At 71.2% G+C, this 54332-nt stretch carries 61 protein-coding genes, 1 tRNA gene and 1 pseudogene (2 of these 63 cut by a window edge); 27 read left to right on the forward strand and 36 right to left on the reverse strand.

Annotation, left to right across the window (positions count from 1 at the left end; translation table 11 throughout):
• A protein-coding gene (locus tag ACIQK6_RS18655) for an EI24 domain-containing protein (protein ID WP_329102341.1) crosses the window boundary here: on the forward strand, positions 1–422 show its 3' portion. 379 nt of this gene lie to the left of the window's left edge; only the last 422 of its 801 coding nucleotides appear in the window; its start codon lies off the left edge, out of view; the stop codon is at positions 420–422.
• A gap of 18 nt (positions 423–440) precedes the next feature.
• On the opposite strand, the gene ACIQK6_RS18660 is transcribed toward ACIQK6_RS18655, so the two are convergent.
• The gene (locus ACIQK6_RS18660; protein WP_329102344.1) at positions 441–1328 is read right to left on the reverse strand and encodes an NAD(P)-binding domain-containing protein; all 888 of its coding nucleotides are present in this window, start codon (positions 1326–1328) and stop codon (positions 441–443) included.
• Between the two features lie 147 nt (positions 1329–1475).
• Between ACIQK6_RS18660 and ACIQK6_RS18665 the strand changes: the two genes are divergently transcribed.
• Positions 1476–1760, forward strand: a complete 285-nt coding sequence (locus tag ACIQK6_RS18665; RefSeq protein WP_329102346.1) for a helix-turn-helix domain-containing protein — start codon at positions 1476–1478, stop codon at positions 1758–1760.
• 3 nt (positions 1761–1763) lie between these two features.
• On the opposite strand, the gene ACIQK6_RS18670 is transcribed toward ACIQK6_RS18665, so the two are convergent.
• Genes ACIQK6_RS18670 through ACIQK6_RS18680 form a run of 3 tightly spaced genes read right to left on the reverse strand, consistent with a single transcriptional unit; the run spans position 1764 to position 3700 of the window.
• Positions 1764–2486, reverse strand: a complete 723-nt coding sequence (locus tag ACIQK6_RS18670; RefSeq protein WP_329102348.1) for a hotdog fold domain-containing protein — start codon at positions 2484–2486, stop codon at positions 1764–1766.
• 13 nt (positions 2487–2499) lie between these two features.
• On the reverse strand, positions 2500–3219 hold the full coding sequence (locus tag ACIQK6_RS18675; protein WP_329102350.1) for a carbon-nitrogen hydrolase family protein: 720 nt from the start codon (positions 3217–3219) through the stop codon (positions 2500–2502).
• Positions 3220–3223: 4 nt separating this feature from the next.
• Positions 3224–3700: a LysR substrate-binding domain-containing protein gene (locus ACIQK6_RS18680; protein WP_329102352.1), complete on the reverse strand. Its 477-nt coding sequence runs from the start codon at positions 3698–3700 to the stop codon at positions 3224–3226.
• A 6-nt stretch (positions 3701–3706) separates the two neighbouring features.
• Here ACIQK6_RS18680 and ACIQK6_RS18685 point away from each other — a divergent pair, with 6 nt between their 5' ends.
• Positions 3707–3862 (forward strand): hypothetical protein, encoded by a 156-nt coding sequence (locus tag ACIQK6_RS18685; protein WP_329102354.1) that lies wholly within the window; start codon positions 3707–3709, stop codon positions 3860–3862.
• A 3-nt stretch (positions 3863–3865) separates the two neighbouring features.
• Here ACIQK6_RS18685 and ACIQK6_RS18690 read toward each other — a convergent pair whose 3' ends face one another.
• Positions 3866–4729 (reverse strand): endonuclease/exonuclease/phosphatase family protein, encoded by an 864-nt coding sequence (locus tag ACIQK6_RS18690; protein WP_329102356.1) that lies wholly within the window; start codon positions 4727–4729, stop codon positions 3866–3868.
• Between the two features lie 98 nt (positions 4730–4827).
• Positions 4828–5409, reverse strand: a complete 582-nt coding sequence (locus ACIQK6_RS18695) for a TetR/AcrR family transcriptional regulator (RefSeq protein ID WP_329102358.1) — start codon at positions 5407–5409, stop codon at positions 4828–4830.
• A gap of 227 nt (positions 5410–5636) precedes the next feature.
• On the opposite strand from ACIQK6_RS18695, the gene ACIQK6_RS18700 reads away from it, so the two are divergent.
• The gene (locus ACIQK6_RS18700) at positions 5637–8081 is read left to right on the forward strand and encodes a beta-glucosidase (protein WP_402695108.1); all 2445 of its coding nucleotides are present in this window, start codon (positions 5637–5639) and stop codon (positions 8079–8081) included.
• A gap of 85 nt (positions 8082–8166) precedes the next feature.
• Here ACIQK6_RS18700 and ACIQK6_RS18705 read toward each other — a convergent pair whose 3' ends face one another.
• Positions 8167–9066 (reverse strand): SGNH/GDSL hydrolase family protein, encoded by a 900-nt coding sequence (locus tag ACIQK6_RS18705; protein WP_329102360.1) that lies wholly within the window; start codon positions 9064–9066, stop codon positions 8167–8169.
• 248 nt (positions 9067–9314) lie between these two features.
• Between ACIQK6_RS18705 and ACIQK6_RS18710 the strand changes: the two genes are divergently transcribed.
• Positions 9315–9809, forward strand: coding sequence for a DUF3145 domain-containing protein (locus tag ACIQK6_RS18710; protein WP_329102362.1), 495 nt, complete (start codon positions 9315–9317; stop codon positions 9807–9809).
• Between the two features lie 78 nt (positions 9810–9887).
• Here ACIQK6_RS18710 and ACIQK6_RS18715 read toward each other — a convergent pair whose 3' ends face one another.
• The 5 genes from ACIQK6_RS18715 to ACIQK6_RS18735 all read right to left on the reverse strand — a co-directional run bounded on the left by ACIQK6_RS18715 (position 9888) and on the right by ACIQK6_RS18735 (position 14799).
• Positions 9888–11165: a beta-ketoacyl-[acyl-carrier-protein] synthase family protein gene (locus tag ACIQK6_RS18715; protein ID WP_402695109.1), complete on the reverse strand. Its 1278-nt coding sequence runs from the start codon at positions 11163–11165 to the stop codon at positions 9888–9890.
• Between the two features lie 79 nt (positions 11166–11244).
• A complete protein-coding gene (locus ACIQK6_RS18720) occupies positions 11245–11493 on the reverse strand; it encodes an acyl carrier protein (RefSeq protein WP_030009997.1) in 249 nt (82 codons plus the stop codon).
• Between the two features lie 57 nt (positions 11494–11550).
• On the reverse strand, positions 11551–12555 hold the full coding sequence (locus ACIQK6_RS18725; RefSeq protein ID WP_329102366.1) for a ketoacyl-ACP synthase III: 1005 nt from the start codon (positions 12553–12555) through the stop codon (positions 11551–11553).
• A gap of 19 nt (positions 12556–12574) precedes the next feature.
• Positions 12575–13498 (reverse strand): ACP S-malonyltransferase, encoded by a 924-nt coding sequence (locus ACIQK6_RS18730; protein ID WP_329102368.1) that lies wholly within the window; start codon positions 13496–13498, stop codon positions 12575–12577.
• 83 nt (positions 13499–13581) lie between these two features.
• The gene (locus ACIQK6_RS18735; RefSeq protein ID WP_329102370.1) at positions 13582–14799 is read right to left on the reverse strand and encodes a helix-turn-helix domain-containing protein; all 1218 of its coding nucleotides are present in this window, start codon (positions 14797–14799) and stop codon (positions 13582–13584) included.
• 92 nt (positions 14800–14891) lie between these two features.
• On the opposite strand from ACIQK6_RS18735, the gene ACIQK6_RS18740 reads away from it, so the two are divergent.
• On the forward strand, positions 14892–15572 hold the full coding sequence (locus ACIQK6_RS18740; RefSeq protein WP_329102372.1) for a pirin family protein: 681 nt from the start codon (positions 14892–14894) through the stop codon (positions 15570–15572).
• On the opposite strand, the gene ACIQK6_RS18745 is transcribed toward ACIQK6_RS18740, so the two are convergent.
• Positions 15569–16387, reverse strand: coding sequence for a serine hydrolase domain-containing protein (locus ACIQK6_RS18745; RefSeq protein WP_402695143.1), 819 nt, complete (start codon positions 16385–16387; stop codon positions 15569–15571). The genes ACIQK6_RS18740 and ACIQK6_RS18745 overlap by 4 nt on opposite strands.
• A gap of 78 nt (positions 16388–16465) precedes the next feature.
• On the opposite strand from ACIQK6_RS18745, the gene ACIQK6_RS18750 reads away from it, so the two are divergent.
• Positions 16466–16864, forward strand: coding sequence for a MerR family transcriptional regulator (locus ACIQK6_RS18750; RefSeq protein WP_329102374.1), 399 nt, complete (start codon positions 16466–16468; stop codon positions 16862–16864).
• Positions 16861–17883: an aldo/keto reductase gene (locus tag ACIQK6_RS18755; protein ID WP_402695110.1), complete on the forward strand. Its 1023-nt coding sequence runs from the start codon at positions 16861–16863 to the stop codon at positions 17881–17883. The genes ACIQK6_RS18750 and ACIQK6_RS18755 overlap by 4 nt, the downstream gene beginning before the upstream one ends.
• A 68-nt stretch (positions 17884–17951) precedes the next feature.
• Here ACIQK6_RS18755 and ACIQK6_RS18760 read toward each other — a convergent pair whose 3' ends face one another.
• From ACIQK6_RS18760 to ACIQK6_RS18770, 3 genes are all read right to left on the reverse strand, one after another.
• On the reverse strand, positions 17952–18812 hold the full coding sequence (locus ACIQK6_RS18760) for a DUF4429 domain-containing protein (RefSeq protein WP_329102378.1): 861 nt from the start codon (positions 18810–18812) through the stop codon (positions 17952–17954).
• Positions 18813–18878: 66 nt separating this feature from the next.
• Positions 18879–20030 (reverse strand): alpha/beta hydrolase, encoded by a 1152-nt coding sequence (locus ACIQK6_RS18765; RefSeq protein ID WP_402695144.1) that lies wholly within the window; start codon positions 20028–20030, stop codon positions 18879–18881.
• Between the two features lie 219 nt (positions 20031–20249).
• Positions 20250–20915: a TetR/AcrR family transcriptional regulator gene (locus ACIQK6_RS18770; RefSeq protein ID WP_329102380.1), complete on the reverse strand. Its 666-nt coding sequence runs from the start codon at positions 20913–20915 to the stop codon at positions 20250–20252.
• Between the two features lie 384 nt (positions 20916–21299).
• Here ACIQK6_RS18770 and ACIQK6_RS18775 point away from each other — a divergent pair, with 384 nt between their 5' ends.
• On the forward strand, positions 21300–21701 hold the full coding sequence (locus ACIQK6_RS18775) for a peptidase inhibitor family I36 protein (RefSeq protein WP_329102382.1): 402 nt from the start codon (positions 21300–21302) through the stop codon (positions 21699–21701).
• Here ACIQK6_RS18775 and ACIQK6_RS18780 read toward each other — a convergent pair.
• A complete protein-coding gene (locus ACIQK6_RS18780; protein WP_329102383.1) occupies positions 21682–22491 on the reverse strand; it encodes a potassium channel family protein in 810 nt (269 codons plus the stop codon). The genes ACIQK6_RS18775 and ACIQK6_RS18780 overlap by 20 nt on opposite strands.
• Before the next feature lie 82 nt (positions 22492–22573).
• On the reverse strand, positions 22574–25306 hold the full coding sequence (gene aceE / locus ACIQK6_RS18785; protein WP_329102385.1) for a pyruvate dehydrogenase (acetyl-transferring), homodimeric type: 2733 nt from the start codon (positions 25304–25306) through the stop codon (positions 22574–22576).
• Between the two features lie 480 nt (positions 25307–25786).
• Between aceE and ACIQK6_RS18790 the strand changes: the two genes are divergently transcribed.
• From ACIQK6_RS18790 to ACIQK6_RS18815, 6 genes are all read left to right on the forward strand, one after another.
• Positions 25787–26212, forward strand: coding sequence for a DUF3052 domain-containing protein (locus ACIQK6_RS18790; protein ID WP_030009300.1), 426 nt, complete (start codon positions 25787–25789; stop codon positions 26210–26212).
• Between the two features lie 161 nt (positions 26213–26373).
• On the forward strand, positions 26374–26832 hold the full coding sequence (locus tag ACIQK6_RS18795) for a peroxiredoxin (RefSeq protein ID WP_329102388.1): 459 nt from the start codon (positions 26374–26376) through the stop codon (positions 26830–26832).
• 165 nt (positions 26833–26997) lie between these two features.
• Positions 26998–27573, forward strand: coding sequence for a TerD family protein (locus ACIQK6_RS18800; RefSeq protein ID WP_008739115.1), 576 nt, complete (start codon positions 26998–27000; stop codon positions 27571–27573).
• A gap of 161 nt (positions 27574–27734) precedes the next feature.
• Complete coding sequence (locus ACIQK6_RS18805) at positions 27735–28310, forward strand: TerD family protein (RefSeq protein ID WP_030009303.1); 576 nt, start codon at positions 27735–27737, stop codon at positions 28308–28310.
• A gap of 25 nt (positions 28311–28335) precedes the next feature.
• Positions 28336–29451, forward strand: a complete 1116-nt coding sequence (locus ACIQK6_RS18810) for a DUF475 domain-containing protein (protein WP_329102390.1) — start codon at positions 28336–28338, stop codon at positions 29449–29451.
• Positions 29452–29572: 121 nt separating this feature from the next.
• The gene (locus ACIQK6_RS18815; protein ID WP_329102392.1) at positions 29573–30313 is read left to right on the forward strand and encodes a Tellurium resistance; all 741 of its coding nucleotides are present in this window, start codon (positions 29573–29575) and stop codon (positions 30311–30313) included.
• Between the two features lie 83 nt (positions 30314–30396).
• Here the strand turns inward: ACIQK6_RS18815 and ACIQK6_RS18820 are convergent, their stop codons facing one another.
• A complete protein-coding gene (locus ACIQK6_RS18820; protein WP_402695111.1) occupies positions 30397–31167 on the reverse strand; it encodes a TerD family protein in 771 nt (256 codons plus the stop codon).
• Positions 31168–31362: 195 nt separating this feature from the next.
• Here ACIQK6_RS18820 and ACIQK6_RS18825 point away from each other — a divergent pair, with 195 nt between their 5' ends.
• The 4 genes from ACIQK6_RS18825 to ACIQK6_RS18840 all read left to right on the forward strand — a co-directional run bounded on the left by ACIQK6_RS18825 (position 31363) and on the right by ACIQK6_RS18840 (position 36630).
• Positions 31363–32529, forward strand: a complete 1167-nt coding sequence (locus ACIQK6_RS18825; protein ID WP_329102396.1) for an HpcH/HpaI aldolase/citrate lyase family protein — start codon at positions 31363–31365, stop codon at positions 32527–32529.
• 77 nt (positions 32530–32606) lie between these two features.
• A complete protein-coding gene (locus tag ACIQK6_RS18830; RefSeq protein WP_329107962.1) occupies positions 32607–35147 on the forward strand; it encodes a phosphoribosyltransferase in 2541 nt (846 codons plus the stop codon).
• On the forward strand, positions 35144–35974 hold the full coding sequence (locus ACIQK6_RS18835; RefSeq protein WP_329102398.1) for an HAD family hydrolase: 831 nt from the start codon (positions 35144–35146) through the stop codon (positions 35972–35974). Before ACIQK6_RS18830 ends, ACIQK6_RS18835 begins: the two co-directional genes overlap by 4 nt.
• Complete coding sequence (locus ACIQK6_RS18840) at positions 35971–36630, forward strand: O-methyltransferase (RefSeq protein WP_329102400.1); 660 nt, start codon at positions 35971–35973, stop codon at positions 36628–36630. Before ACIQK6_RS18835 ends, ACIQK6_RS18840 begins: the two co-directional genes overlap by 4 nt.
• Positions 36631–36645: 15 nt before the next feature.
• Here ACIQK6_RS18840 and ACIQK6_RS18845 read toward each other — a convergent pair whose 3' ends face one another.
• From ACIQK6_RS18845 to ACIQK6_RS18855, 3 genes are all read right to left on the reverse strand, one after another.
• On the reverse strand, positions 36646–36861 hold the full coding sequence (locus tag ACIQK6_RS18845; protein WP_030715356.1) for a zinc ribbon domain-containing protein: 216 nt from the start codon (positions 36859–36861) through the stop codon (positions 36646–36648).
• 123 nt (positions 36862–36984) lie between these two features.
• Complete coding sequence (locus tag ACIQK6_RS18850; protein WP_329107964.1) at positions 36985–37542, reverse strand: DUF4383 domain-containing protein; 558 nt, start codon at positions 37540–37542, stop codon at positions 36985–36987.
• Between the two features lie 371 nt (positions 37543–37913).
• Positions 37914–39158 (reverse strand): hypothetical protein, encoded by a 1245-nt coding sequence (locus tag ACIQK6_RS18855; protein ID WP_329102403.1) that lies wholly within the window; start codon positions 39156–39158, stop codon positions 37914–37916.
• Between the two features lie 105 nt (positions 39159–39263).
• Here ACIQK6_RS18855 and ACIQK6_RS18860 point away from each other — a divergent pair.
• Positions 39264–39338: transfer RNA gene (locus tag ACIQK6_RS18860), tRNA-Val, on the forward strand.
• Between the two features lie 55 nt (positions 39339–39393).
• Here the strand turns inward: ACIQK6_RS18860 and ACIQK6_RS18865 are convergent.
• From ACIQK6_RS18865 to ACIQK6_RS18885, 5 genes and pseudogenes are all read right to left on the reverse strand, one after another.
• Positions 39394–39522, reverse strand: coding sequence for a hypothetical protein (locus ACIQK6_RS18865; RefSeq protein ID WP_402695112.1), 129 nt, complete (start codon positions 39520–39522; stop codon positions 39394–39396).
• A complete protein-coding gene (locus ACIQK6_RS18870) occupies positions 39519–39650 on the reverse strand; it encodes a hypothetical protein (protein WP_402695113.1) in 132 nt (43 codons plus the stop codon). Before ACIQK6_RS18870 ends, ACIQK6_RS18865 begins: the two co-directional genes overlap by 4 nt.
• A 313-nt stretch (positions 39651–39963) precedes the next feature.
• Complete coding sequence (locus ACIQK6_RS18875; protein WP_402695114.1) at positions 39964–40401, reverse strand: hypothetical protein; 438 nt, start codon at positions 40399–40401, stop codon at positions 39964–39966.
• A gap of 210 nt (positions 40402–40611) precedes the next feature.
• Positions 40612–40800: pseudogene (locus ACIQK6_RS18880) on the reverse strand (hypothetical protein); the annotation flags it as partial.
• Positions 40801–40878: 78 nt separating this feature from the next.
• Positions 40879–42933, reverse strand: coding sequence for a hypothetical protein (locus tag ACIQK6_RS18885; protein ID WP_329102411.1), 2055 nt, complete (start codon positions 42931–42933; stop codon positions 40879–40881).
• A gap of 78 nt (positions 42934–43011) precedes the next feature.
• Between ACIQK6_RS18885 and ACIQK6_RS18890 the strand changes: the two genes are divergently transcribed.
• Positions 43012–43236 carry a hypothetical protein gene (locus tag ACIQK6_RS18890; protein WP_329102412.1) on the forward strand — a complete coding sequence of 75 codons (225 nt, stop codon included), beginning with the start codon at positions 43012–43014 and terminating at the stop codon, positions 43234–43236.
• Between the two features lie 151 nt (positions 43237–43387).
• Positions 43388–44023 (forward strand): hypothetical protein, encoded by a 636-nt coding sequence (locus tag ACIQK6_RS18895; RefSeq protein ID WP_329102414.1) that lies wholly within the window; start codon positions 43388–43390, stop codon positions 44021–44023.
• Positions 44024–44164: 141 nt separating this feature from the next.
• Here ACIQK6_RS18895 and ACIQK6_RS18900 read toward each other — a convergent pair whose 3' ends face one another.
• Genes ACIQK6_RS18900 through ACIQK6_RS18910 form a run of 3 tightly spaced genes read right to left on the reverse strand, consistent with a single transcriptional unit; the run spans position 44165 to position 45788 of the window.
• A complete protein-coding gene (locus ACIQK6_RS18900) occupies positions 44165–44584 on the reverse strand; it encodes an arsenate reductase ArsC (RefSeq protein ID WP_329102416.1) in 420 nt (139 codons plus the stop codon).
• Between the two features lie 26 nt (positions 44585–44610).
• Entirely contained in the window at positions 44611–45351 is a 741-nt protein-coding gene (locus ACIQK6_RS18905; protein ID WP_329102419.1) for an aquaporin, read from the reverse strand.
• The gene (locus ACIQK6_RS18910) at positions 45348–45788 is read right to left on the reverse strand and encodes a metalloregulator ArsR/SmtB family transcription factor (RefSeq protein WP_329102421.1); all 441 of its coding nucleotides are present in this window, start codon (positions 45786–45788) and stop codon (positions 45348–45350) included. Before ACIQK6_RS18910 ends, ACIQK6_RS18905 begins: the two co-directional genes overlap by 4 nt.
• A 104-nt stretch (positions 45789–45892) precedes the next feature.
• On the opposite strand from ACIQK6_RS18910, the gene ACIQK6_RS18915 reads away from it, so the two are divergent.
• Positions 45893–46363 (forward strand): ArsI/CadI family heavy metal resistance metalloenzyme, encoded by a 471-nt coding sequence (locus ACIQK6_RS18915; RefSeq protein ID WP_402695115.1) that lies wholly within the window; start codon positions 45893–45895, stop codon positions 46361–46363.
• Positions 46364–46507: 144 nt separating this feature from the next.
• On the opposite strand, the gene ACIQK6_RS18920 is transcribed toward ACIQK6_RS18915, so the two are convergent.
• Positions 46508–46582: a 50S ribosomal protein bL37 gene (locus ACIQK6_RS18920; RefSeq protein WP_100661309.1), complete on the reverse strand. Its 75-nt coding sequence runs from the start codon at positions 46580–46582 to the stop codon at positions 46508–46510.
• Positions 46583–46708: 126 nt separating this feature from the next.
• On the opposite strand from ACIQK6_RS18920, the gene ACIQK6_RS18925 reads away from it, so the two are divergent.
• Both ACIQK6_RS18925 and ACIQK6_RS18930 read left to right on the forward strand, forming a co-directional pair.
• Positions 46709–47392 carry a hypothetical protein gene (locus tag ACIQK6_RS18925; protein ID WP_329102423.1) on the forward strand — a complete coding sequence of 228 codons (684 nt, stop codon included), beginning with the start codon at positions 46709–46711 and terminating at the stop codon, positions 47390–47392.
• Between the two features lie 15 nt (positions 47393–47407).
• Positions 47408–47632, forward strand: coding sequence for a DUF2277 domain-containing protein (locus ACIQK6_RS18930; protein ID WP_329102425.1), 225 nt, complete (start codon positions 47408–47410; stop codon positions 47630–47632).
• A gap of 18 nt (positions 47633–47650) precedes the next feature.
• Here ACIQK6_RS18930 and ACIQK6_RS18935 read toward each other — a convergent pair whose 3' ends face one another.
• The 4 genes from ACIQK6_RS18935 to ACIQK6_RS18950 form a co-directional block, all read right to left on the reverse strand.
• Positions 47651–48220 (reverse strand): hypothetical protein, encoded by a 570-nt coding sequence (locus ACIQK6_RS18935; protein ID WP_329102427.1) that lies wholly within the window; start codon positions 48218–48220, stop codon positions 47651–47653.
• 173 nt (positions 48221–48393) lie between these two features.
• A complete protein-coding gene (locus tag ACIQK6_RS18940) occupies positions 48394–49020 on the reverse strand; it encodes a VTT domain-containing protein (RefSeq protein WP_329102429.1) in 627 nt (208 codons plus the stop codon).
• Positions 49021–49313: 293 nt separating this feature from the next.
• The gene (locus ACIQK6_RS18945; RefSeq protein WP_329102431.1) at positions 49314–50972 is read right to left on the reverse strand and encodes an alkaline phosphatase D family protein; all 1659 of its coding nucleotides are present in this window, start codon (positions 50970–50972) and stop codon (positions 49314–49316) included.
• Between the two features lie 95 nt (positions 50973–51067).
• Positions 51068–51712 (reverse strand): HNH endonuclease family protein, encoded by a 645-nt coding sequence (locus ACIQK6_RS18950; RefSeq protein ID WP_329107966.1) that lies wholly within the window; start codon positions 51710–51712, stop codon positions 51068–51070.
• Positions 51713–52314: 602 nt separating this feature from the next.
• On the opposite strand from ACIQK6_RS18950, the gene ACIQK6_RS18955 reads away from it, so the two are divergent.
• Both ACIQK6_RS18955 and ACIQK6_RS18960 read left to right on the forward strand, forming a co-directional pair.
• Positions 52315–52896 carry a TMEM165/GDT1 family protein gene (locus ACIQK6_RS18955; RefSeq protein ID WP_329102433.1) on the forward strand — a complete coding sequence of 194 codons (582 nt, stop codon included), beginning with the start codon at positions 52315–52317 and terminating at the stop codon, positions 52894–52896.
• Between the two features lie 185 nt (positions 52897–53081).
• A complete protein-coding gene (locus tag ACIQK6_RS18960) occupies positions 53082–53609 on the forward strand; it encodes a DinB family protein (protein ID WP_329107968.1) in 528 nt (175 codons plus the stop codon).
• Between the two features lie 398 nt (positions 53610–54007).
• Here the strand turns inward: ACIQK6_RS18960 and ACIQK6_RS18965 are convergent, their stop codons facing one another.
• On the reverse strand, positions 54008–54332 hold the final stretch of the coding sequence (locus tag ACIQK6_RS18965; protein ID WP_329100656.1) for a trehalose-6-phosphate synthase. It continues 1103 nt past the right edge of the window; 325 of the gene's 1428 nt are visible here — the last part of the coding sequence; the start codon falls outside the window, past its right edge; its stop codon occupies positions 54008–54010.

Below are 54332 nucleotides of genomic sequence, written 5' to 3' on the forward strand. Positions count from 1 at the left end.
GGCTGGAGCTGTGGATCTCGGCCCGGGACAGCATGAAGGTGCTCGTGCGGGTGCTGCTGTACGGGATCCTGCTCTTCGCCCTCGGTTTCATCCCGGTGATCGGCCAGACGGTGATCCCGGTGCTCGGCTTCTGCGTCTCCGGATACTTCCTGACCCAGGAGCTCACCGCCGTGGCCCTGCAGCGGCGCAAGGTGGAGCTGCCCGACCGGCTGGAACTGATGCGCTCGCGGCGGATGCTGGTGCTGGGCTTCGGGGTGCCGCTGGTGCTGGCGTTCCTGGTGCCGCTGGTCGCGGTGTTCCTGATGCCCGGCGCGGTGGCGGGTGCCACGCTGATGGCCCGCGACCTCATGCGCAGCGACGAGGTCCCGGCCGCCGAAACCACCCCCGCGGGTTTCGGACCGCCGCCGCCCGCGTACTCGTAGGCCCAGGTCGCCGGCCCCCTACCGCTTCAGCAGCAGGACGGCCCCCGTGGTGTCCTCCCCGCCGTGCGCCGCCGGGTCCGCGGTCAGCCGGCGGCGCAGCAGGTCCACGTACGGGGTGATCAGCTCGGGGCTGACGCCCTGCTCCTCGGCGGTGCGCAGCATGGTGCCGCTGCCCGCGACCTGCATGGCCAGGTTGGACACCACCCCCGAGGTGAAGTCCCGAGAGGTCAGTCGTTCGGCGGCGTTGCCGACGAAGAAGCCCATCGCGCCGAGCCACTCGGACAGCAGTGGAGCCAGGTCCTTCGGTGCGATGTCCTCGCCCTCGATCAGCGCGTAGGCCTGCGAGATGCCGGCGAACATCCCCCACATCGCGCTGAGCAGCGCCACGTCGTGGAGGGCCGCGTGCCCAGGGTCCTCGCCGACGAAGCGGGACCCGGCCGGGACCTCCAGGACCGCCCGGCGGCGCTCGAAGAGCGCGCGCGAGCCGCTGTAGAAGACGTACCCGCCGGCCTCGGGGACGCCGATCATCGTCGGCGTGGCCATGATCCCGCCGTCCAGGTAGCGGGCACCGCGCGCCTCGGCCCAGGCGGCGCGGGCGCGCGCCTCGGCCGGGCTGCTGGTGGTGAGGTTGACGAGGTCCTTGCCGGTCAGGTCGATGCCGTCCAGGGCGGCGCCGACGCTGGCGTCGTCCAGCAGGCACACCACGACCAGCGTGCTCGCGGCGACCGCGTCGGCCGCGGTCGCGGCGACGGAGGCCCCTTCGGCGGCCAGCGCCCCGGCCTTGGCGGGGGTCCGGTTCCAGACGGTCGGGGAGTGCCCGGCGGCGAGCCAGGTGCGGGCGAGGGCGGTGCCCATGTCGCCGAGGCCGAGGAGGGTGAGGGAAAGGTGAGCTGTGGTGTCGGTCATGACGTTTAGCCTGTTGGCAGGCGGCAGGGCGCTCAAGTACGCACTTCGGAGTGGGTGGTTACCCCGAGGTGAGCGAGCAGGTGGGGAGGGTGTGCGATGGCGGTGACACGAAGGCCGGGTGCGGATCAATGCGGGATCGCCGCGGCGATGTCCGTGATCGACGGGAAGTGGAAGGTGTCGCTCCTGTGGGTGCTGGATCAGCGGCCCCACCGGTTCGGCGAACTGCGCAGGCTGCTCCCCGGCATTTCGGAGAAGGTGCTCGCCGCCCAGCTGCGCGAGCTGGAGACCGACGGCATCGTGCACCGCGAGGTGTACGAGGAGGTCCCGCCGCGCGTCGAGTACTCCTTGACCCCGCTGGGCCAGGACCTGAACGCGGCCCTGGAACCCCTCGGGGCGTGGGGCGGCAAGCACCTGCTGGCCGACACCGTGTGAGGCCTACGCGCGCGGCTGGACCCACAACGCCTCGGCGACCGCGCAGAGCTCGCCGTCGGCCGTGGCCAGGGCCGTGCCCACGGTGTACTTGCGGCCCGAGGACGACACCATCCAGGCGTAGGAGACCAGCCCCTCGCCCACCGGCACCGGCCGCAGCAGCCGGGCGCCGAGCGCGGCGGTGACCGCACCGGCCGGGCGGCCGTCGAGCAGCCGTCCGGCCGCGTTCCCGGGGCAGTCCAGCGCACCCCACACCAGCTCGGGCGGCAGCAGCCCGTCCGCGCCCCCGAGTTCGGGCGCCGGCGTCCAGGCCGCGGCGACCAGCTCGCGGCCCGGCACCGTACCGCAGTGCAGGCGCAGTCCGGTGGCGGGCGTCCGGTCCAGGCCGCAGCCGAAGCAGTCGGCCTGGCCGTCCGGCGGGTCCGCCCGGAAGGCCTCGGCCGCCGCCACGGCCCGGTCCCAGGACGGGGCTTCGGGGCCGTGCGCACCCGGCGCCCCGACCGGGGTCGCCGCGGCCAGCAGCAGCTCGCCGTCCGTCAGCTCGCAGCCGCCGTCCGCGGTCGCCGCGAGCCGCACCGGCGCCCCGGTCGGCACCGGCCGCCGGAAGTCCACCCGTACGTCCTCGGCGGCGGCCCGGGCGGCCAGTACGCCCGCCACGTAACCGCCGAAGGCCACCCCCGGATATCCGTGGAGGCGTTCCGGAACCGTGATCGTCTCGAAGTCGCTCATGGCGCCCACCCCATCACACCGGGGACGTCGCGACCGAGGCCGTCACCACCGACGGCGTGCGGTCGTCCGCCTCGGCGAGCAGGGCGCCGCCCGGGGCCCACACGGCCGAGCGGCCGCAGCCGGTCCACGGGCCGGCCGGGCCGACGTGGTTGGCGAGGACCACGTACAGGTCGTGCTCGCGCGCGATCCCGGGGTGGACGGTGGCGCGCTCGTGGATCCCGTCGCCCGTCCCGTACAGGGAGCTCGCCAGGTGGACCCGGCAGCCGTCGGCGGCGCCCCGGCCGGGCAGTTCGGGGAAGTGGTTGTCGAAGCAGACGCCCAGGCAGAAGCGGATCCCGCCGAGTTCGAAGCGCCCGTCGCCCCGGCCGCGTTCGAAGACGTCCTGCTCGTGCCGGTAGAGGTGCTGTTTCGCGTACGTCGTCACGTGCGCGCCGTCCGCGTCGTGGACCAGCGTCGCGATCGCGGGGCGCGGGCCGCCGGTGGGCAGGGCGACGTTGACCGCGGTGGCGATCCCGGCGGAGCGCAGCGGATCCAGCCGGGGGTCGTCGGCGGCCGTCCACAGGCCCGGGTCGGCGGCCAGCGCGGCGAGCTCGTAGCCGGTGAGCGCGAGCTCGGGGAACACCACCAGCGCGGCGCCTTGTTCGCGGGCCGTCGCGGCGAGGTCCGCGGCCCGTGCGACGTTGGCCCGGACATCGGCGGGGACGCAGGTCAGCTGCGCGGCGGCGATCTTCACCGGGTCAGGATGCCAGCCCGGCCGCGACCTCCTTCAGCAGGGCCAGGAAGGCGAGGGCGGCGGGGGAGGGGGAGATCCCGCGCGGGGTGGCGGCGTAGACCCGGCGGCGCGGGGTGTCGTCCGGGTGCAGGGGGACGAGCGCGAGGTCGGCCCGTGCCGAGGAGGCGGCGAGCGCCGGGATCAGGGTGACGCCGAGCCCGGCGGCGAAGAAGCCCTGTTTGGCGATCCAGTCGACCCGCTGCCCGGCCCAGTGCGGGAGGTGCTCGATGCCCTGGGCGAGGTCACGCCGTGCGGGCCGCTCGGCTCGGGGGCCGCCCTGAAGCTGGTGCTGATCAGCGCGGCGGTCGGCGGGGTGGCTCTGGTGGCCGAGGCCCTGAGGCTGGGCGGGGCCGTGGGCCTGCCGGAGGAACTGGTCCGCGACCGGCTGGCCCGCGGGCCGCTGGCGGGCGCGGTGGCCCGTGCGTACGCGGACGCTTCGCACTTCCCGGTGGCCCTGGCCGCGAAGGACGTGGCCCTGGCCACCGGCCACGCCCCCCTGCCGATCCTGGAGGCGGTGCGCGCCACGCTCACCGCCCGCCCGGAGCTCGCGGACCGGGACCTCTGCGCACTCCGGCCGGACGGTGGTCGCGGCGTCGCCGTCTGACCGTCAGGCGGGGACGGCCAGGGACTCGATCACGACGTGGTGGTCGGAGAAGGCCGAGTCGGCCACCGCGCACCAGCGCCGGGTCTCACTGGCGAACAGGTAGTCGATCTTCCCGCCGGAGGAGTGCGTCGCCCGGCCGGTCCGCGAGGCGCCCTCTTGATCGCACTCCTGGTAGCCCTCGGTGCCGGGCCCGGTGGAGTAGAGGCCGACAGGCCACACCAGGGCGGCCTTGTTCTTCGGGTCGTCCGGGGACAGGCTGTTGAAGTCCCCGCCGAAGACCGTCCGGGGGAAGGTGTTCACGAGGGCCTTGAGCTGCGCGAGCTGGTCGTCGCGGTAGTCCCAGGTCGGGTGGTCCGGGTTGCTGCCCAGCGGCGAGAGGTGGACGTTGCAGAGCCGGACGCCCCAGTACACCGCCGTCGCGCACTGGAAGGGGCGCTGCTGGCCCACGTACGGCTGCGGCAGCGGGTACTCCTGCGCGTCCGCCATCTGGCCCTTGACCACGATCGCGGTGCCGATGCGGTCGGCCCGCCCGTAGTCCTCACCGCAGCGGCTGTTCCACTTCCCGGAGGCTCCCTGCGACCACTGGTACGCGGCGAAGCTCGTGTTCCAGCCCGGCCCCAACTGGGCCATCAGCGCCGTGAGGTCGTCCTCGCACACCTCCTGGAGGAGCGCGACGTGCACGTAGTTGTTCTGGACGTGGTACCTGACCACGTCGATCTTCTGCTGCGGCGTGCCGGTGCCCTCGCAGTGCCAACTGGAACGCTGCGAACCGCACATGTTCCATGACATGACCTGGAGGTTCTTCGTCTCGGCGGCAACGGCCGCCGGCGTCCCCAGGCCTGCCGCGAGCAGGAGTGCGCTCAGCACTCCGGCGCTCCGCCTCATCCATCCGGACCTTTGCATGAACTACCCAACCTTTGATCGAACTCAGTCGACGATCAAGGTATCCGGAGGGGCGGCGCGGGTCAGACCTGGGTCCCGGGCCCCCTCAGCAGGGTCAGGAAGGCGCGGAAGGCGGCGGGCATGTCCACCGATTCGGGGGCGAGCAGCCACTGGTACTGGAGGCCGTCCATGACCGCCGTCAGCAGCGGTGCCGCCTGCTCCGGAGTGAGGCCCGAGGGCAGGCGGTCGCCGAACTCGGCGCGCAGCACCGCCGCCATCTCCGCGCGGACCTGGGCGTAGCGCTCGGTGAAGAACTCCCGGGCCGGATGCCCGTCGGTGACGCTCTCGCCCAGCAGCGCCGAGAAGGTCTGCACGATGCCCGGGCGCATGGCGTTGTACTCGACCAACGAGTCCAGCAGGTCCAGGCGCCAGGTGTCGGCGGCGGAGCGCGAACCGCCGCCCGTGTCCCAGCGGTCGCGTTCCTCCAGCACCGCGACCAGCAGCGCCTCCTTGGTCGGGAAGTAGTGCAGCAGCCCCTGCTGGGTCAGGCCCACGCGTTCGGCGACGGTGGCCAGGGACGCGCCCCGGTAGCCGCGCTCCGCGATCACCTCGACGGCCGCGCGGACGATCTCCCCCCGACGCTCCTCGCTCCTCGCCCTGACCATCGACCCGGCACCCCTTCCCGTTCGCTCGCTGCGCCCTGCCCACAGGACCGTACGGCATCCTCAATATCACGAACAGATTACGAACCCTACCGTTCAACAGGCAACAGGTCCACGATGGGGGCACCGCACCGAGCAACCGCACTCAACGAGGAGGCACGGCCGTGACCGATGCCGATCAGGTCCGCGATCAGGTCCGCGATCAAATACGCGATCAAGTCCGTGGTCAGATGCGTGACGAAGCCGTCGAGGCGGCGCTGGGCAAACTGGACCTCGACACCAAGGCCCGGCTCCTGGCCGGCCAGGACATGTGGTCCCTGCCCGCCGTCCCCGCGATCGGGCTGGAGTCCCTGGTCTTCTCCGACGGGCCCATCGGGGTCCGCGGCGTGCGCTGGACCGCTGACGACCCGTCCATCGCCCTGCCGTCCCCGACCGCGCTCGCCGCCGCCTGGGACCCGGAGCTCGCCCGCCGCGCCGGCCGGCTCCTCGCCCAGGAGGCCCGCCGCAAGGGCGTGCACGTCCTCCTCGCCCCCACCGTCAACCTGCACCGGTCCCCGCTCGGCGGCCGGCACTTCGAGTGCTACTCCGAGGACCCGCACCTCACCGGCGCCGTCGGCGCCGGCTACGTGAACGGCGTCCAGGACGGTGGCGTCGGCACCACCGTCAAGCACTTCGTCGGCAACGACGCCGAGACCGACCGGTTCACCGTCGACAGCGTCATCGCGCCGCGCCCGTTGCGCGAGCTGTACCTGGCGCCCTTCGAGGCCATCGTCGCCCATGCCCACCCCTGGGGCATCATGACCGCCTACAACCAGGTCAACGGCACGACCATGACCGAGCACCAGCACCTCGTCAACGAGGTCCTGCGCGCCGAATGGGGCTTCGACGGCTGCAACGTCTCCGACTGGATGGCCGCACGCTCCACCACCGGCGACATCCTCGGCGGCATGGACGTGGCCATGCCCGGCCCCACCACCGTCTACGGTCCCGCCCTCACCGAAGCCGTCCGCGCCGGTGAGGTTCCCGAGGCCGTCGTGGACGAGGCCGTGCGCAACGTCCTGCGCCTCGCCGCCCGCGTCGGCGTCCTGGAGGGCGCCCCCGCCGCGGTCGAGAGCGCCCCGGCCCCGATCGACGGCCAGGCGCTGGCCCGCGAGCTCGCCGCCCGCGGCTTCGTCCTGGTCCGCAACGAGGGGGCGTTGCCGCTCGACGGGGCCGCCGGCCGCACCGTCGCCCTCTCCGGCGCCGCCGCCCGCGACGCCCGGGTCCTGGGCGGGGGCAGCGCCACCGTCTTCCCCGAGCGGATCGTCTCCCCGCTCGATGGCCTCACCGCGGCCCTCCCCGAGGGCGCCCTCACCTACACCGTCGGCGCCGACCCCTCCGACGAGCTCACCCCCGCAGGTCGGGGCTTCGACCTCCACGCCGTCTGCCGCGATGCCGCGGGGACCGTTATCGGCGAGGGCGCCCTGCCCTCCGGCCAGGTCCAGTGGATCGGTGACGACCTGCCCGCGGGGGCCACGTACGAGACCATGGCGAGCATCGAGGTCCGCGGCACCTTCGTGCCGCGCGAGAGCGGCGAGCACGCCTTCGGCACCCGCGGACTCGGCGCCTTCGCCTTGGCCGTCGGCGGCGAGCGGCTGTGGAGCGGCATCCAGGAGATGGGCAACGAGGCCGACCCCTTCGAGGCCTTCTTCGGCGCCCCCAGCGAGCGCGCCCGCGTCACCCTCACCGAGGGCGAGCCCGTCGAGGTGTCACTGACCTTCCAGGTCCCCGACATGTCCGCGCTGCCGCTCAGGGCGATCATGTTCTCGCTGCTCCACCTCGGCCCGCGGCGCGACGCCGACGAGCTGATCGCCGAGGCCGTGGCCGCCGCGCGCGGGGCCGACACCGCCGTCGTGGTCGTCGCCACCACCGAGCGCGTGGAGTCCGAGGGCTTCGACCGGCAGGACCTCACCCTCCCCGGCCGCCAGGACGACCTGGTGCGCGCCGTCGCCGCCGTCAATCCGAACACGGTGGTCGTCGTCAACGCGGGCTCCCCGGTGGAGCTCCCGTGGCGGGGCGACGCGGCCGCCGTCCTGCTGACCTGGTTCCCCGGGCAGGAGGGCGGGGCCGCGCTGGCCGACGTACTGCTCGGCGACGCGGAGCCGGGCGGGCGGCTGCCCACCACCTGGCCCGCGCGGTTCGCGGACGCGCCCGTCACCGAGGTCGTCCCGACCGAGGGGCGCCTGGAGTACCGCGAGGGGCTCTTCATCGGCTACCGGGCCTACGAGAAGCACGCCGTGACCCCGGCCTACCCCTTCGGGCACGGACTCGGCTACACCGACTGGACCTACGACTCCCTGGAAGTCACCGCCGACACGGTCCGGGTCCGCCTCACCAACACCGGTGCCCGCCCCGGCCGCGAGGTCGTCCAGGTCTACCTCGCCCCCGTCGCCACTGCGTCCGACGGCGCGCGGAGCACGACGGCGGAACGCCCGGCGAGCTGGCTGGCGGCCTTCGCGGGCGTCGCGGCGGGCCCCGGCGAGAGCGTCGAGGCCGAGATCCCGCTGCCCGCCCGGGCCTTCGAGATCTGGGACGAGGAAGCCCGGGGCTGGCGGCGGATCGGCGGGACCTACGAGGTCCGTGCGAGCCACGCGCACGGTGACACCCGGCTGACCGCGACGCTCGACCTCGCGTGACACAACGTATGGCCGGAAATCACCCCTGAGAACCGGTCCGGGGGCGGGCCCTGACCCCCGCCCCCGGACCCCTCGTACCAGGCCGTCAACGCGGCGGTTCGGCCGCCGTCACCTGGCGGTGCGCCAGTTCCGCCAGCCGCGCCTGCCCGTCCTTGCCCGGGTGGAACCAGTCCCAGCGGCTCAACTGATCCGCCGCGAAAGGGTACTGGAACACGGCGCCGCCGTCGTAGCGGCACAGCGCGTCCTTCGCGCAGACCTCGCGCAGCACCTCGTTGTACTCCACCACCCGCGCCCGCACCTGCTCGCGCCGGGCCGTCGCCCCCGAGGCCGCCGACAGCGGATCGGCGAGCATGGACTGACAGATCCCCAGCTTCCAGATCTGCCGGACCATCGGGAGGTCCTTGCCCTGCTCCCACAGCCGCTGCAGGTCCGGCACGCTGGAGACGTACACCTGGGAGGCGGGGGACGCGGTCCGCAGGTCCGCGAGGGCCTTCTCGAACCCGGAACGGAACTCCGCCACCGGGGTCATCGACGAAGCCGTCGACCGGCAGGCGTCGTTCGAGCCCACCATCACCGTGACCAGGTCGGGCTTGTGCGCGGCGGCGCCGGCCAGCTGACCCGGCAGGTCCGCCATGCGCGAGCCGGTCACCGCGTAGTTCCAGCTGCGCTCGGGCGCCGCGGCGTCCCCGAGCAGCCGGGCGGCCAGCGAGCGGACCGCGGGGTCGTTCCCCGTGGCCCAGGAGACCTCCGGACAGTCGGCCAGAACCGAACAGGCGTCGAAACCACGCGTGATGGAGTCGCCCACGGCCGCGATCGAGGCGGGTGCCGTGTTCCAGCGCGGTGCGGCCTGCGCCCCGCGCTCGCCACCCTGCTCGCCCGACCCGCCCGAGCTGCACCCGGTGGCCGCCCCGGCCAGCAGGAGGACCGCTGCGCCCGCACCCGCGAGGGTCCGGCGCGCGCGGCGGCGCGGAGCGGTGGTGCGCATGGGAAGGGGCCTCCTTGTCGTCCCCACGTCGTTCGGGGGGTCCTGCTGAGTGAAAGCTCTTTGTTTGAGGGTCTTGGAGCGACCGTACGTCACACCATGACCCCTGGCGCACGGTAGCTTTTTCCCGTGGCGTTTCGGCCGCAGGTCTCGTAGCGCAATGTCAAAAAATTTCCGTTACATTACATCACGTCACATACTGTCCGTTTTCTGGAGTTTATTCCCGACCTCGTCCCATACTGGAGGTCCCGGTGACGACACGTGGAGTTCTGTACGTGCATTCCGCGCCGCGCGCGCTCTGCCCGCACGTGGAATGGGCTGTTGCGGGCGTGCTCGGGGTGCGGGTGAACCTCGACTGGATCAGACAGCCCGCTTCCCCGGGCACCTGGAGAGCCGAGTTCTCCTGGCAGGCCGAAGCGGGCACCGCCTCGAAACTCGCCTCCGCGCTGCGCGGCTGGCACCTGCTGCGCTTCGAAGTGACTGCGGAACCGTGCTCGAACGCCGAGGGCGAGCGCTACAGCTCCACCCCGGAGCTCGGCATCTTCCACGCCGTCACCGGCATCCACGGTGACATCCTGATCCCCGAAGACCGGCTACGCGCCGCCCTCGCCCGCTCCGCGCACGGCGAGACCGACCTGGAGGCGGAGATCGCCAAGCTGCTCGGCAAGCCGTGGGACGACGAACTGGAGCCCTTCCGCTACGCGGGCGAGGGCGCCCCGGTCCGCTGGCTCCACCAGGTGGTCTGAGCCCGCGACAGGCACACGGAGGCACGCGAAAGGCCCACCCGGATGCACCGGGTGGGCCTTTCGCACAGCTCGGACGTACTAAACCGTACGGAACGCCAGGGTCACGTTGTGGCCGCCGAAGCCGAAGGAGTTGTTGATCGCGGAGATCGGGCCGTCGGCCGGCAGCTTGCGCGGCTCGCCGACGACGATGTCCGCGTCGATCTCCTCGTCGAGGTCGTCGATGTTGATCGTCGGCGGGGCCAGCCGGTGGTACAGCGCCAGCACGGTCGCGACGGTCTCGATACCGCCCGCGCCACCCAGCAGGTGCCCGGTCATCGACTTGGTCGCGGAGATCGCGATGTGGTCGAGGTCGTCGCCCAGCACCTTGCGCAGGGCCTTCAGCTCGGCCGTGTCACCCTGCGGGGTCGACGTGGCGTGCGCGTTCAGGTGGACCAGCTCGGCCGGGTCCAGGCCCGTGTTGTCGAGCAGGTTCTGCACCGCGGCCGCGACACCGCGGCCGGTCGGCTCCGGCTGCGCGATGTGGTGGCTGTCCGCGGACAGACCCTGGCCCAGCACCTCGCAGTAGACCCGGGCGCCGCGCGCGGCGGCGTGCTCGGCGGACTCCAGGACGATGACGCCCGCGCCCTCGCCCAGTACGAAGCCGTCACGGGCCTTGTCGTACGGACGGGAGGCCTGCTCGGGGTTCTCGTTGTTCTTGGACATCGCCATCATGTTGGCGAACGCGGCGATCGGCAGCGGGTGGATCGCCGCTTCGGTGCCGCCCGCGACGACCACGTCGGCGCGGCCGGAACGGATCATCTCGACGGCGTAGCCGATGGCCTCGGCGCCGGACGCGCAGGCGCTGACGGGAGTGTGCACGCCCGCCTGGGCGTTGACTTCCAGGCCGACGTTGGCCGAGGGGCCGTTCGGCATGAGCATGGGGACGGTGTGCGGGGAGACTCGGCGCACGCCCTTGTCCTTCAGGACGTCGTACTGGTCGAGCAGGGTGGTGACACCGCCGATGCCGGAGGCGATCACGGTGCCCAGGCGCTCGGGCGCGACGAAGGCGCCCTCTTCGGTCTCTTCGCCTGCCGGGGTGGTGTAACCGGCGTCGGCCCACGCCTCGCGGGCCGCGATGATGGCGAACTGCGCCGAGCGGTCCAACTTGCGGGCCAGCGGTCGGGGCAGGACCTCGTTCGGGTCGACGGCGGCCCGAGCGGCGATGCGTACCGGGAGTTCGGCGAAGCGCTCGCCCTCCAGGGGCTTGACGCCGGAACGGCCGGCAAGCAGACCTTCCCAGGTCGAAGCGCTGTCGCCACCCAGCGGAGTGGTTGCGCCGATACCGGTGACGACCACGGTGCGATTGGTCGGGCTCACAGGAATTCTTTCTCCACGTCTCAGGGGGTGCTGAATTGTCACGGCGCCACCGCCAGGTGGCGACAAACGCTCGTCAGGCTCAGGCCTGGTGCTTCAGGATGTAGTCAGCGGCGTCGCCGACCGTCTTGAGGTTCTTGACGTCCTCGTCCGGGATCTTGACGTCGAAGCGCTCTTCGGCGGCGACGACGACCTCGACCATGGAGAGCGAGTCGACGTCCAGGTCGTCGGTGAAGGACTTCTCGATCGCGACGTCCTCGGTGGGGATACCGGCGATCTCGTTGACGATCTCCGCGAGACCCTCGACGATCTCTTCCTGCGTGGCGGCCATGGGGCGCTCCTTCTCTAGCTAACTGAGGTGAAACAGGGCGGGATGTGGATCCCGGCCCTAGGGGAGGGTAACGACCGTCGCGGCGTAGACGAGTCCCGCCCCGAAGCCGATGACGAGCGCGGTGTCGCCGCTCTTCGCCGCTCCGGTCGCCAGGAGCCGCTCCATAGCGAGCGGAATCGAGGCGGCCGACGTGTTGCCGGTGGTCTCCACGTCACGGGCGACCGTGACGTGCTCCGGCAGCTTCAGAGTCTTCACCATCGAATCGATGATCCGCATGTTCGCCTGGTGCGGAATGAAGACGTCCAGGTCTTCCGCGGTGATCCCGGCCGCGTCGAGCGCCTGCTGGGCCACCTTGGCCATCTCGAAGACGGCCCAGCGGAAGACCGCCTGACCCTCCTGGGTGATGGCCGGAAACTTCTCGCCGCCGTCCTTGCCGAGGTACTCGTCCCACGGCACGGTCTGCTTGATCGTCTCGGACTTGTCGCCCTCCGAACCCCACACCGTGGGGCCGATGGCCGGCTCGTCCGAGGGACCGACGACCACGGCGCCGGCGCCGTCACCGAACAGGAAGGCCGTCGCGCGGTCCTCCAGGTCGGTCAGGTCCGAAAGTCGTTCCACGCCGATGACCAGGACGTACTCCGCGGAACCTTCCACCACCAGGCCCTTGGCCAGGGTCAGGCCGTAGCCGAACCCGGCACAGCCGGCGGAGATGTCGAAGGCGGCGGGCTTGCCCGCGCCGATCCGGTGCGCGATCTCGGTCGCGACGGCCGGGGTCTGCTTGAAGTGCGAGACCGTCGAGACGATCACCGCGCCGATCTGCTCCGGAGCGACACCGGCATCGGCCAGTGCCTTCCCCGAGGCCTCCACCGACATCGCGGAGACGGTCTCCTGGGGCGAGGCCCAGTGCCGGGTCGCGATGCCGGAGCGGGAGCGGATCCACTCGTCGGACGAGTCGATGGTCTCGAGGATGACCTCGTTGGGCACCACACGGGTCGGGCGGTAGCCGCCGACACCGAGGATGCGGGCGTAGGGGGAGCCCTTGGCCGGCTTGATCTTGGACATGCTGTGTGGGCTCCTTCTCTCAGACCGTCAGTTCGGCGATGAGCGCCGCGGCCTTGTCGAGATCGTCCGGGGTCTTCAGCGCCACGCTCGGTACGCCCTTCAGCGCGCGCTTGGCCAGACCCGTCAGGGTGCCACCGGGGCTGAGCTCGATGATCCCCGTGACGCCCAGCTCGGCGAACGTCTCCATGCACAGGTCCCAGCGGACCGGGTTGGCGACCTGACCGACCAGGCGGGCGACGACATCGGCACCCGAGGCGACGACGAGGCCGTCCTTGTTCGAGACGTACTTCAGCGCCGGGTCCGCCGGGGCGAGGGCCTCGGCGGCCTTCTCCAGCGTGGCGACCGCGGGGGCCATGTGGTGCGTGTGGAACGCGCCCGCGACCTTGAGGGCGACGACCTTCATGGAGCCTTCGGGCTTGTCGGCCTCCAGAGCGGCGATCTGCTCCATCGTGCCGGCGGCCACGATCTGACCCGCGCCGTTGATGTTGGCGGGCGTCAGGCCCAGCTTCTCCAGGTGTGCGACGACCACGTCACGGTCACCGCCGAGGACCGCGGCCATGCCGGTCTCGGTGACGGCGGCGGCCTCGGCCATCCCCAGACCGCGGGTCCGGACGAACGACAGCGCGTCGGCCTCGGACAGCACGCCGGCGTAGGCGGCGGCGGTGATCTCACCGACGCTGTGGCCTGCGACGGCGCCGAAGGCGGCCGGGGAACCGAGCGCGGACGCGGACAGCAGGCCCGCGGCGACCAGCAGGGGCTGGGCCACGGCCGTGTCGCGGATCGCGTCGGCGTCTGCGTCCGTGCCGTAGTGGGCAAGGTCCAGCTCGATGGCGTCCGACCACGCGGCGACACGGTCAGCGGCACCGGGGAGTTCGAGCCAGGGAGTCAAGAAGCCGGGCGTCTGAGCGCCTTGGCCGGGAGCGACGAGTACGAGCACCCTCACACTCTCTCTTGCGGATGGTTCCTGCCGCCGGTGGGGACAGGGACCAAGAACGGTCGGGGTAATTGTCGATGTCCAACAAAAGTCTAGGACTGGGCGTCGCCGTCAGCCAGACGCCCGAGAATCAGGGCGATTCGCAACGTGAACGCCGAGCGGACATCAGAAGGAGACCATCCGGTGACGTCGGTCACACGTCGCAGCCGGTAGCGCACCGTGTTGGGGTGCACGAACAGCATTCGCGCCGCCCCTTCCAGGCTGCTGGCCTGTTCCAGGTAGACGCTCAGGGTCTCCAGCAGTGCGGACCCCGCCTCCTCCAGTGGTCTGTAGATCTCCTCCACCAGCTGATCCCTGGCGGCGGGATCGGAGGCGATGGCGCGTTCCGGCAGGAGATCGTCCGCCAGGACCGGCCGAGGGGCATCCTGCCAGGCCGTGCACGCTTTCAGCCCGGCCGCCGCGGCCTGTGCCGACTTCGTTGCGTTCAGCAGGTCGGACACCACCGGTCCGGCGACCACCGGACCCGCCGCGAACGGTCCGATCAGTGACTTGGCCACCTGGATCGGGTTGTCGCTGCCGCCCGCGATGACGACCAGCCGGTCCCCGAGCACACCGGTGAGGACCTGGAGCTTGTGGTGGCGGGCCGCGCGCCGGATCGCCTCGACCGTCAGTTCGCTGTCGCCCTCCGGCGCGGTGCCGAGCACCACGCACACGTGCTCCGGGGAGTTCCAGCCCAGCGCCGCCGCCCGGGACAGCGCACCCTCGTCCGCCTCGCCCGACAGCACCGCGTTGACGACCAGGGACTCCAGCCGGGCGTCCCAGGCACCGCGCGCCTCGGCGGCCTGCGCGTACACCTGGGCGGTCGCGAAGGCGATCTCCCGGGCGTACACCAGCAGCGCCTCGCGCAGGATCGACTCGTCGCCCGGGGCCGCCACCTCCTCGATCGCGGCTTCCATGACCTCGATGGTCGTGCGGACCATCTCGACGGTCTGGCGCAGGGTGATCGCCCGGGTCAGCTCGCGCGGAGCCGTCCCGAAGACATCGGTGGAGATGGCCTGCGGGGTCTCCGGGTGCCTGAACCACTCCGTGAACGCGGCGATGCCGGCCTGGGCGACCAGACCGATCCAGGACCGGTTCTCGGGCGGCATGGCCCGGTACCACGGCAGGGTCTCGTCCATGCGCGCGATCGCGTTGGCGGCCAGCCGGCCCGCGGACTTCTCCAGTCGGCGGAGCGTCGCGGTGTGCGGATGGGCGGGTACGGGATGCGCGGCATGTGTGGCGGGCGAATGCTCACGTTCGGGTTGGGACACGTGACAAGACTGCCTTATCGGGACGGGTACGCGGAGTCCGGTCCCGTCCGTGGCCCGCGCCCCGGCCCGCGGCGGGGTCTACCGTGGCATCCATGATTGATGTTCGCCCAGGCGCCGACCGGTACGAGGGCGGGGACCCGGCCGCCGGGATCACCACCCGGCACGCCTTCTCCTTCGGCTCCTTCTACGACCCGGACAATCTGCGCTTCGGCCCGGTGCTCGCCTGCAACGAGGAGACCCTCGCGCCGGGCGCCGGCTTCGACGAGCACCCGCACAGCCACACCGAGATCGTGACCTGGGTGATCGAGGGCGAACTCACCCACCACGACAGCACCGGCGAGAAGAGCGTGGTGCGGCCCGGGGACGTACAGCGGCTCAGCGCCGGATCCGGGGCACGGCACGTGGAGCGCAACGACGGAACCGGGCGGCTGCGGTTCGTGCAGATGTGGCTCGCGCCCCTCGCCGCGGGTGGCGAGCCCTCGTACGGGGTCGTCCGGGGGATCGCCGACGCCGCGTCCTACGAGGTTCCCGAGGCCGGCGCCGTGCTGCACGTCCGGCGACCCGGCGCGGGCGAGCGCGTCGCCGTACCCGCGGCGGACCGGGTGTACCTGCACGTGGTGCGCGGGGACCTGCGCCTGGACGGGGCGGAGCTGGGCCCCGGGGACTCGGTACGGATCACGGCCGAGCGGGACCTGGAGGTCGTCGCCGGGTCCCCGGGGGAGCTGCTGATCTGGGAGTTCCCCGACCCGGACCGATCGGCGGGGCGGCCCTAGCGGGAGCGGAGCTCGGCCAGCACGGCGTCGGTGAACGGGGTCCAGGCCTCGGCCGCCCACGGGCCGAAGGGGCGGTCGGTCAGGGCCACGCACGCCGCGCGCGCGTCCGGGTCCACCCACAGGAAGGTGCCGGCCTGGCCGAAGTGTCCGAAGGTGCGCGGCGAGGAGGAAGAGCCCGTCCAGTGCGGGGACTTGTGGTCGCGGATCTCCAGGCCGAGGCCCCAGTCGTTGGGGGACTGGTGCCCGTAGCCCGGTAGGACGCCCTTGAGCCCGGGGTGTACGACGGAGGTGGCCTCGGCGACCGTACGGACGTCCAGCAACCGCGGTGCCTGCAGCTCGGCGGCGAACCGCAGCAGGTCGGCGACGGTCGAGACGCCGTCCTTGGCGGGCGAGCCCTCCAGAGTGGTCCGCTCCATGCCCAGCGGCTCGAAGACCGCCTGGTGCAGGTACTCCGCGAAGGGGATGCCGGTGGCCTTGGCGATGTGGTCGCCGAGCTCCTCGAAACCGGCGTTCGAGTACAGCCGGCGCTGCCCGGGCGGGGCCGACACCCGGTGCTCGTCGAAGGCCAGGCCGCTGGTGTGCGCGAGGAGGTGACGGACCGACGACCCCTCGGGCCCGGCCGGCTCGTCCAGCTCGATCGCCCCCTCCTCGTACGCGACGAGGGCGGCGTACGCGGTGAGCGGCTTGGTGACCGACGCCAGGGCGAACCGGTGGTCCACGGGCCCGTGGGAGCCCGCCAGGCTCCCGTCGGCCCGTACGACGGCCGCCGCGGCGGTCGGCACCGGCCAGGTCTCGATGATCCGCAGGCTTTCCATGCCGTTCCCGTCCTCCACGCTGTCCATGCCGCCGAGCCTACTTGCTTGGAGTGCACTCAAGGGTTTTAGCGTGGAGCCATGAGCCAGAGCCTGACGCAGACGCGGTACACGATCAGCGAGGTCGAGGCCCGGACCGGTCTGACCCAGCACACCCTGCGCTGGTACGAGCGGATCGGCCTGATGCCGCACGTGGACCGCTCCCACTCGGGGCAGCGGCGCTTCACCGACAAGGACCTCGACTGGCTGGCCTTCGTGGGCAAGCTGCGCGCCACGGGGATGTCGGTGGCGGACATGGTGCGGTACGCCGAACTGGTCCGCGAGGGCGAGCACACGGTGGGGGAACGCCGGGAGCTGCTGGAACGCACGCGCCGCGAGGTGCGCTCGCGGATCTCGGAGCTCACGGACGCACTCGCCGTTCTGGACTACAAGATCGACACGTACGCCATGAAAACGGTATCGGGGAAGGCACAGCAATGACGGAGCACGGCACCACCCTCGAACAGGTAGAGCTCGGCAAGGGCGGCCCGACGGTCGGCGCCCAGGGGCTCGGTTGCATGGGCATGAGCGAGTTCTACGGGGACACCGACGAGGCGGCGGCCCGGGAGACCCTGGACGCGGCGCTGGCCGCCGGGGTCACCCTCTTCGACACCGCGGACGTCTACGGGCGGGGGCGCAACGAGGAGTTCCTGGCGTCCTTCGTGGCCGCGCACCGGGACGAGATCACGCTGGCGACGAAGTTCGCCATAGAGCGGACCGACGACCCGCACTACCGGGGCGTCCGCAACGACCGCGGCTACGTCCGCGCCGCCGTGGAGGCCAGCCTGCGCCGGCTCGGCGTGGACGTCATCGACCTCTACTACATGCACCGGCGCGACCCGGCCGTGCCGTTCGCCGAGTCGGTCGGTGCCATGGCGGAGCTGGTGCAGGAGGGCAAGGTGCGCCACCTGGGCCTCAGTGAGGTGACCGGCGCGGAGCTGCGGGAGGCGCACGCCGTGCACCCGATCGCGGCGGTCCAGTCGGAGTGGTCGCTGTTCAGCCGGGACGTGGAGCGCAGCGCGGTGGGCGCGGCGGCGGAGCTGGGAGTGGCGTTCGTGCCGTACTCACCGCTCGGTCGGGGCTTCCTGACGGGGTCCTTCGCGGACGCGTCCGCGGAGCTGTCGCAGAGCGACTTCCGCCGCCATCAGCCGCGGTTCAACGGTGACAACGCCAAGGTCAACGCGCAATTGTTGCTTCCGGTCCAGGAGATCGCCGCGCAGCGCGGTGCGACCCCGGCGCAGATCGCCCTGGCCTGGGTGCAGCAGCGGGCGAAGGTGCACGGGCTGACCGTGGTCCCGATCCCCGGCACCCGCAAGCCGGGCCGGCTGCGCGAGAACACCGGGGCGACCCGGATCACCCTCGTGCAGGCCGAGCTGGACCTGCTGGAGCCGATCGCCGCGCAGGTCGCCGGGGACCGCTACCCGGACATGAGCTCCACCTCGACGGCGCGGGAGGTCTGAGCCGCCGGAGGCCCGCTCGGAGCCCGCTCGGAGGCCTGTTCGGAGGCCCTGCTCGGAGCGGGCCCCGCTCAGAGCGACTCGGCGGCGAACCGGTCCCGCAGCGCCGCGTACTCCGCGTCCGTGAGCAGCCCCGCCGCGTGCAGCTCGCTCAGGTGCCGCAGTCGGTCGTCGCCGGAGCGGGCCCGTGGCACGGAGGCGACCGGGGTACGGGCCCGCAGGGCGGCCAGGACGGCCGCGGCGAACGGCAGCGACTCGTGCACCGCCCCGTAGCCCGTGCCGAAGACGGCCGCCGCCAGGTCGTGGTCCGGGCGGGGGTCACCGGTGGTGTCCCGCTGCAACAGCCGCAGGTGCCCGCCGGGGCCCTCCGGGGAGCACCACTCGACGCCGGTGAGCGCGGCCAGCGGGAAGCGCTGGTCGCCCGCCTTCCACTTGGTGCTGGAGGCGCCCGTACGGGACCAGTGGAAGGTGACCGCCGCGCCGTCGAAGGACACCCGGGCGTCGTACGCCTTCAGCTGCAGCGGCGACTGCGGCACGTCGACGAGGAAGCGCTCGGACGGTTCGGCGGCATCGGGCCCGAGCCGGGACCGCAGCGCGTCGGCGAACGCGGTGGCGGCCGGTGCCCGGTCGCCCGGCAGCACCAGCCGGTACGGGTCGCACGCCTCCTTGAGCTGCCCGGCGGCGGCCTCCATCAGCGGATCGGCGCCCGGCCGCGGGACGGCACGCAAGATCACCGTGTCCCGCTTGCCGCCGGTCACGGTCACTGTCACGGCGGACACCGCTTCGAGGGGGATCCGGCGCGATCCCAGGGCATGCCAGAGTCGTGGCAGCCTCGGCGTTCTGATCCCCCGTGCGAAGCGGATGAGCACCGAGTCCGATTCGAACTCCCAGACGGCATGATTTCCGGCCAGTACGTCACCCATGTGGCACATCGTAAACGGCGGCGCCCCCGCACGTCCCCCCGGTTGCGGGGACCGATTTCCGCGCCTCTACGCGCGTCAGTCCTGCTCTGTCCCGGAAATCCCGCGTCGGCACGCATCGTTCCCGGTCGCACAGACAACGGAACCGAACGCACCGGTTCCGATCTTGGCGAAGTTGTCCATCGAGTCCGTACCTGGCGCGAAATAGCCGGTGTGGCTCTTGGCCCGGGCCGAGGACAGCAGCCGTGCGCCGAACGCCGGGGAGACCGGATCGGCGCCGTGGCCGAGGCCGCCGACCTCCAGGTGCGGTACGTCGGCGATCCAGTCGCCCTCGTCGCGCGTCGCCCAGACCCGCGCCGAGGTGTGCAGCCCGGCGACGTTCTCCGTGCGCATCCCGGGGCTGCCCGCCACCACCACGTCGGTCACCCGGCGCGGCAGCTCGTGCGCCGCGACCCCGCAGACCACCGAGCCGTAGCTGTGGCAGAACAGGGCCACGCTCGCGTCGCCCGGCAGGGCCGCGGTCAGGGACTTCAGCAGGCCGGCGCCTTCGACGGCCATGCGGCCCGTGGCGGCGTCCACGCCGATGCCGGTGGGGGCGGTGTAGCCGGCCCAGGCGATGACCGCCGTCCGGCTGTCCGGGGCGGCCGCCCGCTGGGCCCCGTACAGGGATTCGGCCATGCCGACCGGGGAGGTCAGGCGGCGCTGGGTGCGCTCGAAGGTGAGCACGTCGGTGTCGACACCGGGGACGATCACCGAGACCCGTTCGGCCCCGGCGAGGTCACCGAAGACCTCGGCCACGCGGCCGCTGCCGGTCGGGTCGAAGGCGAAGATCTGCCGGCCCGGCAGGGCGAGCGAGGCGAAGCGGTGGGAGCGCCGGGTGGCCGTGGACCGGTCCGCCGGGGTCAGCGCGACGTCGCGGCTGCGGGCCTCCTCGACCCGGCGGGCCTGCTCCAGGCCCTGCAGGTTGGCCCGGTAGCGGACGGCCGGGGGCGTCCCGTCGAGGTTGCCCACGACGAGCGGGTAGCCGTCGGCGAGCTGGGCGCGCTGGGCGCCGTCGAGGCCGGCGAAGAAACGGGCCACCGTCCGCGCCGGGGCGTCCGCCGCAGGCACCGGGCGGCCGTCGATCCGGGCCTTGGCCCAGGCGCCGAGCGCGGCGACCCGCAGCGGGGAGACCTCCTGCGGCCGGTGCACTGCCGTCCAGCCGGTGGTCGCCAGCATGATGAAGACCACCGCCAGCGCGAGCAGGGCGCGCAAGGCGGCAGGGCGCGGGTCGGCGCCGAGGGCGGTGGGGTGGGCAAGGCCGGGCAGGTTCACTGTGACCAGCCTATGAGACGTCTTACGCCGCGGGCGTGCCGGGTGACAGGACTCACGGCCGACCGTGGGACCCCGCGGGACCCGTGCGGAGGACCCGCCGACGCGTCGACGGACCGGACGGAGCGGGCCGTCGGGCTACGCGGACCCGCGCCAACTGGAGGTCAGGGCCGGGCCGATCCGATCGAGGTAGCTCTCCGTCAGCACTCGGATCGACTCCACGCTGGTGTCCTCGCCCTGCCCCCAGAGCCGTCCCGTGACGCGCATCACGCCGCAGAACGCGGCGACGGCGACCCGCGGCCTCGGATCGGCGTCCACGTCCAGACCCTCGCGGGCGCCGATCAGTCGGGAGATCCTCTCCTCCAGCTCCGTGGAGCGCCGCAGGTGTACGGCGAGCAGGGCCGGCGTGGACTCGATCAGCCGGTAACTACGCATGTAGAGATCGACCGGGACCACCTCCGACAGGGCCACCTCCACCGTGTCCCAGGCGGTGAGCGCCGCTGCGCGCAGGGCCTCGAAGGGTCCCTCGGAGGCCGGCCGGGCGTGCAGTTCGGCGACGAACCGCGACTCGACCAGCTCCTGGAGGGCGAAGACGACCTCCTCCTTGTTGGCGAAGTAGCGGAAGAAGGTGCGCTGGGACACGTTCACGGCGTCGGTGATCTCGTCGACGGTGGTGCGCTCGTACCCCTGGGAGAGGAACAACACGAGGGCGGCGCGCAGCAGCGCGTTCCGGGTGCGCCGTTTCTTGCGTTCGCGCAGTCCGGTCACCGGCGCGGCCGTCGCCGACCGCTCGTCGATCACCACCGCGGGGCTCCCTTCTGATGCCGAGTGGGCGGTCAGAGTACCGGTGACCGGCGGGGTGGGGATTGCCGCGTTAAGCCGTTTGCGACGCGCCGTCCGAGGTCCTCGGCCGGCCCGCGGGAGCGCCCGCGCATGACACGTTCGGGTGCGGCACGGGCCGGGCCCGCACCCCGGCCGGGGCGGCCGCGGGCCCGGCCCGGCGACGCCCGGAAGCGTCAACTCCGTGCGTGCGAAGGCCAGGCCGACGGGTTCCGCCGGGGTTGTCGCCTATCCGGGTGGACCCGTCCGGGGCCTCTTCCGCCCGCCCGTCGCCGCAGGTCAGCGTGGTGTCGGCGGAGCTTTCGGAAACGGTCCGGGCGCCCGCCGTCCACAAGGAGTTGACCCGTCATGCGTACGTGTCGAAACAATCGCGCCACCACCAAGACCACCCTCGCCGCGACCGTCCTGGCCCTCACCGCCCTCCTCCCCAGTACGGCCACCACGGCGCAGGCCGCGGGCCCGCCGACGCTGGGGGCCTGCGCGACCGGGCAGCTGTGCCTGTGGGCGAAACCGGAGTTCAAGGGGGCGCGGCAGACGCACGAGCTCAGCAACCTGGACATCAACAGCTGCACCGCGCTGCCCGCCGGGACCAGCGCCCAGTCGCTCACCAACCGCACCGGGCGTCCGGTGACCACCTACCAGTCGGCGGAGTGCGCGGAGACGGGCGAGTTCCAGACCTATCCGGGTGACGGGGTCTGGCTGCCCCAGTCGCCCTACCAGGTGCGGGCGTTCAAGGTGTGGGAGAGGTAGCTCCCCGCTGCGCCGGGGCGTTCGGCGGGTCGGCCGCGGCCACGTCGGCCGCGGCCGTTTCGGCCCTCGTGCCGCCCAGCCGGGCGACCTCGCCGCGCAGCGCCCGCACCTCGTCCTGCAGCTCCCGGATGGCCGCCAACTGGAGCATGTCCGCCCGGTCGTCGCGTTCGAAGCGGGAGATGAACCACGCGGCGATGTTGGCGGTCACCACACCGAGCAGGGCGATCCCGGACAGCATCAGACCGACGGCCAGGACCCGGCCGAGGCCGGTGGTGGGCGAATGGTCCCCGTACCCGACCGTCGTCATCGTGGTGAAGGACCACCACACGGCGTCGCCCAGGTTCTTGATGTTCCCGTCGGGGGCGTCCCGCTCCACGCTGAGCACCGCCAGCGAGCCGAACATCAGCAGCCCCACGACGGCACCGGCCACGTACGTCGTCAGTTGGATCTGCGGGGCCATCCGGGCCCGCCGGCCCACCAGCATCAAGGTGGCGACCAGCCGCAACAGGCGCAGCGGCTGCACGAGCGGCAGCACCACGGCGGCCAGGTCCAGCCAGTGGGTCCGGACGAAGTGCCTGCGGTCCGCCGCGAGGGCGAGGCGGACCAGGTAGTCGACGGCGAAGGCGCCCCACACCACCCATTCGACGTGGGTGCAGGCCCGGTGCACCTCCGCGCGCGCGTCGGGGGCGACGATGGGCACGGCGTACGCCACGGCGAACGCCACGGCGAGCAGGAGCAGCGGGGTCTGGCTCCGCCGCTCCCACACCAGCTGGCGGGAGGGTTCCTTCATGCCGAGCATCGTAAGGAATCCATAAAGGTGAGCGGGCCCCGGCCGGAGCCGGGACCCGCTCACCACGCCCACCGTGCGGCGACTACGCGTCGCCGCCCGCCGCGCCCGGGTCCGCCGCCGCCACGTCCAGCAGCTGGTACCGGTCCACCGCCTGCTTCAGCACCGAGCGGTCGACCTTCCCCGCCCGGGCGAGCTCGGTGAGCGTCGCCAGGACCACCGACTGGGCGTCGATGTGGAAGAAGCGCCGCGCGGCACCGCGGGTGTCCGCGAAGCCGAAGCCGTCCGCGCCCAACGAGGTGTACGCGCCCGGCACCCACCGCGAGATCTGGTCCGGAACCGCCCGCATCCAGTCCGAGACCGCCACGAACGGCCCCTCCGCACCCGACAGCTTCCGCGTCACGTACGGGACGCGCTGCTCCTCCTCCGGGTGGAGCAGGTTGTGCTCCTCGACCTCGACCGCCTCGCGGCGCAGCTCGTTCCAGGAGGTCGCCGACCAGACGTCCGCCCGGACGCCCCAGTCGGCCGCCAGGATCCGCTGCGCCTCCAGCGCCCACGGCACCGCCACGCCCGAGGCCATCAGCTGGGCCCCGATCGTGCCCTCGGTGCCCTGCGACACCCGGTGGATGCCCCCCAGGATGCCGTCCACGTCGACGTCCGCCGGCTCGGCCGGGTGCTGGATCGGCTCGTTGTAGACGGTCAGGTAGTAGAAGACGTCCTCCGCCTCCGGGCCGTACATCCGCCGCAGACCGTCCTTGACGATGTGCGCGATCTCGTAGCCGTAGGCCGGGTCGTACGCCACGCAGCCCGGGTTCGTCGAGGCCAGCAGCTGCGAGTGACCGTCCGCGTGCTGGAGGCCCTCACCCGTGAGGGTGGTCCGTCCGGCGGTCGCACCGAGCACGAAACCGCGCGCGAGCTGGTCGGCCATCTGCCAGAACTGGTCACCCGTGCGCTGGAACCCGAACATCGAGTAGAAGACGTAGACCGGGATCAGCGGCTCGCCGTGCGTCGCGTACGCGGAACCCGCGGCGATCAGCGAGGCCGTGCAGCCCGCCTCCGAGATGCCGTCGTGCAGCATCTGGCCGGTCGGGGACTCCTTGTACGCGAGCAGCAGGTCGCGGTCGACCGCCTCGTACTGCTGGCCCAGCGGGTTGTAGATCTTGGCGCTCGGGAAGAAGGCGTCCATGCCGAAGGTGCGGTACTCGTCCGGCGCGATCAGCACGAAGCGCTTGCCGATCTCCTTGTCCCGCATCAGGTCCTTCAGGATGCGGACGAAGGCCATGGTCGTGGCGATCGACTGCTGCCCGGAGCCCTTCTTGGCGGCCGCGTACGTCTTGTCGTCCGGCAGCTGCAGCGGCTTCGCGCGCACCACGCGGGTCGGCACGTACCCGCCCAGCGCGCTGCGCTGGTCGTGCATGTACTGGATCTCGGGGGACTTCGGGCCCGGGTGGTAGTACGGCGGGGCCCCGCCCTCCAGCTGCGCGTCCGTGATCGGGATGTGCAGACGGTCGCGGAAGCGCTTGAGGTCGTCGACCGTCAGCTTCTTCATCTGGTGCGTCGCGTTGCGGCCCTCGAAGTTCGGGCCGAGGGTCCAGCCCTTGACCGTCTGGGCCAGGATCACCGTCGGCTGGCCCTTGTGGGCCTTGGCCGCCGCGTACGCCGCGTAGACCTTCTTGTGGTCGTGACCGCCGCGGCCCAGGTGCTGGATCTGCTGGTCGGACATGTTCTCGACCATCGAGCGCAACCGCTGGTCGCCGCCGAAGAAGTGCTCGCGGATGTACGCGCCCGACTCGGTGGCGTACGTCTGGAACTGCCCGTCGGGGGTGGAGTTCATCTTGTTGACGAGGATGCCGTCGCGGTCCTGGGCCAACAGCGGGTCCCAGGAGCGGTCCCAGATCAGCTTGATGACGTTCCAGCCGGCGCCCCGGAAGATCGACTCCAGCTCCTGGATGATCTTGCCGTTGCCGCGCACCGGGCCGTCGAGGCGCTGCAGGTTGCAGTTGACGACGAAGGTCAGGTTGTCCAGACCCTCACGGGCCGCGATCGACAGCTGGCCCAGCGACTCCGGCTCGTCCATCTCGCCGTCGCCGAGGTACGCCCAAACGTGGGACTTGGAGGTGTCGGCGATACCGCGCGCCTCCATGTACCGGTTCATCCGCGCCTGGTAGATCGCACCGAGCGGACCGAGACCCATCGAGACGGTCGGGAACTCCCAGAAGTCGGGCATCAGCCGCGGGTGCGGGTAGCTCGAAAGGCCGTACGGGGCCTTCGACTTCTCCTGACGGAAGGAGTCGAGCTGCTGCTCGGTGAGCCGGTCCAGGAGGTAGGCGCGGGCGTAGATGCCGGGGGAGGCGTGCCCCTGGAAGAAGATCTGGTCGCCGCCGTCGCCCTCGTCCTTGCCCCGGAAGAAGTGGTTGAAGCCCACGTCGTAGAGGGAGGCGGAGGAGGCGAACGTGGCGATGTGGCCGCCGACGCCGATCCCGGGACGCTGGGCGCGCGAGACCATGACGGCCGCGTTCCACCGGGTGGCGTTGAGGACCTTGCGCTCGATCTCCTCGTTGCCGGGGAAGAACGGCTCGTCCCGGGTGGCGATCGTGTTGACGTAGTCCGTGCTGCGCATCTCCGGCACGGCCACGCGCTTCTCGCGGGCCCGCTCGATCAGCCGCAGCATCAGGTAGCGGGCGCGTTCACGGCCCCGCTCGTCGACTGCGGCGTCGAGCGAGTCGAGCCACTCCTGCGTCTCCTCCGGATCGAAGTCCGGGACCTGACTCGGGAGGCCGCCAATGATGATCGGATTGCGATCGGGTGCGGAAGCCACGCTGTTCCTTCGCTGTCGGGGGAGTCGCGCTGAAGCTGTAACTGGGGGGCGTTGCCTCCCATGCTCTTACGCCGGGCCGAAATCTTCATCTTTACCACCGGGTAATCCCCGGAAACCGCGGAGAACCCGGTGGAACCGGAGGGGGAAGGGTCGGCAGGGATCCGTAGCGAATCAGGCCACACCGCCACCTTGCGCCCAAGCCGGGCACTCGTTTCGTACGACCGTTCGTCCCTCAAACAGGTAGGAAAGTCCTCAAGCGTCGACGATGATGCCGAATGAGCTGGAATGGTGTGGGATGAATCACGAGAGGTGCACGCGGGAAGGCTGAAAGTTGCGGCGAGACGGCCGCAATCGTCACCGTTTCGACGGTCTCGACGGCCGGGTACTTGCGCGATCCGCCGCGCCCGTGTGGACTACGCCCAATGCTGCGCGTACGCGCGCCGCCGAAGACATTCACCGAACATGAGCAGGAGGCACCCCGTGAGCGCGACCGCGGACCACGCGGAGAGCCTGGCCGCCCGGCTGGGTTTCCAGTCCGAACAGGTGGTCCAGGAGATCGGCTACGACGACGACGTCGATCAGGAATTCCGTGACGCTGTCGAGAAGCTCGTCAGCGAGCTCGCCGACGAGGACTACGACGACGTCGCCGATGCGGTGCTGTTGTGGTTCCGCGACGAGGACGGCGACCTGACGGACGCCCTGGTCGACGCGACCGAGCTGGTCGAGGACGGCGCACTGATCCTGCTGCTGACCCCCAAGACGGGCCGTGACGGCTACGTCGAGGCCAGTGACATCAGCGAGGCCGCCGAGACGGCCGGCCTCTCCCTGGCCAAGGGTCTGCCCGTCGGCAAGGAGTGGACGTCCACCAAGCTGGTGACGCCGAAGGCGGCCAAGGCCAAGCGCTGAGCCGCAACCGCAGCCGAGCGGACACGCAACCGCACCCCGCCGACCAGGTGACCCCGGTCGGCGGGGTGTGTGCGTTCCGTGCCCGCGCCGCGATCAGCACCTAGTCTGTGACTCACCCGAACAGCCCAACGCGGGGATGCGGGAACGAAGGGATGCGAGAGATGGCGATCGAGGTCGGCGACAAGGCCCCGGACTTCGAGCTCAAGGACAACCACGGTGCCACCGTGCGGCTCTCCGACTTCCGGGGCGAGAAGGCAGTGGTGCTGCTCTTCTACCCGTTCGCCTTCACCGGCGTCTGCACCGGCGAGCTGTGCGAGCTGCGCGACCAGCTCCCGCGCTTCCAGAACGACGAGGTGCAGCTCCTCGCCGTCTCCAACGACTCCGTGCCCACCCTGCGGGTCTTCGGTGAGCAGGAGGGCCTGGAGTACCCGCTGCTGTCGGACTTCTGGCCGCACGGGGAGACCTCGCGCGCCTACGGCGTCTTCGACGAGGGCAAGGGATGTGCGGTCCGCGGCACCTTCATCATCGACAAGGACGGCGTCGTGCGCTGGACTGTCGTCAACGGACTGCCCGACGCGCGTGACCTGAACGAGTACATCAAGGCGCTCGAGAGCCTCTGAGCGCACCCGAGCGGGCCGTACGCGCATTTTCCCTACGAAAACCGCCTACAGGCGGGAACCCGTCACTAGGATCGAAACGTTGATCCGGTAGCTCCCCCGGTCACGGCCGGGAGGGCCCCTGAACGACGGGGCACCGCCCCACACACAGAACCCAATGGAGGACCCGTGGGAGTCAGCCTCAGCAAGGGCGGCAACGTCTCGCTGACCAAGGCCGCGCCTAACCTGACGGCGGTCATCGTCGGTCTGGGCTGGGACGCTCGCACCACCACCGGTGTCGACTTCGACCTCGACGCCAGCGCGATCCTGACCAACGACCAGGGCAAGGTCGCCAGCGACGCGAACTTCGTCTTCTTCAACAACCTGAAGAGCCCCGACGGCTCGGTGGAGCACACCGGTGACAACACCACCGGTGAGGGCGAGGGCGACGACGAGGCGATCAAGGTCAACCTGGCCGGCGTCCCGGCCGACGTCGCCAAGATCGTCTTCCCGGTCTCGATCTACGAGGCCGAGAGCCGCCAGCAGAGCTTCGGCCAGGTCCGCAACGCGTACATCCGCGTGGTGAACCAGGCCGACAACACCGAGCTCGCGCGGTACGACCTCTCCGAGGACGCCTCGACCGAGACCGCCATGGTCTTCGGCGAGCTGTACCGCAACGGTGCGGAGTGGAAGTTCCGCGCCATCGGCCAGGGCTACGCATCGGGCCTGCGCGGCATCGCGCAGGACTTCGGCGTCAACGTCTGAGTCCGAGAGCAGTCCGTCCGTCCGGCGCCGTGCACTGTGTGTACGGCGCCGGACCGGCTTTACCTGCGGACGCCACCGCAGGCGGCACACCGCACCACCGGCACACCGCACCACCGGCACACCGCCGTACCGCCACACCGTCGTCCGGGGAGGACCACAACATGGGCGTCACACTCGCCAAGGGGGGCAATGTCTCCCTCTCCAAGGCCGCACCGAACCTCACCAGGGTTCTGATCGGTCTCGGATGGGACGCGCGCTCGACCACGGGAGCCGACTTCGACCTCGACGCCAGCGCGCTGCTGTGCAACAGCGGCCGGGTGCTGGGGGACGAGTACTTCGTCTTCTACAACAACCTGAAGAGCCCCGACGGCTCCGTCGAACACACCGGGGACAACCTCACCGGCGAGGGTGAAGGCGACGACGAGTCGATCATCATCGACCTCACCAAGGTGCCGGCGACCGTAGACAAGATCGTCTTTCCGGTCTCGATCCATGACGCGGACTCCCGCCGGCAGAGCTTCGGCCAGGTCAGCAACGCCTTCATCCGTGTCGTGAACCAGGCCGACGGTCAGGAACTGGCCCGCTACGACCTGTCCGAGGACGCGTCCAGCGAAACCGCGATGATCTTCGGCGAGGTCTACCGGTACGGGGGCGAATGGAAGTTCCGTGCGGTGGGGCAGGGGTACGCGTCGGGGCTCCGAGGCATCGCTCTAGACTTCGGGGTCAACGTTTCGTAAAGCCGTACAAGACGATGGGGTGCCAGTGGTTCTGAAAACCTTCGGCTGGTCGTTCGCAATCACTGCGCTCGGTCTGGTCGCAGCCGTGTTCTACGGGGGGTGGCAGGCCTTCGGTATCGTCGCGATCCTGTCGGTCCTCGAGATCTCGCTGTCCTTCGACAATGCGGTGGTCAACGCCGGAATCCTGAAGAAGATGAACGCCTTCTGGCAGAAGATCTTCCTCACCATCGGCGTCCTCATCGCGGTCTTCGGCATGCGCCTGGTCTTCCCTGTCGTGATCGTCGCGATCAGCGCCAAGATCGGCCCCATCGAGGCCGTCGACCTCGCCCTCTCCGACAAGGAGATGTACGAGCAGCTGGTGACGGACGCCCACCCGTCCATCGCCGCCTTCGGTGGCATGTTCCTGCTGATGATCTTCCTCGACTTCATCTTCGAGGACCGTGACATCAAGTGGCTCGCCTGGCTGGAGCGTCCGCTCGCCAAGCTCGGCAAGATCGACATGCTGTCCGCCTGCATCGCGCTGATCGTCCTGGTCATCGCCTCGATGACGGTCGGTGCCAACGCCCACCAGCACGGTGGCGTCCACGTGGACAAGGCGCAGACCGTCCTGATCTCCGGCGTCCTCGGCCTGATCACCTACATGATCGTCGGTGGTCTCTCCGGCTACTTCGAGAACAAGCTGGAGGAAGAGGAGGAAGCCGAGCACGAGGCCGAGGAGGAGGCCAAGCGGACCGGCAAGCCCGTCACGGCCGTCGCCATGGCCGGCAAGGCCGCCTTCTTCATGTTCCTCTACCTCGAAGTGCTCGACGCCTCCTTCTCCTTCGACGGGGTCATCGGCGCCTTCGCCATCACCAACGACATCGTGCTGATGGCCCTCGGCCTCGGCATCGGTGCCATGTACGTCCGTTCGCTGACGGTCTACCTGGTCCGCCAGGGCACCCTCGACGACTACGTCTACCTGGAGCACGGCGCGCACTACGCCATCGGCGCGCTCGCGGTGATCCTGCTCGTCACCATCCAGTACGAGATCAACGAGATCATCACCGGTCTCGTCGGCGTACTGCTCATCGGATGGTCCTTCTGGTCCTCGGTGCGCCGCAACAAGCGCCTGGAACTGGAGGGTTCCACCGCCGAGGCATGACCGCGGCGGTAATGCGGAACGCTCCATGGCGGGGCGGTCCACCGGGTCCACGGACCCGGCGGGCCGCCCCGCTTCCGTAGGCTCAGGCCGATCAGGGGATCAGGGGACCAGGGGGTAGGGGATGGGCTTCTTCGACGGCATCATGGGCAGCAGGGCCGTGCAGTTCCAGTCGGGCAGTGCCTCGTCGAACGCGATCGAGCTGACCAAACGACATTCGACGGTGTCGCTCACCAAACAGGGGGCCGTCCACGGCAATCTGCGCGTCAACCTGTCCTGGCGCATGCGGACCTCGGACATCGGCGGCCGGTCCGGCCAGAGCGGCCAGCTCTTCCGGCATCCGTTCAAGTTGTTCAAGCCGGACATGGTGCAGGCGCACACCCAGGGCATGGTCAACGTCGACCTCGACATGGGCTGCCTGTACGAGCTGGAGGACGGCACCCGCGGGGCCGTGCAGCCGCTGGGGAACCTGCTGGGCGACCTCAACGACCCGCCGTACGTCAAGCTCAGCGGGGACGACCGGTTCGGCTCGGCGTCGGGGGAGACCCTCTACGTCAACCTCGACCACGCCGACGAGATCAAGCGCCTGCTGGTCTTCGTCTACATCTACGACCAGACGCCGGCCTTTGACCGGACGCACGCCATGGTGACCCTCTACCCCGTCACGGGGCCGCGGATCGAGATCCCGCTGGACGAGCGGCACCCCCAGGCCCGCTCCTGCGCGGTCGTCTCCCTGGAGAAGGTCAAGGGCGAGCTCGTGGTGCGGCGCGAGGTGAAGTTCGTGTACGGGTTCCAGGCCGAGCTGGACCGGCTGTACGGCTGGGGGCTCCAGTGGGGGCGTGGCTACAAGAGCGCCAAGGGCTGACCGGGCCCCGGGACGATGATCGCCCGCGGGGCCCTGGTGCGGGCCGGGCCTGCCCGGCCGGTGGGCCGGTGGGCCCGGCGCTGTCAGTGGCGGATGAACTGCGGTCCCTGCACCGGCAGCCGGAAGGACGGGTCGCCGCCCGGACCCGGCACCGGGGCCGGGGACACCGGCTGCGGGTACCCGTAGGCGGGCTGGACGGGCGGCGGGGCCTGCGTGGGCGGGGCCATCATCGCCGTCTCCTCGGAGGCGGACCCGGAGACCAGGCCGGCGGCGGGGCCGGCCGCGGGAGCCGCCTCGGCCTCGGCGGCGTTCTCATCGACCGAGATCCCGTGGTCGGTCGCGAGCCCCACCAGTCCGTCCGAGTAGCCCTCGCCGAGCGCCCGGAACTTCCACCCCTCGCCCCGCCGGTACAGCTCCCCGCAGATCAGCGCCGTTTCGGCGCCGGTTTCGGGCCGTACGTCGAAGTAGGCCAGCGGATCGGAGCCGCCGGTCGGGGTGGCGTCGTAGAGGAGGATCCGCAGGTCGCCCACCCGGCGGAACGGGACGTCCTCTGCGGAGGCGACCACCAGGATCCGGTCCACCGAGGGCGTCACCGTGCGCAGGTCCGCCTGCACGGCGTCGGTGATCGCGTCACCGATCTGCTTCTTGCCGAGTCGCCAGACGGCGCCCGAGGGGTGCCGGGGCTGGTTGTAGAAGACGAAGTCCTCGTCCGAACGCACCCGGCCGTCCGGGCCGACGAGCAGTGCCGAGGCGTCCACGTCCGGCACCTCGGGGCCGGCGGTCCAGCGCAGCACCGCCCGGACCGCCACAGCGGTCACCGGGATGTTCGAGCCCTTCTGCATCGCGTGCGTCATGCACGTCATCCTGCCCTCCCGGGGTGGACAGGGACAATGCGGCCCCCCGTAGGGCCTTGTCTCGAACGCGAGACCTGGGCATGGTGCAAGAGGGTTACCTGAACTTCATGTGCTTGAGGAACTCTTGACTCACGTTCGTACGTACTATTACCGGCCATGCCAGTTGGGCCGCCGAGGCAGTACGGGGGATAGCACATGCGTCACTTTGGGCACATATCGCCCACCGTCCGTAAGGACCTCTTCCACCAGGAACCGGCAGAATTCACCGGAGCCTCGCCCGCCCGCGTCCTCGCAGCAGCGCTCGGGGCCACGCTCTACAGCCCGGCAACTCGGCCCATGCTCGCGGCCGACATCCGCAAGCAGGCCGGCCGCGGGGTCGTCTCGATGGTCCTCTGCCTGGAGGATTCCATCAGCGACGGCGACGTCGCCGGAGCCGAGGAGAACCTCGTCCGGCACTTCCGCGAGCTCGACGCCGACGGGGCGGAGCTCCCGCTGCTCTTCATCCGCGTCCGCACGCCCGAGCAGATACCCGACCTGGTGCGCCGGCTGGGCGGCTCCGTGCGGCGACTGGCCGGATTCGTACTCCCGAAGTTCGACGAGAACCGCGGGGTCGCCTTCCTCGAAGCCGTCGCCGAGGCGGAGGCGGTCAGCGGACTGCCCCGCCTGTATGCCATGCCGGTCCTGGAGACCCCGGACCTCCTCCACCTCGAAACCCGCGCCCTGGCCCTCGCCGGCATCTCCCGCACGGTCAACAGCCACCGCGAGCGCGTCCTGGCGCTGCGGCTCGGCGTGACCGACTTCTGCTCGGCCTACGGCCTGCGGCGCACCCCCGACATGACCGCCTACGACGTCCAGATCGTGGCGGGCGTCATCGCGGACGTCGTCAACGTCCTCAGCAGGGCCGACGGCACCGGCTTCACGGTGACCGGGCCCGTCTGGGAGTACTTCCGCAGCCAGCAGCGCCTCTTCAAGCCCCAGCTGCGCCGCAGCCCCTTCCTGGAGGAGGGCGTGGAGGAACTGCGCACCGCCCTGATCGAGCACGACCTGGACGGACTGCTGCGCGAGATCGAGCTGGACCGGGCCAACGGGCTGCTCGGCAAGACCTGCATCCACCCCGCCCACGTCACGCCCGTGCACGCACTGTCAGTGGTTTCGCACGAGGAGTTCTGCGATGCGCAGGACATCCTGCGGCCCGAGCGCGGTGGCGGCGGCGTGATGCGCAGCGCCTACACGAACAAGATGAACGAGGTGAAGCCCCACCGGGCCTGGGCCGAGCGCACCATGCTGCGCGCCGAGGTCTTCGGGGTGGCGAAGGAGGAGGTCGGCTTCGTCGACCTGCTCACGGCCGGGCTCCAGGTGTGAACACGCCCGAGCGGACGCCGACCCGGGCCCAGGAGCAGGCCCGGGACCGGGCTCAGGTGCGGGCCCGGACGATGACGATGACGAGGAAAGGCAAGACGATCGAAGAGGTGTGGTCGGGTACCTGGGTCGCGGACCGGCTGGGCGTGGGCCTGGAGGACTCCGGTGACGGTCCGCGGCTGACGGAGCTGCTCGGACTGGCCCTGCGGCGCAACCCCAAGCGCGCCCACCTGCTGGTCTCGCAGGTCCTCGGCAAGCACGTCCCGCAGTCCCCGACCGTCGTCCACGATGCCGGCTTCCGCCTCGGCACACGCGTACGGGCGCTGCTCGGCGAGGACGGCGCCGCAGCCGCCGTGGTCCTCGGCTACGCCGAGACCGCCACCGGCCTCGGCCACTGCGTGGCCGACGGCCTCGGCCCGGCCCCCTACCTGCACTCCACCCGTCGGCCCGTGCCGGGCGTGCGGGCGGCCGGCGGCTTCGAAGAGGCGCACTCGCACGCCACCTCGCACCTGCTGCTGCCCGAGGACCCGCAGCTGCTCGCCGGCAGCGGGCCCCTGGTCCTCGTCGACGACGAGTTCTCCACGGGCAACACGGTCCTGAACACCATCCGCGACCTGCACGCCCGCCACCCCCGCTCGCACTACGTCGTCGTCGCCCTCGTCGACATGCGTTCGGCGGCCGACCGCGACCGGCTCACCGCCTTCGCCGCCGAGCTGGGCGCGCGCGTGGACCTGATCGCCCTCGCCTCGGGCACCGTCTCCCTCCCGGACGGTGTCCTGGCCAAGGGGCAGGCGCTGGTCGAGGAGTACGAGGCGACCGCCCCGCCCGAGCGGGACCGGGGCGGCTCCGCCGCCCGGGCGGACGCCCCGCGGCCGGTCACCCGCGTGGACCTGGACTGGCCGGCGGGCGTCCCCGACGGCGGCCGCCACGGCTTCACCGCGGCACACCGCACCCGCCTGGAGGCGGCCCTGCCCGAGCTCGCGGGGCAGCTCGCCGCCGCGCTGGGCGAGAGCCCCGGGCGGGTCCTCGTACTCGGCAACGAGGAGCTGATGTACGCGCCGCTGCGCCTGGCCAAAGCCCTGGAGGACGCGGGGGCGGCCCGAGAGGTCCGCTTCTCGACCACCACCCGCTCGCCCGTGCTCGCCGTCGACGATCCCGGATACGCCATCCGCACCCGGCTGGTCTTCCCGGCCCACGACGCCCCGGCCGACGGCCCCGGCGACCGCTACGCCTACAACGTCCACAGCGTGGACGGCGCCGGTTTCGACGCCGTCGTCGCCGTCGTGGACTCGGTCGGGGACACCCCCGAGCTGCACGCGGGACTGCTGGCGGCCCTCGCCCCGCACACCGGCCACGTAGTCCTGGCCGTCGTCCCGTCCTACACACCCGACCGGCGGGAGCCGAAGCCGATCATGACCGACCCGACCGCGCTGACTGAGTTGTCTGAGTTGTCTGAGCTGACCGACCCGACCGACCCGATCCTGCGCGAGCCCCTGCGCGGCCCCGCCTTCTCCTCGTACGCCCCCGAGGACGTCGGCTGGCTGCTCCAGGACTTCTCCGACGTCGAGCTGGAGGCGCCGACGGAGGAGCGCGAGGAGGCGATACAGGCGGGCGGCGCGCACTACGCCGAGTCCCTGCCCGTGGAGTACCAGCCGTCCCCGCAGTACCAGGAGCTGTACGCGAGCGCGCTGACCGCCTCCGCCGTCCGCGTGGCCCGCGCCGTCGGCACGGTCACCGAGACCGTCCTCGCCGAGCGCTCCCCGTCCCCGGTCCTGGTCTCCCTGGCCCGCGCCGGCACCCCCGTCGGCGTACTGATGCGCCGCTGGGCCCGCGCCCGCCACGGCCTGGACCTGCCGCACTACGCCGTCTCCATCGTGCGCGGCCGCGGCATCGACGCCAACGCCCTGCGCTGGCTGGCCGCCCACCACGACCCGGCCGACGTCGTCTTCGTCGACGGCTGGACCGGCAAGGGCGCCATCACCCGCGAGCTGCGCGACGCCCTCGCCGAGTTCGAGGGCTTCAACCCGGAGATCGTCGTCCTCGCCGACCCCGGCTCCTGCGTGGACACGTACGGCACCCGGGAGGACTTCCTGATCCCGTCCGCCTGCCTCAATTCCACCGTCTCCGGTCTCATCTCGCGTACGGTTCTGAGGTCCGACCTCGTCGGTCCCGCCGACTTCCACGGCGCGAAGTTCTACCGCGAGCTCGCCGCAGCCGACGTGTCCGTCGCATTCGTCGACACCGTCGCCGCCCACTTCGACGCGGTGGCCGACGCCGTCGACGAGGAGGTGAAGGAGCTGCTCGCGGCCGACCGCACCCCCACCTGGGAGGGCTGGGCGGCGGTCGAGCGGATCAGCGAGGAGTACGGCATCCACGACGTGAACCTCGTCAAGCCCGGCGTCGGCGAGACCACCCGCGTCCTGCTGCGCCGGGTGCCGTGGAAGATCCTGGCGCAGCGCGGCGCCGGGGCCGACCTGGACCACGTACGGCTGCTCGCCGAGCAGCGCGGCGTCCCGGTGGAAGAGGTCGACGGACTGCCCTACACGTGCGTAGGACTCATCCACCCCCGATTCACGCGCGGCGCCACCGGCGCCGACGGAAAGGCTGTGGCCTCGAAGTGACTGTCCTCGTAGCCAGTGATCTCGACCGTACGCTCATCTACTCGACGGCCGCCCTCGGCCTGACCATGCCCGACCCGGTGGCCCCGCGGCTGCTGTGCGTCGAGGTCCACGAGAGCAAGCCGCTGTCCTACATGACGGAGACGGCGGCGGGACTGCTGGCGGAGCTGACGGCCGACCCTTCGGTGGTCTTCGTCCCCACCACCACCCGGACCCGCAAGCAGTACCAGCGCATCCGCTTCCCCGGCCGCCCGGCCCCTTACGCCATCTGCGCCAACGGCGGGCAGCTGCTCGTCGACGGGGTACCGGACCGGGACTGGCGGCGGCAGGTCGCGGGGCGCCTGGCCGAGGAGTGCGCCCCCCTGGAGGAGGTGTACCAGCACCTGCTGGCCACGGCCGACCCGGCGTGGCTGCGCAAGGCGCGCCTGGCGGAGGACCTCTTCGCGTACCTCGTCGTCGAGCGGGCCCTGGTCCCGGACGAATGGCTCAAGTCCCTGACCCGGTGGGCCGAGGACCGCGGCTGGACGGTCTCCCTCCAGGGCCGGAAGATCTACGCCGTCCCGCGCCCGCTCACCAAGAGCGCGGCGATGCGCGAGGTCGCCCGCCGGACGGGAGCCTCCACCACCCTCGCCGCCGGCGACTCCCTGCTCGACGCGGACCTGCTGCTGGCGGCGGACGCGGCCTGGCGCCCGGGCCACGGCGAACTGGCCGACGCGGCCTGGACGGCGCCGACGGTGACCGCCCTGGCCACGGCGGGGGTCCTCGCGGGCGAGGAAATCGTGCGCGCATTCGCCCGGGAAGCGGCCCGACTGGGCAGACTGGACGCATGACCAAGGGGAACAGCACCAAGATCACGGATGAGCTCTACCGGTACATGCTCGACCACAACCCCCCGCTGGACCGGGTCCAGCGGGGGCTCGTGGCGACGACGTACACCAAATTCCCGGACGTGGCCGGGATGCAGTCGGCGGAGGAGCAGGGGCCGCTGTTGGCCTTCCTGGTGCGGCTGACGGGCGCCCGCCACATCGTGGAGGTCGGCACCTTCACCGGCTTCTCGGCCCTGTCGATGGCCCAGGCACTGCCCGCCGACGGCCGCCTCATCGCCTGCGACGTCTCCGAGGAGTGGACGCAGTACGGCCGGCAGGCCTGGGAGGAGGCGGGCGTCGCGGACCGCATCGAGCTGCGCATCGCACCGGCCCTGGAGACCCTGCGCGCGATGCCGACCGAACCGCACATCGACATGGCCTACGTGGACGCGGACAAGCAGAGCCAGATCTCCTACTGGGAGGAGCTCGTGCCCCGACTGCGTCCGGGCGGCCTGATCGTCACCGACAACACGCTGTTCCACGGCACGGTCCTCGACGACTCGGCCACGGGCGCGGCGGCCGGAGTCCGCGCCTTCAACGACCACGTGTCGGCGGACCCGCGCATGGAATCCGTCCTGCTCGCCATCTCGGACGGCCTGACCCTGTCGCGCAAGCGCTGACGTTCCCGCCCGGGATCAGCCGCAGCCGCCGCCACCACAGCAGCCGCCCCCGCCGCCGCCCATCGCGGGTGCGGGGGCGCTGCTCGTACCGCCCACGGCGACGGCGGACAGCAGCTTCACGGTGTCGGAGTGGCCTGCCGGGCAGTCGGCGGGCGCGGAGGACTCGGCCATGGGCCGGCTGACCTCAAAGGTGTCGTCGCAGGTCCGGCAGCGGTAATCGTATCGAGGCATGCGCACAGGCTAAGCGCGGCCGGCGCCGCGGCGCTACGTACGCCGCGGCTACGGACTGCGCGGCTACGGACTGCGCGGCTACGGACCGCGCGGCGACGGACCGCGCGGCGACGGGCAGCGCGGCTACGGGCAGCGGCCGTGCACCACGGGGGCCCGTCCCTGAACGCGCCGCACCCGGTCCTCCCGGGCCGCCTGCTCGGGGTGGCGGGCCCGCCAGTACGGATTGTCGTGCGGCAGGGCGCTGCCCACCCGTCCGTACATCCCGAACCACATCAGCATCACACCGACGACGAAGCTGAACAGCACGTTCTGGATCTTGAAGGCCAGGAAGTTCAGCTCCGTGTCCAGCAGCGCGAGATTCACGAACCCGCTCGCGATGAACAGCACGCCCAGCACGATGTTCAGGGTCGAGGCGAAGGTGCCGCCCACGACCATCCCGTAGATCAGCAGTGCACCGATGCAGATCGACAGGACGCTCAGCGCCCCGTTGGTGTTCAGGGCGAGCACCGTGTCTCCGCCGGTGTCGAAGAACCCGATCTGATTGACCAGCCCCAAGATCCCGAACACCACCAGCAGCAGGCCCGTCAGCCCCGCCCCGACCCGATACACCTGGCCGAGCTTGTGGTCGGTGGGCAGATGATCGTCGAGCTGTGCGTTGACGGGATGCAGCACGCGTGCCATGCGCCGCGAGACCGTGTCGGCGAAGCGCGGTGGGACGGGCGCGTTGGGATCGGGCTCGTGGGCGACGTAGGGCGCGTAGTGCTCATGCGGCTCGGTGCACCCGTACGCCGCGTGAGCCACGTAGGGCTCATGAGCCACGGGAGGCTCGTGGGTGGTGTGGGCAGCCATGGTGCCCTCCTCTGCTCCGTTCCCGGCACCTCCCAGCATCCGCCGCAGGCCGCCCGGAAACAACCGGGTGCCCGCAGGGGGCCGCCAGGGCCGTCTCCTCCGGATCATGCCGGGGCATTCGCGTACGTCCAGCGCCACCCGGGGAGATGCACCGCACCGGACGACCGGGCCGGGCCCATCCGGCAAGATCCGAAAGGGTGGATTTAGGTGTGCCCGCGCTCGGCCCGGATCCCGCTCACCACCCGGTTCACGGCAGCTCGTACGTCCGCCATCTCCAGCAGGAACGCCCAGTAGTCCGGATGCCGCCCCTCCAACGCCGAAAGCGCCCGGGCCACCCGCGCCACCGCATCGTCCAGCGGCTGCGCGTGCCGCGGATCCGGCACGCTGCGCCCCGCCATCGCCAGCCGCTGCGCGTCCCGGATCGCGAAACGGGTCCGGTCCACCTCCGCCTGCGGATCCCGTGCCACCGCCTCCAGCCGCGTCAGCCGGTCCTGCGCCGCCGACACCGCCTCGTCCGTAGCGTCCAGAGAGCCGCGGACCGCCTCGATCAGCGCCCCCACATCGGCCCAGCGCTGCTCGTCCCGGGCCCGGCCGGCCTCCAGCAACTGCTCCTCGGCCCGCGCCACGTCCCGTACCGCCTGGTCCGGCACGTGCTGCAGGTCCTGCCAGCACGCCGCACTGAACCGCCGCCGCAGCTCACTAAGGACCGGATCCACCCGGTCCGCCCGGTTGCGCAACGCCTGCGCCCGCGTCCGCAGACTCACCAGCCGCCGGTCGATCTCCGCCGCCCGCTCGGGCAGCCGCGCCGCCTCGGCCCGTACGGCCTCCGCGTCGCGCAGGATCCGGTCGGCGCGCTGCACCGTCTCCTGCACGCCGTGCTGGGCCGCGCCCTGGTTCAACTTGGTCAGCTCCGGGCCCAGGGCCGCCAGCCGCGCCGCGAGGTCATCGGCCCGCATCCCCTTGGCCCGTACGGCGTCCAGCGCCTCACTGGCCCCGATCAGCGCGGTCCTGGCCCGCTCCCGGGCCGGCGCCACCCGCGCGAGTTGCGTCTCGGCCTTGTCCAGCAGCGGCTGCAGCCCCTGCGCGAACCGCTCCAGCTCCCCCTGGACCCGCACCAGCTCGTCCCGGGCCCGGGTCAGTTGCTCCCGTGCGCGCGTGGCGACCGAGGCCTCCAACTCCGCCCGGTCCAGGTCGTGCGCGTCGACCGCCTCGATGTAGACGTGACTGACCTCGTCGATCCGCCGCCCCAGCGCGGCGAACCCCTCGGTCGCCTGCCGCGCGGCGGGCGACCCGTCCGCCGCCGCGATCGTCTCGATCGAGATCCGCAGGTCCCGCTGCGCCGTGTCCAGCTCGTAGAACGCGGCCGCGGCAGCATCCTTCGCCGCCTGCGCATCCGCCCGCCGACTCTCGTCCCGCCCGCCGAACCACCGCCGGGATGCCGTCGTCACAATCCCTCTCCCGTACCGCGTCCGCCATGCCCCGGTCCATTCTCTCCCACGGGAACGGGTTTGCGTGGGGGGTGTGCCTGCCATGTAGGCTGTCCACTCATCCACGGGTGCGTAGCTCAGGGGTAGAGCGCTGCTCTTACAAAGCAGATGTCGGCGGTTCGAAACCGTCCGCGCCCACCAGTACGAAGGCCCCCCGCCGATCATGGCGGGGGGCCTTCTGCATCTCCACCCGACATCAACGGGGACGGCCAGGGACGAGCACGCCGGCCGGGACCGGATCAGGTCGATGGACGGTCGAGCGTCCGAGCCTGAGCAGCACCATGGCCTCCGGCGCGATCAGCATCTCGGGAGTGGCGGTGGTCATGACGCGACTCTTTCCAGGGCGAGTTGGTCGTGCGTGCCTTCGCGGGCGGTCTGGCGGTTGAGCTGGATGCCGCGGGCGATGGTGGTGGTGAGGACGGATTTGCCGGGGGAGTGGCCGTGGCGGCGCACTTCAGGGGGGCGAGGGCGAGCGCGGTGTCCGGCTCGACGTCGCCGAGACCGCGGGGGAGCACTGCGGACTGCCCGGAGGCGGCCAGCGGCGAGGGCGGGGTGGCCTCTTGCGCACGGCCGGCCGACTGCCAGGCTCGATTCGGGCCGGGCGCCGTACCCCCGCCGTCACGGATGACGGGAGCGTGAGGCGAACGCGCCACCGGGAACGGGTTGGCGGGGAGCAACTGCTGCCGCGATGTGGTGCCGGCCGGTGTGGTCGTGGCTGATGAGCGCGTCGTTCAGCCGTTCTCCGGCAACTCGTCGGCCCCCAGCCTCAGTGGCCGTAGACGTGCCCGCGCACCAGGGGGTCGTTCTCGAGAATGAAGTCCGATACCTTCCAGAATTCACTCAGCTTCGGATGCTGCAGGGCGGCTTCACGATCGAGTTTGAGGCCGAAAAGAGGCCCGTCCGGGTTGGCGAGGCCAGCGGTCACCAGGGTGGAAGCAGGCGTGGACTGTCCCGCTACCGGGCCCACTCGGCAGGCGAACGCAACGTGATCATTCCACTCGTCAGGGCCCACGCCCCACGTACCAAAGATCACGTCTATCCATGCGTCGTGGTCTCGGTCGGAGTGGTGATAGCAGTTTGCGAAGTAGACGGCATACGGGCTTCCGCCCGCGTAGACGTAGTCCCAGGCCCGCTCAACGGGGGCGTTGCAGCAGTCGCACATGAACTCGCGAGTCTGGCGGTCGGGGCCGAAGGTCGGCAGCATGCCGGACATCATGCTCGAAGCCCTGACGGGCCGAGACGGCAGGTCGCCATCAGGCGCAGTTCTGGAGGCCGCAGCGTCGTCGCCGTGCCCCGTACGTGCCCGATCGAGCAGGGAAGCACGGGGAACGCGCGGGGATCATGGCCAAGGAGCGGGCCCCTGGCCAGCCGAGGCGGTTTTCGGGACCGACCAGGGCTGAGGGGTGAGGGGGCGAACTCGGTAGGCATTTCCCGCCACTGACCACTGACCACTGACCACTGACCACTGACCGCTCGACCGGAACCGCCAGATCACACCATCGAACTGCTCCCGCAACCGCTCCGGGTGCGGGCCGTACCTACCGATCGGCAGGTACGGCTCGATGAACTTCCACTGCGCATGCGTGAGTTGGCAAGGTGTCACGTCACGGTCTCAGTCCTCCTGGGTTCCACCTCGCGCAGGGGTCAGAACCCAGGAACTGATCACGACACCACGAAAACCCTAGTTCCCCTGGGCGAAGGCGGACAGATCCATGAGGTCGTCGATGATGGAACGGCCGGTCCTGTCCACCGGCTCCAGACGGGCCACGAGCTCAAGGCTGGCCGTGATGTCGGGATCCTTGATGCGGTCCTCGATCTGCAGCAGTGCGTCCCGCAGTCGTTGCCGGTGTTCTGCGACGTGGCCGGCCACGGCGTCAATGAGCAATTGCCCCTGCTGCAAGGCGGCACCGGCGAAGTCGGCACTGGCCTTCTGGACCTCTTGGTCGAGCTGGCTCTTGCGTTGGTCCCGAGCCTGATCGAGCACGGACCTACGTGCCCTCAGTCCCCTGGCGGCCACTATGACGGCTGCTCCCGCCAGCGCCACCCCGCCCGTGATGGCAGAGAGCGACAGACTGGTCATGAGGGCGGCGGAGCTTGCGCTGCCCAGGGCACTGAGAATCGTGACGGCGGCCGCGCTGTTCTGAAGCACTCCGTAGACGTCGTACCTGCGGCGTTCGTCCAAGGAGGAGAGGAGTTCGCCGGGCTCGATGCGAGCCTCCGGGACTAGGCGTGTGGCGTGCTCCTCATGCAGTTCGCTGCGCAACAGGGCCCGGGCCCGGGTGTCGAGTTCCTCCAGGTGCTGTGCCCACACGGTGGCCGGCCCTTGTTCCGTCGTCATCCACTCGGTGAACAAACGCGTCTGGCGCACCTTGACCTCGGCGAGGTGTTCTGCGCCCAGGTGCCCGCGGTCGATCAGGGCGTCCAGCTCCGCGTGGAAGACCGCCTTGAGTTCAACGAATCGCTGCCCGGTATCGCGAACATGGCGGTTCAGCTCGTCTTCCAGTTCGGTGCGGATGTTTGCCGCAGACCGTTCTGTGTCATCCAACCGGTCCTGCAAGCTGGCCCGCTCCGCCTCCAGCTGTTCTACCGACACCTGATGGGTGGCAAGTACATCGGTGACGTAGCGGTGCTTGGTGCGGACGAGCCGGAACGCCTCAGTCGCGATCTTCCCCAGGTGGTATTGACCCGTCCCGTTCTCGATCAGCTCGGTGAGACGATCGCGCAGAGCGTCCATCCGGCTTTCGCTGCGGTTCCGCTGCGCCGCCCGCGTATCGCCCTCGGCTTCGTCCAGGTCGGCCTGGGCCTCCCAAGCGGGTGACACCGGAAGGAAGCCCTCGCCGATGAACGCAGCTCCCGTCCCGCCCGGCGCTGAGAAGCGCTCGCTCAGATACGCGTTGTTGGTGTCCTGCGCCGACCGCCAGCCCTCGCGGTTGTCATTGCCGAGCTGATCGGCGCGGTCGATACCGGTCAGCACCCACAGCACCGGCTTGCCGCTCTGCAGGTGATGGTTGTACAGATCCGTCATGAGCTCCAGCTCGCCCGCGGTGAGGGTCGAGGTCCCCTGGGTCACGTAGATGAAGCAGTCGGCCTCGGCCCAGGCGTTGCGCATGATCTGCTCGTGCACCGGATTCGGAGACTCGGCACCGGGTAGATCGAAGAATTTCGCGGGGAGCAGTGCGTTCTCGATGAGCAGTTCGATCTGCTCGACTTCCAGCTGATAGTGGTCGGGGAGACGGTTGGCCCGGTCACCATCGGCGGCACCGTAGGCCGCGACGACGCCCGGCGCCAGGTCAGTTCCGATCTCGACCCACTCCCCGTCGGAATGTCCGACGAACCTGACGCGCAGCACTCCCCGCCCGGGCGCATACACACCGTTGTCCGCATGGACCGGACGCACCGTGGACGGACATGCCGTGGTCGGGGTCGGGGAGGACGGCAGTATGCCGATGTACTGCTTGTGGTAGCCGCCGTCCGGCTGCTCGAACCGCATGTATCGCAGGCCCTTCTGCAGGCCGCTGATCAGAAAGCTCTTGCCGGACGACTGGCGGCCCAGCAGTCCCACATTGAGAAGCGATGACAGCGCGCGCCCCCGCTGACCGCGTAGATCGCGCACCCGTTCTTCGATCTCCACATCGCTGATCGCGAGACCTGGTATCCCCCGCAGGCCGTTCATCCAGTGCTCGCAGCGTTCAAGCGACCGCAGTAAGTCTTCGCGCACCTCATCGACACTCGCCATGGCCTAATCGATACACCAGATGGGGACTGTGCAGAGGGGGATTGTTCAAATGGCCTGGCTGTCGACGGATGGTCCCCAGTGAGGGACGACTCCGTCCGGGCGGACGCGCGGATCGAGGTGCGGAGCCTCGGGGGAGAGGTCGTCATCGAGGCGAACGCCGCGGGTCTCAGGACGCTCGCAGGGCATTTGCTCGTACTGGCCGGCGACGACGTTCCCGATGGAAGCCATCTGCACCTCGAAGGCGGCAACGGTCTGCCGGAAGGGTCCGCCGGCTTGGTCCTGGAGCGCTGCCACGACGAGTGAGGGCTCCCGGCGGCGGCCGCTCACCCGTCCCCGGGGCAGGGTGAGGTGCCCCGGCTTCTCTCCCCCCTCGGCGGATGCCGGACAACCGGTTTTGCTCGCCTATGGTTTGAAGTTGATCATCAGATGGTGTGAGCAGCGAAGGGGCGCGGACGTGCGCGGATTGAAGGGCGCAGTGGGGGCCGTCGGGCTGGCTCTGCTGCTCGCGGGGTGCGGCGGTGGCGCATCGGAGCCGGAGTCAGAGCCGCTCGGCAAGGACACCGGGATCCGGTACGACAAGTCCCAGGTACCGACGGTCCAGAACATGACCTGTGACCGCAAGCGCGGCTCGATCCGGTACGGGCTCAACGCCCACAAGGACGATTCCCTGCCCGAGCACAAGGGGGAGAAGGACTCCGAGGACTACGTCTGCCACGGCCCGGACCGGATCAGTCTCGCCGTCGGAGGGAAGACGGTGACGGCGCCGCACATCGCGGCCGAGTACGACCTTTACGGAGCCGTCCCGGACCCGCTCAAGACCGTCAAGACCGTGTACGGCGAATCCTTGGCGGACGACAACGAACGCACCCTGGTCGGCGAGGCGGAGACGGTCACCACCAAGACGGCCGCGATCACCTGCCAGAAGAACGTCTGGGAGACCTTCCCCATGACCACCTGCCTGTGGGCGAACCACGGCGCGGTCGGCGCGGTCGACTTCTTCCCGCCCGCGGGCCGGCACCCCGAGATCGCGGAAGCAGTCGCCCGGACCAAGGAACTCATCGCAACAGGCCTGGTGGAATCCCCCCGCTGATCTCGCGGGCCGGTCGTCACCGCGGTGGCGCGGCGGCCGAGCCCGTCCTGAGCGCGTCCTGAGCCCGTCCTGAGCGCGACCGGCCCGAACGGCGTCGCTTGGTTCCTCGCCCGGCAGTGACGGGAGGCCGTACGGCCACGTTCATGCCCGGGCTGCTATGCCCAGCTCCGCGAGCAAGCCGCGGATCCGCTCCTCGATCGAATCGCGGATCGGCCGGACCGCGGCCACGCCCTGGCCGGCGGGGTCGTCCAACGTCCAGTCGAGGTACCGCTTGCCCGGGAAATAGGGGCACGCGTCGCCGCACCCCATGGTGATCACGACGTCGGACGTCTGAACCGCCAGGGCCGTGAGCGCCTTTGGGGTTTCGGCTGAGACGTCGATGCCTACCTCGCGCATGGCTTCGACCACGGCCGGGTTCACGGTGTCGGCGGGGGCGGAACCGGCCGATCGGACGGTCACCCGGTCGCCGCCCAGGTGGGTGAGGAAGGCTGCGGCCATTTGGGACCGGCCCGCGTTGTGGACGCAGACGAACAGCACGGAGGGGACGTTGGTGGTGGTCATGGTCGGGGCTCCTGTGTCGAGGTGGATCAGTGGCCGGTGGCGGTGAGTTCGTGCTCGGCGCAGGAGGCGCGTGCGCGGTCCTTCGGCGTCGGGAGGCGGCCGAAGAGGGCGGCGAGCAGGAAGAGGCCGAGGGCGGCGCCGAGGAACTGGGCGGCGACGAACGGCGGTACGGAGGCGGGGGCGATGCCTGCGAAGGAGTCGGAGAAGGCGCGCGCGATGGTGACGGCCGGGTTGGCGAAGCTGGTGGAGGAGGTGAACCAGTACGCCGCGCCGATGTAGGACGCCACCACGAGCGGGCCGATTCGCTGCTGACCGGTGCGGGCCAGTCCGAGGGCGAGCAGGACCAGGCCGGCGGTCGCGACGACCTCGCCGAGCCAGAGGTGACCGGCGGACCGGTCGTGGGTGGAGAGCCGGGCGAGGGGCTCGCCGAACATCGCGTTCGCCAGGATCGCGCCGCCGATGCCGCCGGCTAGCTGCGCGGGTACGTACGCCGCCACGTCCCGCAGGTCGGGTCCGTCCTCGCTGCGGCGCCCCGTCCACCATGCGGCCAGGGTCACGGCCGGATTGAAGTGGGCGCCGGAGAGCGGCCCGAGCAGGGCGATCAGCACACCGAGGCCGAAGACCGTCGCCAGGGAGTTGGCCAGCAGTTGCAGGGCCAGGTCGTCGGTCAGCTCGGTCGCCTGGATGCCGGAGCCGACCACCACCGCAACCAGGGCGGCCGTCCCGACCAGCTCGCCCAGTGCGCGACGCCGCAGGGGTGCGGTCATCCGACCGTTCCCGCCGCTCCGGCGGTTACGGACGTTCCGGCAGTTACGGATGTTCTTGCCGCTCCGGCTGTTACGGCCTCGTCGGCGGCCTGGAGGAGCGAGGAGAGCTGGGCGAGGGCGGCGGGCAGCACCCAGTAGTAGACCCAGGTGCCCCGTCGCTCCGAGCCCACCAGTCCCGCTTCCCTCAGCACCTTGAGGTGGTGCGAGATCGTCGGCTGCGAGACGTCGAACGGGCCGATGAGGTCGCAGACGCACGCCTCGCCGCCCTCGTGCGAGGCGATCAACGAGAGCAGTCGAAGTCGTACCGGGTCGGACAGGGCCTTGAACATCTTCGCCAGAGCGGCTGCGGACTCCTCGTCCAGCGGCTTGCGGACCATCGGCGAGCAGCACGCTGCCCCATCGTCCTGACCGATCACGGGGAGCTCTGAATTCGACATCTGTCTATGTTGACAGTCATCTATTCCGGTGGCAACCTCGGGTTTGCCAGGCTGTATCGATGAATGTCGAAACGGTACCGATCGTGAAGATCAGGGAGACCGCCATGTCCCGTGTTCAGCTCGCCCTGCGCGTCGCCGACCTCGAAGGATCCATCGCCTTCTACTCGAAGCTCTTCGGCGTCGAACCCGCGAAGATCCGCCCCGGATACGCGAACTTCGCCGTCGCCGAGCCGCCGCTCAAGCTCGTCCTCATCGAAGGGGAGGTCGGCGAGGAAACCCGGCTCGACCACCTCGGTGTGGAGGTGGGGGCCACCGAACAGGTCGCCGCGGCCGCCGCCCGGCTGAAGGGCGCGGGGCTGGCCACCTTCGAAGAGAACGACACTGCGTGCTGCTACGCCGTCCAGGACAAGGTCTGGGTCACCGGCCCCGGCAAGGAGCCCTGGGAGGTCTACGTGGTGAAGGGGGACGCCGACGTCCTCGACAAGGGCGCCGAGGGTGCCCCGGACGCCTGCTGCGCCGACCGGGCGCGGAACCCCGCCCCGACGGCCGCCACCGGTTGCTCCTGCGGAACCTGACGGGTCCGGCTCCGGCTCCGGCGCCGGGGGGCGTTGGGGTGCCGGGGTGTCGGGGGCGGGCCTCCGTCCCCGTGCGCAGCGGAGGAGGGCCGGCCCGCGAAGACCCCCGACCGGTCGCGGTCGGGGGTCTTTCGGGTGGTTCGCTCAGGCGTTGGGGCGCTTGCCGTGGTTCGCCTTCTTCTTCTTGCGTGCCCGACGCTTGTTGCCTCGCTTGGCCATGGTCATGGTCTCCCTCGTAGGCGACTGGTTCATGCCTCGGTCAGTCTAGGTTCGGTGTGATTCATCCGCATTTGGGAAAGTGGACGCTCTCTTGGCCGCCGGTTCGGGGCGTGGGATCGTCGGAGGATGGGCGAGCTCGCGTGGGGTGGGTTGGTCGTGGCCGCGGTCGCCGTGGCACTGGCGCTGATGGAGCGGTCCCTGGGGGCAGGCTTCGAGCGCAAGCGGAACGAGGAGCGGATGCGGCTGCTCGCGCACCTCGCCGGTCCGGGCGCAGTCGAGGGCGAAGTCGAAGTCGAAGTCGAGGTCGACAGGCCGTCCGTCGTCGTGGCCGGCAGGGGGAAGTTCCAGGACGTCGGCGGGATCCAGATCCAGCATCCCGCGGCACAGCTCGGCGACCGGCGGGACGACTTCACCCCGCTCCTCGTGGAGTACTACGCCTACGGACTGACCCAGGCGCGGAGCAGCTTCGCGACCAGCCAGCGGTTCGCCGGAGTCGGAGCGGCGATCCTGCTCTTCGGAATCGGACTGGCCGTCTGGAAGGCCGAGGGCGGCGGGGAGCTCTACCTGGGGATCGTCACGAGCTCGGCAGGACTGGTCACCACACTGATCGGACAGCTCTTCCACCGACGGGCAGACATCGCGCTCAAGCACATGGCCGAGCAGACCGCCTCGCTGCGCGACGACCGGCGGGCCGCCGAGACGACCCAGCAGGCCATCGAACTGCTCGACACGGTCGAGGACCCGGGGCTCAGGGCCCGCCTCCAAGCCGGTTTGATCATGAAGCTTTCCGGGGCCGAGCTGCCCCGGTAGCGGGATAGTGGAGGTATGTGCCGTTCTATTAAGACCCTGCGCCCGCCCGCCATCCCCGAGAAGGCGACCGAGGACGAGATCCGCGCCGCCGCCCTGCAATACGTACGGAAAGTGTCCGGTTTCCGGGCGCCCGCCGCGCACAACCGCGAGGTGTTCGAGGCGGCCGTGGACGCCGTCGCCGAGGCCACCGCGGCGCTGCTCGACGGGGTGCACGTACGGGGGCAGGCCGCCCCGGCGTGACCCGGACCCCGTCGGCGCCTACGAGGCTGCCGCGCGGCGACGCATCACCCACACTCCGGCGCCCAGCGCGCCCGCGGTGAGGGCGCTGCCCACGGCGATCTGACCGGGGCTCATCGAACCGATGCTGCCGCCCGTCCCGCCGCGAGCCGCACCTGAGCTGACCTGTAGGGACAGGGTGACGCGCTCGCCGCCGGGGCCGCCGCACTCGAAGACGACGCGGTGCGCGCCCGAGCTCGCGTTGTTGAAGACGGTGGCGCTCCCGATGAGGCTGGCGGCCGTCTGGCTGCCCGGGGTCAGCCGGGCCTCGCCGAAGGCGGTCGACGTGACCCTGGCGACCTGCGTTCCGCAGCCCGAGACGTTCAGCGCGACCCGGCCGCCCGGGGCGACGGCGGTGGGGGAGACGGTGGCGGAGGGGGCCGCGTACGCGAGGGTGGCGGGGGCGGCGGCAGCGGCGATGAGGGCCGCGGCCGCGACGGTCATCAGGCGGCGGGCCGTGGCGGGCGCCGCGGCGGGCGCCATGACGGGCCGTTCGGCGGGCGGTCCGGCGGGCGGTTTGGCAGACGACTTGGCAGACGACTTGGCGGGCATGGAGAGGACTCCTCGGCTCGTCGAAACGGCGCGGCCAGGCCACTGATGTGACACGGATTCGGTTGCGCACCGTGCTGTGGACGCTAGGAGCCCAGCCCTGGGGCGGCGATCGGGGTCGGGTGAACGGGTGAGCCGACTGCTCCGCCCGGGGGAGCCGAGCCGTGTCGGCCGGCCTACGCCGTCGCCGCGGCCGCCTCCGGGCGCCGTACCAGGAAGGCCGCCAGGGCACCCGCGGCGAAGAGGGCGACGACGGACAGGGCGGTGCCGAGCCACTGGGTGCCCAGCCACTGCGTACCGAAGTAGCCGAGGGCCACGCTGTATCCGGCCCAGGCCATGCCCGCCAGGACCGACCAGGGCAGGAACTCCGCCACCTTGCGCTGGGTCTTGCCCGCACCCAAGGACACCACCGAGCGTCCCGCCGGGGCGAAGCGGGCGATGACCACCAGAGCGCCGCCACCGCGCGCCAGAGCCGTGCCGAGGCGCTCGTGGGCCCGGGTCAGCCGGCGGGAGCGGGCGATGGCCCGGTCCAGCCGGGCTCCGCCGCGTCGGCCCAGCCGGTACGCGGCCATGTCGCCCAGCACCGAGGCGGTCGTGGCGATCACGAGCAGGAGCAGGATGTCCGGCACCTGCGCGGGTACCGGCACCGGGCCAGCAGCCCCGGCGGCTGCCGCAGCCGCCGCCGCGGTGATCACCAGAACCCCGCTCGGGAGCACCGGGAGGAAGACGTCGAGCACGATGGAGACCGCCACGAGGGCGTAGATCCATGGGCTCGCGGTCAGCGATCCCAGCGTCTCAAACAAAACGGGACTCCCCAGTCCGGTTGACGTGCTGCGACACCAAGCGCCGCGACGTCGCGGGGAGCGGCAGGAGCGGCCTGACAGCGAGACAGCGTACGCCCGACGTTCGCCCCCCGGATCCCCGGGGCGCCTGCCCGGTACGCCTTCCCGGTACGCCTGCCGAGAAGGGATGCCGGGAATGGATGCCTCCCGGGGCGCCTGCCGGTACGCCTGCCGGGTACGCCCGCCAAGGACGACCCCCGCACCACCACCACGCCAAGTCCACCGCCCCGCACCGCCAGGGCCCGCCCCGTCCCTTACTCCGCCGCCGTGAGATCCCGGTCCAGCACCGTCACCAGCACGGCCCCCTCGCGCTTCTTGCGCGCCTGGTCCAGCCGCAGCCGAGCGGTCCGCCCCGACAGAGCCAGCGTCATCAGCTGATTCCCAAACCAGGGCCCACCCGTACGCCGCCAGTTCAGCGGCGGTCGCCCCGTCCGCCCGTGCAGGGAGAAGCCGCGCCCCAGCCACCGCCCCATCCGGGACCAGCCCAGCCGAAAACCCCACTTCACCGCGGTATGGATGGAATTGTGAACCGGTGAGCACGTCAGCTGGAACACCCGTGCCGTACTCGGTATTCGAGGCTCGGCCACATACGCGTGATGCACGTCCCCGGACAGCACGCACACCGTCGCCGGCGCCCGCGGCCCCGTCCCCACTTCCTCGATCAGATCGGTCAGGGCCGCGAACGAGGCCGGGAACGCCGCCCAGTGCTCCAGATCGCTGCGCCGGCGCAGATCCTCCCCGATCCGCGCCCACCGCGGCCCCCGCTCCCCGCGGCACAGCGCAGCATTCCACGTCTCGGCATCGTGGATCAGCGGCGGCATCAGCCAGGGCAGCGAGGACCCGATCAACAGATGGTCGTAACCACCGTGCCCGGCCAGGGCGTTCTCCCGCAGCCACTGCTGCTCCGCCGGATCGAGCATCGCCCGCCCGTCCTCCGCCAACACCCGGGCGGCCCGGGTGTCCACCATCAGCAGCCGCGTCCGGCCGAAGTCGCGCCGGTAGCTCCAGCGCACCGTGCCCGGATCGGCGTCCGCCGCGGATGCGAAGGCCTGGAGCGCGTCCGTACCGTCGGGGGTCTTCCGTACCGCCTCGTACACCGCGTCGGCGTCCAGCTCGGCGGGGGAGAGGTTGCCCAGGTGCTGGTACACCCAGTACGACATCAGCCCGCTGAGGACGCGCTCGCGCCACCACGGCGTGGCCCGCATCTCCGCCAGCCACGCCGCGCTCGTGTTCCAGTCGTCGATGACGTCGTGGTCGTCGAATATGTGCAGGCTGGGGACCGTCGACAGTAGCCAGCGGATCTCCGGGTCGAGCCAGGACTCGTAGTAGAGCCGGGTGTACTCCTCGTAGTCCGCGACCTGGGCGCCCGGCGCCTCCCGCAGGTCCCGCCGGGCCGCGAGCCACTGCCTGGTCTCCCGGGACAGCGCGTCCGCGTACACCTGGTCGCCGAGGAGCAGCAGGACGTCCGGGCGCACCGCCTCCGGGTCGGCGGCCAGTCGCGCGGCGAGGGTGTCCAGCGCGTCCGCGCCGTGCGGCCCGTGCCGGCCGGCGGGCGGCGCGGCCTGTCGGCAGGAACCGAAGGTCACGCGCAGCCCGGGCGAGGGCCGGCCGGGGCCCGTCACGGCCGGAGCGGTGATCGTGCTCGGCGGGAAACCGCTCTCCGGCAGCGGCCACACCGGCCGGCCGTCGAGCAGCACCTCATACGCCGTGGTCGCGCCCGGGGTCAGACCGGTCACCGGTACCAGCGCGTAGTGGTGACCGGCTATCTGGAACGTACGGGCGCTGCCGCCCGCCCCGTCCGCGCACCGCACCTCGGCCGCGCACGGGCGGTCCGCCTCGACCCATATGGTGGCCGACCGGCCCGTGTCCCAGTCGACGTGGCGCAGCAGCGGCCCCAGACGCAGTCCGGCCATGCAACTCCCCCTCCTCCGTAAGCCCCTTCGATCACGGTACGACGGGTAGGGGGAGCCACGCCTCCCCCTGGCGGGGGAAAGATCGGCCGGCTCGGTCAGCAGCCGTTCAGGATGTTGACCAGGGCCGTCTTCTCACCGGAGTCCATGCTCAGACCGTAATACTGCTTCACGTTGACCCACATCCGCGCGTACGTACAGCGGTAGGACGTCTGCGAGGGCAGCCACTTGCCGGGGTCGAGGTCGCCCTTGGCCTGGTTGACGTTGTCGGTGACCGCGATGAGCTGCGGGCGGGTGAGGTCGTTGGCGAACTGCTGGCGCTTGCTGGTGGTCCAGGAATTGGCACCGGAACGCCAGGCCTCGGCGAGCGGGACGACATGGTCGATGTCGAGGTCGGCGGCCGCGGTCCAGGTGGCGCCGTCGTACGCCGAGTACCAGCTTCCGCTCACGGCGGCGCAGGAAGAGTCCTGGACGACGTTGACGCCGTCGCGCTTGAGGACGGTCTCGCGGGTGTTGCAGCTGCCGGAGACGGTGCTCCAGTGCGGGAAGAGGTCGCGGCTGTAGCCGCTGGTGGACCCCTCGGTCTTGGGCGTGACCGTCGCCAGGTAGGCGCGGGCGGCCGAGGCGCTGATGGGGGCGGGCGGGGCGGCCTGGGCGGCCGGGGCGTTGAGGAGGGAGGTCAGTGCGGCCAGGGCGGCTGCTGACGCGAGCACGCCAATTCGACGCGCGTAGATGCTGGGTATGAGTGCCATGAGGGGCTCCCTGGGTGCGGGGGGTGTGGCCGTGTGGCCCCGGCGGGGCGTGGCCATTGTGGCGGCGCCGGGTATCGCGGGGATGGGCACCAGATGACAGCCTGGCGACATGGGCACGTCACATCAAGTCGCCAACGCGCCTGATTTAAAAGGAGTTTGATATTCCGCAGGGGGGTGGAGGGGGGTTGCGAATCGTTCCTGCCCGTCCGTCGGACTCGCCCGTCCGACCGCTGCGCGCCGCCTCGCCTGCGCACCGGGCCCCGTATTGGACCGTCCAGTCGGGACCGTCCGGCCGGGACCAAAGGCCCATTCCGGTCTGTCGTGGGCTTCGCGTACTCTGTTCGGAGCAGAAGGGGAGTAGCTCTTCGCCGGACCGTCGACATACTGCTGGGTCACCCCAGCCGGCGCCCGGAGGCAGGCCGCGAGCAGCGGCAGGCCAGCGAGACCTTCGGCCGCAGTGTCCTGTTCAGCGCAGGCGCGTCTTGTACGCGCACGCGCAAGCCAGGGTGCCGCCGAGCCGAAGCGACCCCTGACACACCCCAGGTCTCTCGGTCCCGATGGCGCCCTGCCCGACCGATCGAGGTTTCACCCCCGTGTTCAGCTTCAGCATCATGGCGATCGCCTTCGGCGTCGTCTTCCTTGCCGAACTCCCCGACAAGACGGCCCTCGCCGGCCTGATGCTCGGCACGCGCTACCGTGCCTCCTACGTCTTCGCGGGCGTCGCCGCCGCCTTCGCCGTTCACGTCGCACTCGCCATCGCCGCAGGCAGCGTTCTCACGTTGCTCCCGCACCGGCTCGTCCAGGCCGTCGTCGGCATCCTCTTCCTGGCGGGCGCGGCCATGCTGCTCCTGAAGAAGGACGACGGGGACGAGGAGGTCAAGCCGCCCGCCGACCAGTCCTTCTGGAAGGTCTCCGGAGCGGGATTCATGTTGATCCTGGTGGCGGAGTTCGGTGACCTGACCCAGATCATGACCGCCAACCTCGCCGCCCGGTACGACAACCCCGTCTCGGTCGGCATCGGTGCCGTGATCGCCCTGTGGGCGGTCGCGGGCATCGGCATCTTGGGTGGTCGCACCCTGATGAAGTACGTGCCGCTGCGACTGATCACCAAGATCGCGGCTGCCGTGATGGCCGCACTGGCCGCGTTCTCGCTCTACGAGGCGATCGCGGGCTGACGCGTCGCAGGTGCGGGCCGGCGGTGGCGGATATTTCCTTGCGGGGCGGGAACGTACAGATCACGCTCGTGCGTGTGACAGACACCCCCATCCCCACCGGCCCTACCGGCCCTGCCGTCGAGCCCGCACCCCGATCCGCGTCCGCGCCGGTGTCCGCCGAGGACCGGCAGTTCGGCTGGTCCAACATGTTCGTCCGCCCCGACGAGGACACCCGGACCGACGGCGGGTTCCAGGGCGAGCGCGCCGTACTCGCCGGCTACCTGCGCGACCAGCGCCTGACGCTTGAGCTCAAGTGCGCGGGCCTCGACGCGGAGGCCCTGGCGCGGCGCTCGGTCGAACCGTCCAACCTGTCGCTCCTGGGTCTCGTGCGCCACCTCGCGGGCGTCGAGCAGTACTGGTTCCGGCAGGTCATGGCGGGCCAGGAGATACGTCGGCACTACCGCACGGAGGAGGACCGCACGGGAGACTTCACCGGCGCGGTGGCCGACCCGGAGGTGGTCGCGGACGCGTGGGCGACCTGGCGTGCCGAAGTGGCCTTCGCGGAACAACTGGTCGCGGAGGCCGCCGACCTGGGCGTCACGGGTGACAGCAGACATGGCGACGAGCCGATGGAGCTCCGCGAGGTCCTGGTCCACATGATCGAGGAATACGCCCGCCACAACGGCCACGCGGACTTCCTGCGGGAACGCATCGACGGGCGAGTGGGGCAGTAGGGCGAGGCGGGGCGGGCGGGGGCTTCGGGGTGGGCAGGGGCCGGGTGGGCGGGGTCGGGAAGTACGGCGGTGGGGGGGGGGGGGGGGCGGCCCCCCCCCCCCCCCCCCCCCCACCACCACCCCCCACCCCCCCCCCCCCCCCCACCCCCCCCCCCCCCCCCCCCCCCCCCCCCCCCCCCCCCCCCCCCCCCCCCGCCGCCCCCCCCCCCCCCCCCCCCCCCCCCCCCCCCCCCCGCCCCCCCCCCCCCCCCCCCCCCCCCCCCCCCCCCCCCCCCCCCCCCCCCCCCAGCGGCGCCGTGGTCGGGGGCCAGCCCCCGAACCCCCGCGCCTCAAACGCCGGCGGGGCTGGATTTTCCAGCCGTCCGGCGTTTGAGGACCGGGTCCGGGCAGAGCCCGGTTCAGGCAAGGGCCGAGAGCTGGGCCTCGAACCAGGCCGCCGGTGGGAGGGCCGTCGCCGCTGCCGCGAGGCGTTTGGTGCGTTCCGCGCGCTCAGCCGCCGGCATGGACAGCGCCACGTGCAGGGCCACGGCCGTTTCCGTCACGTCGTACGGGTTCACCTTCAGCGCGTCCTGGCGGAGCTCCTCGTACGCCCCCGCCCCCGTGGACAGCACCAGCGCGCACCCCGCCTCCGACACCACCGGGATCTCCTTCGCCACCAGGTTCATCCCGTCCCGCACCGGGTTCACCAGCGCCACGTCCGCCAGCCGGTACGCCGCCAGCGAG

The sequence above is a fragment of the Streptomyces sp. NPDC091682 genome (genome assembly GCF_044756625.1).
In the GTDB taxonomy this organism is placed as follows: domain Bacteria; phylum Actinomycetota; class Actinomycetes; order Streptomycetales; family Streptomycetaceae; genus Streptomyces.

Bases quoted from the DNA above. Each gene is read 5' to 3' on its own strand.
- ACIQK6_RS18660 (WP_329102344.1), bottom strand. From the start codon at position 1,328: ATGACCGACACCACAGCTCACCTTTCCCTCACCCTCCTCGGCCTCGGC.
- ACIQK6_RS18665 (WP_329102346.1), top strand. From the start codon at position 1,476: ATGTCCGTGATCGACGGGAAGTGGAAGGTGTCGCTCCTGTGGGTGCTG.
- ACIQK6_RS18670 (WP_329102348.1), bottom strand. From the start codon at position 2,486: ATGAGCGACTTCGAGACGATCACGGTTCCGGAACGCCTCCACGGATAT.
- ACIQK6_RS18695 (WP_329102358.1), bottom strand. From the start codon at position 5,409: ATGGTCAGGGCGAGGAGCGAGGAGCGTCGGGGGGAGATCGTCCGCGCG.
- ACIQK6_RS18700 (WP_402695108.1), top strand. From the start codon at position 5,637: ATGCGTGACGAAGCCGTCGAGGCGGCGCTGGGCAAACTGGACCTCGAC.
- ACIQK6_RS18705 (WP_329102360.1), bottom strand. From the start codon at position 9,066: ATGCGCACCACCGCTCCGCGCCGCCGCGCGCGCCGGACCCTCGCGGGT.
- ACIQK6_RS18720 (WP_030009997.1), bottom strand. From the start codon at position 11,493: ATGGCCGCCACGCAGGAAGAGATCGTCGAGGGTCTCGCGGAGATCGTC.
- ACIQK6_RS18725 (WP_329102366.1), bottom strand. From the start codon at position 12,555: ATGTCCAAGATCAAGCCGGCCAAGGGCTCCCCCTACGCCCGCATCCTC.
- ACIQK6_RS18740 (WP_329102372.1), top strand. From the start codon at position 14,892: ATGATTGATGTTCGCCCAGGCGCCGACCGGTACGAGGGCGGGGACCCG.
- ACIQK6_RS18745 (WP_402695143.1), bottom strand. From the start codon at position 16,387: ATGGAAAGCCTGCGGATCATCGAGACCTGGCCGGTGCCGACCGCCGCG.
- ACIQK6_RS18750 (WP_329102374.1), top strand. From the start codon at position 16,466: ATGAGCCAGAGCCTGACGCAGACGCGGTACACGATCAGCGAGGTCGAG.
- ACIQK6_RS18755 (WP_402695110.1), top strand. From the start codon at position 16,861: ATGACGGAGCACGGCACCACCCTCGAACAGGTAGAGCTCGGCAAGGGC.
- ACIQK6_RS18760 (WP_329102378.1), bottom strand. From the start codon at position 18,812: ATGTGCCACATGGGTGACGTACTGGCCGGAAATCATGCCGTCTGGGAG.
- ACIQK6_RS18775 (WP_329102382.1), top strand. From the start codon at position 21,300: ATGCGTACGTGTCGAAACAATCGCGCCACCACCAAGACCACCCTCGCC.
- ACIQK6_RS18780 (WP_329102383.1), bottom strand. From the start codon at position 22,491: ATGAAGGAACCCTCCCGCCAGCTGGTGTGGGAGCGGCGGAGCCAGACC.
- ACIQK6_RS18795 (WP_329102388.1), top strand. From the start codon at position 26,374: ATGGCGATCGAGGTCGGCGACAAGGCCCCGGACTTCGAGCTCAAGGAC.
- ACIQK6_RS18805 (WP_030009303.1), top strand. From the start codon at position 27,735: ATGGGCGTCACACTCGCCAAGGGGGGCAATGTCTCCCTCTCCAAGGCC.
- ACIQK6_RS18815 (WP_329102392.1), top strand. From the start codon at position 29,573: ATGGGCTTCTTCGACGGCATCATGGGCAGCAGGGCCGTGCAGTTCCAG.
- ACIQK6_RS18820 (WP_402695111.1), bottom strand. From the start codon at position 31,167: ATGACGCACGCGATGCAGAAGGGCTCGAACATCCCGGTGACCGCTGTG.
- ACIQK6_RS18825 (WP_329102396.1), top strand. From the start codon at position 31,363: ATGCGTCACTTTGGGCACATATCGCCCACCGTCCGTAAGGACCTCTTC.
- ACIQK6_RS18830 (WP_329107962.1), top strand. From the start codon at position 32,607: ATGACGAGGAAAGGCAAGACGATCGAAGAGGTGTGGTCGGGTACCTGG.
- ACIQK6_RS18840 (WP_329102400.1), top strand. From the start codon at position 35,971: ATGACCAAGGGGAACAGCACCAAGATCACGGATGAGCTCTACCGGTAC.
- ACIQK6_RS18845 (WP_030715356.1), bottom strand. From the start codon at position 36,861: ATGCCTCGATACGATTACCGCTGCCGGACCTGCGACGACACCTTTGAG.
- ACIQK6_RS18850 (WP_329107964.1), bottom strand. From the start codon at position 37,542: ATGGCACGCGTGCTGCATCCCGTCAACGCACAGCTCGACGATCATCTG.
- ACIQK6_RS18865 (WP_402695112.1), bottom strand. From the start codon at position 39,522: ATGACCACCGCCACTCCCGAGATGCTGATCGCGCCGGAGGCCATGGTG.
- ACIQK6_RS18875 (WP_402695114.1), bottom strand. From the start codon at position 40,401: ATGCTGCCGACCTTCGGCCCCGACCGCCAGACTCGCGAGTTCATGTGC.
- ACIQK6_RS18885 (WP_329102411.1), bottom strand. From the start codon at position 42,933: ATGGCGAGTGTCGATGAGGTGCGCGAAGACTTACTGCGGTCGCTTGAA.
- ACIQK6_RS18900 (WP_329102416.1), bottom strand. From the start codon at position 44,584: ATGACCACCACCAACGTCCCCTCCGTGCTGTTCGTCTGCGTCCACAAC.
- ACIQK6_RS18905 (WP_329102419.1), bottom strand. From the start codon at position 45,351: ATGACCGCACCCCTGCGGCGTCGCGCACTGGGCGAGCTGGTCGGGACG.
- ACIQK6_RS18910 (WP_329102421.1), bottom strand. From the start codon at position 45,788: ATGTCGAATTCAGAGCTCCCCGTGATCGGTCAGGACGATGGGGCAGCG.
- ACIQK6_RS18915 (WP_402695115.1), top strand. From the start codon at position 45,893: ATGTCCCGTGTTCAGCTCGCCCTGCGCGTCGCCGACCTCGAAGGATCC.
- ACIQK6_RS18925 (WP_329102423.1), top strand. From the start codon at position 46,709: ATGGGCGAGCTCGCGTGGGGTGGGTTGGTCGTGGCCGCGGTCGCCGTG.
- ACIQK6_RS18930 (WP_329102425.1), top strand. From the start codon at position 47,408: ATGTGCCGTTCTATTAAGACCCTGCGCCCGCCCGCCATCCCCGAGAAG.
- ACIQK6_RS18935 (WP_329102427.1), bottom strand. From the start codon at position 48,220: ATGCCCGCCAAGTCGTCTGCCAAGTCGTCTGCCAAACCGCCCGCCGGA.
- ACIQK6_RS18945 (WP_329102431.1), bottom strand. From the start codon at position 50,972: ATGGCCGGACTGCGTCTGGGGCCGCTGCTGCGCCACGTCGACTGGGAC.
- ACIQK6_RS18960 (WP_329107968.1), top strand. From the start codon at position 53,082: ATGTTCGTCCGCCCCGACGAGGACACCCGGACCGACGGCGGGTTCCAG.